The sequence below is a fragment of the Extensimonas vulgaris genome, from assembly GCF_003337425.1.
Lineage (GTDB): Bacteria > Pseudomonadota > Gammaproteobacteria > Burkholderiales > Burkholderiaceae_C > Extensimonas > Extensimonas vulgaris.
In genome coordinates this window covers 1-55,554 of sequence record NZ_QPJU01000008.1, presented here as the reverse complement: position 1 = coordinate 55,554, position 55,554 = coordinate 1, and the positions used below count along the sequence as shown (strand labels likewise).

The 55,554-nt window shown below is 65.9% G+C and carries 52 protein-coding genes, 2 tRNA genes and 1 pseudogene (1 of these 55 only partly in view); 31 read left to right on the top strand and 24 right to left on the bottom strand.

Annotated elements, in window-relative coordinates; all coding sequences use genetic code 11:
• The 3 genes from DFR45_RS11200 to DFR45_RS11190 all read right to left on the bottom strand — a co-directional run.
• A protein-coding gene (locus tag DFR45_RS11200) for an acyl-CoA dehydrogenase family protein (protein WP_114483834.1) crosses the window boundary here: on the bottom strand, positions 1–502 show its beginning. 521 nt of this gene lie to the left of the window's left edge; only the first 502 of its 1,023 coding nucleotides appear in the window; it begins with the start codon at positions 500–502; its stop codon lies off the left edge, out of view.
• Positions 503–682: 180 nt separating this feature from the next.
• Complete coding sequence (locus DFR45_RS11195; RefSeq protein ID WP_114483833.1) at positions 683–1,843, bottom strand: acyl-CoA dehydrogenase family protein; 1,161 nt, start codon at positions 1,841–1,843, stop codon at positions 683–685.
• 85 nt (positions 1,844–1,928) lie between these two features.
• On the bottom strand, positions 1,929–2,945 hold the full coding sequence (locus DFR45_RS11190) for a Bug family tripartite tricarboxylate transporter substrate binding protein (protein WP_114483832.1): 1,017 nt from the start codon (positions 2,943–2,945) through the stop codon (positions 1,929–1,931).
• 156 nt (positions 2,946–3,101) lie between these two features.
• Here DFR45_RS11190 and DFR45_RS14540 point away from each other — a divergent pair, with 156 nt between their 5' ends.
• From DFR45_RS14540 to DFR45_RS11170, 5 genes are all read left to right on the top strand, one after another.
• On the top strand, positions 3,102–3,251 hold the full coding sequence (locus tag DFR45_RS14540) for a hypothetical protein (RefSeq protein WP_170132853.1): 150 nt from the start codon (positions 3,102–3,104) through the stop codon (positions 3,249–3,251).
• Between the two features lie 283 nt (positions 3,252–3,534).
• Positions 3,535–4,239 (top strand): 7-cyano-7-deazaguanine synthase QueC, encoded by a 705-nt coding sequence (queC, locus tag DFR45_RS11185; RefSeq protein ID WP_114483831.1) that lies wholly within the window; start codon positions 3,535–3,537, stop codon positions 4,237–4,239.
• Between the two features lie 280 nt (positions 4,240–4,519).
• Positions 4,520–6,385, top strand: a complete 1,866-nt coding sequence (locus DFR45_RS11180) for a phosphoenolpyruvate carboxykinase (GTP) (RefSeq protein ID WP_114483830.1) — start codon at positions 4,520–4,522, stop codon at positions 6,383–6,385.
• A 280-nt stretch (positions 6,386–6,665) separates the two neighbouring features.
• Positions 6,666–7,505, top strand: a complete 840-nt coding sequence (locus DFR45_RS11175) for a metallophosphoesterase (protein WP_114483829.1) — start codon at positions 6,666–6,668, stop codon at positions 7,503–7,505.
• Positions 7,506–7,581: 76 nt separating this feature from the next.
• A complete protein-coding gene (locus DFR45_RS11170) occupies positions 7,582–8,004 on the top strand; it encodes a universal stress protein (RefSeq protein WP_114483828.1) in 423 nt (140 codons plus the stop codon).
• 31 nt (positions 8,005–8,035) lie between these two features.
• Here the strand turns inward: DFR45_RS11170 and DFR45_RS11165 are convergent, their stop codons facing one another.
• Positions 8,036–9,373, bottom strand: coding sequence for an erythromycin esterase family protein (locus tag DFR45_RS11165; protein ID WP_241659434.1), 1,338 nt, complete (start codon positions 9,371–9,373; stop codon positions 8,036–8,038).
• A gap of 363 nt (positions 9,374–9,736) precedes the next feature.
• Here DFR45_RS11165 and DFR45_RS11160 point away from each other — a divergent pair, with 363 nt between their 5' ends.
• Entirely contained in the window at positions 9,737–10,372 is a 636-nt protein-coding gene (locus DFR45_RS11160) for a phosphoribosyltransferase (protein ID WP_114483826.1), read from the top strand.
• A gap of 18 nt (positions 10,373–10,390) precedes the next feature.
• Here DFR45_RS11160 and DFR45_RS11155 read toward each other — a convergent pair whose 3' ends face one another.
• Positions 10,391–11,086, bottom strand: a complete 696-nt coding sequence (locus DFR45_RS11155; RefSeq protein ID WP_114483825.1) for a dienelactone hydrolase family protein — start codon at positions 11,084–11,086, stop codon at positions 10,391–10,393.
• 31 nt (positions 11,087–11,117) lie between these two features.
• Positions 11,118–12,101 carry a zinc-dependent alcohol dehydrogenase family protein gene (locus DFR45_RS11150; protein WP_114483824.1) on the bottom strand — a complete coding sequence of 328 codons (984 nt, stop codon included), beginning with the start codon at positions 12,099–12,101 and terminating at the stop codon, positions 11,118–11,120.
• Positions 12,102–12,629: 528 nt separating this feature from the next.
• Between DFR45_RS11150 and DFR45_RS11145 the strand changes: the two genes are divergently transcribed.
• The 4 genes from DFR45_RS11145 to ubiA all read left to right on the top strand — a co-directional run bounded on the left by DFR45_RS11145 (position 12,630) and on the right by ubiA (position 16,774).
• Positions 12,630–13,523 carry a PPK2 family polyphosphate kinase gene (locus tag DFR45_RS11145; RefSeq protein ID WP_114483823.1) on the top strand — a complete coding sequence of 298 codons (894 nt, stop codon included), beginning with the start codon at positions 12,630–12,632 and terminating at the stop codon, positions 13,521–13,523.
• Between the two features lie 124 nt (positions 13,524–13,647).
• Entirely contained in the window at positions 13,648–14,148 is a 501-nt protein-coding gene (locus DFR45_RS11140) for a Dps family protein (RefSeq protein ID WP_114483822.1), read from the top strand.
• A gap of 45 nt (positions 14,149–14,193) precedes the next feature.
• Positions 14,194–15,837 (top strand): CYTH and CHAD domain-containing protein, encoded by a 1,644-nt coding sequence (locus DFR45_RS11135; RefSeq protein WP_241659435.1) that lies wholly within the window; start codon positions 14,194–14,196, stop codon positions 15,835–15,837.
• A gap of 37 nt (positions 15,838–15,874) precedes the next feature.
• Complete coding sequence (ubiA, locus tag DFR45_RS11130; RefSeq protein ID WP_422386744.1) at positions 15,875–16,774, top strand: 4-hydroxybenzoate octaprenyltransferase; 900 nt, start codon at positions 15,875–15,877, stop codon at positions 16,772–16,774.
• 64 nt (positions 16,775–16,838) lie between these two features.
• Here the strand turns inward: ubiA and proC are convergent, their stop codons facing one another.
• The 4 genes from proC to crcB form a co-directional block, all read right to left on the bottom strand.
• Positions 16,839–17,690, bottom strand: a complete 852-nt coding sequence (gene proC / locus DFR45_RS11125; RefSeq protein WP_114483820.1) for a pyrroline-5-carboxylate reductase — start codon at positions 17,688–17,690, stop codon at positions 16,839–16,841.
• Positions 17,691–17,758: 68 nt separating this feature from the next.
• Complete coding sequence (locus tag DFR45_RS11120) at positions 17,759–18,643, bottom strand: HTD2 family dehydratase (RefSeq protein WP_114483819.1); 885 nt, start codon at positions 18,641–18,643, stop codon at positions 17,759–17,761.
• Positions 18,640–18,765 (bottom strand): hypothetical protein, encoded by a 126-nt coding sequence (locus DFR45_RS14760; RefSeq protein ID WP_277752687.1) that lies wholly within the window; start codon positions 18,763–18,765, stop codon positions 18,640–18,642. The genes DFR45_RS11120 and DFR45_RS14760 overlap by 4 nt, the downstream gene beginning before the upstream one ends.
• A gap of 191 nt (positions 18,766–18,956) precedes the next feature.
• On the bottom strand, positions 18,957–19,346 hold the full coding sequence (gene crcB, locus DFR45_RS11115; RefSeq protein WP_114483818.1) for a fluoride efflux transporter CrcB: 390 nt from the start codon (positions 19,344–19,346) through the stop codon (positions 18,957–18,959).
• Positions 19,347–19,469: 123 nt separating this feature from the next.
• On the opposite strand from crcB, the gene DFR45_RS11110 reads away from it, so the two are divergent.
• The 3 genes from DFR45_RS11110 to glgB all read left to right on the top strand — a co-directional run bounded on the left by DFR45_RS11110 (position 19,470) and on the right by glgB (position 22,564).
• Entirely contained in the window at positions 19,470–20,075 is a 606-nt protein-coding gene (locus DFR45_RS11110) for an acyloxyacyl hydrolase (RefSeq protein ID WP_114483817.1), read from the top strand.
• Between the two features lie 108 nt (positions 20,076–20,183).
• Positions 20,184–20,621, top strand: a complete 438-nt coding sequence (locus DFR45_RS11105; RefSeq protein ID WP_114483816.1) for a universal stress protein — start codon at positions 20,184–20,186, stop codon at positions 20,619–20,621.
• On the top strand, positions 20,621–22,564 hold the full coding sequence (gene glgB / locus DFR45_RS11100; protein WP_114483815.1) for a 1,4-alpha-glucan branching protein GlgB: 1,944 nt from the start codon (positions 20,621–20,623) through the stop codon (positions 22,562–22,564). The genes DFR45_RS11105 and glgB overlap by 1 nt, the downstream gene beginning before the upstream one ends.
• 79 nt (positions 22,565–22,643) lie before the next feature.
• Here glgB and bktB read toward each other — a convergent pair whose 3' ends face one another.
• From bktB to DFR45_RS11080, 4 genes are all read right to left on the bottom strand, one after another.
• Positions 22,644–23,828: a beta-ketothiolase BktB gene (gene bktB / locus DFR45_RS11095; protein WP_114483922.1), complete on the bottom strand. Its 1,185-nt coding sequence runs from the start codon at positions 23,826–23,828 to the stop codon at positions 22,644–22,646.
• Between the two features lie 158 nt (positions 23,829–23,986).
• Positions 23,987–25,708 carry a PhoH family protein gene (locus DFR45_RS11090; protein ID WP_114483814.1) on the bottom strand — a complete coding sequence of 574 codons (1,722 nt, stop codon included), beginning with the start codon at positions 25,706–25,708 and terminating at the stop codon, positions 23,987–23,989.
• Between the two features lie 151 nt (positions 25,709–25,859).
• Positions 25,860–26,348, bottom strand: a complete 489-nt coding sequence (locus tag DFR45_RS11085) for a peroxiredoxin (RefSeq protein ID WP_114483813.1) — start codon at positions 26,346–26,348, stop codon at positions 25,860–25,862.
• A gap of 198 nt (positions 26,349–26,546) precedes the next feature.
• Positions 26,547–26,963 (bottom strand): Mth938-like domain-containing protein, encoded by a 417-nt coding sequence (locus tag DFR45_RS11080; RefSeq protein WP_114483812.1) that lies wholly within the window; start codon positions 26,961–26,963, stop codon positions 26,547–26,549.
• A gap of 189 nt (positions 26,964–27,152) precedes the next feature.
• Between DFR45_RS11080 and DFR45_RS11075 the strand changes: the two genes are divergently transcribed.
• From DFR45_RS11075 to moaD, 6 genes are all read left to right on the top strand, one after another.
• On the top strand, positions 27,153–28,391 hold the full coding sequence (locus DFR45_RS11075; protein WP_114483811.1) for a pyridoxal phosphate-dependent aminotransferase: 1,239 nt from the start codon (positions 27,153–27,155) through the stop codon (positions 28,389–28,391).
• Positions 28,392–28,460: 69 nt separating this feature from the next.
• Complete coding sequence (locus tag DFR45_RS11070; RefSeq protein ID WP_114483810.1) at positions 28,461–29,819, top strand: homoserine dehydrogenase; 1,359 nt, start codon at positions 28,461–28,463, stop codon at positions 29,817–29,819.
• Entirely contained in the window at positions 29,819–31,414 is a 1,596-nt protein-coding gene (gene thrC, locus DFR45_RS11060; protein ID WP_241659436.1) for a threonine synthase, read from the top strand. Before DFR45_RS11070 ends, thrC begins: the two co-directional genes overlap by 1 nt.
• 73 nt (positions 31,415–31,487) lie before the next feature.
• Positions 31,488–32,051 (top strand): molybdopterin-guanine dinucleotide biosynthesis protein B, encoded by a 564-nt coding sequence (gene mobB, locus DFR45_RS11055; RefSeq protein WP_114483809.1) that lies wholly within the window; start codon positions 31,488–31,490, stop codon positions 32,049–32,051.
• On the top strand, positions 32,048–33,397 hold the full coding sequence (locus tag DFR45_RS11050; RefSeq protein WP_421782537.1) for a molybdopterin molybdotransferase MoeA: 1,350 nt from the start codon (positions 32,048–32,050) through the stop codon (positions 33,395–33,397). Before mobB ends, DFR45_RS11050 begins: the two co-directional genes overlap by 4 nt.
• Positions 33,394–33,678, top strand: coding sequence for a molybdopterin converting factor subunit 1 (gene moaD, locus DFR45_RS11045; RefSeq protein WP_114483807.1), 285 nt, complete (start codon positions 33,394–33,396; stop codon positions 33,676–33,678). The genes DFR45_RS11050 and moaD overlap by 4 nt, the downstream gene beginning before the upstream one ends.
• Before the next feature lie 75 nt (positions 33,679–33,753).
• Here the strand turns inward: moaD and DFR45_RS11040 are convergent, their stop codons facing one another.
• Positions 33,754–34,515, bottom strand: a complete 762-nt coding sequence (locus tag DFR45_RS11040; protein ID WP_114483806.1) for a 3-hydroxyacyl-CoA dehydrogenase — start codon at positions 34,513–34,515, stop codon at positions 33,754–33,756.
• A gap of 385 nt (positions 34,516–34,900) precedes the next feature.
• Between DFR45_RS11040 and DFR45_RS11035 the strand changes: the two genes are divergently transcribed.
• Positions 34,901–34,974 (top strand) — tRNA-Gly (locus DFR45_RS11035).
• A 41-nt stretch (positions 34,975–35,015) separates the two neighbouring features.
• Here DFR45_RS11035 and ppc read toward each other — a convergent pair.
• On the bottom strand, positions 35,016–37,808 hold the full coding sequence (gene ppc / locus DFR45_RS11030) for a phosphoenolpyruvate carboxylase (RefSeq protein WP_114483805.1): 2,793 nt from the start codon (positions 37,806–37,808) through the stop codon (positions 35,016–35,018).
• A gap of 296 nt (positions 37,809–38,104) precedes the next feature.
• On the opposite strand from ppc, the gene hemC reads away from it, so the two are divergent.
• From hemC to DFR45_RS11010, 4 genes are read left to right on the top strand one after another with little or no spacing between them, the layout of a single operon-like run.
• The gene (hemC, locus tag DFR45_RS11025) at positions 38,105–39,091 is read left to right on the top strand and encodes a hydroxymethylbilane synthase (RefSeq protein ID WP_114483804.1); all 987 of its coding nucleotides are present in this window, start codon (positions 38,105–38,107) and stop codon (positions 39,089–39,091) included.
• Positions 39,088–39,951, top strand: a complete 864-nt coding sequence (locus tag DFR45_RS11020) for a uroporphyrinogen-III synthase (RefSeq protein WP_241659437.1) — start codon at positions 39,088–39,090, stop codon at positions 39,949–39,951. Before hemC ends, DFR45_RS11020 begins: the two co-directional genes overlap by 4 nt.
• Positions 39,948–41,213 carry a uroporphyrinogen-III C-methyltransferase gene (locus tag DFR45_RS11015; RefSeq protein ID WP_114483803.1) on the top strand — a complete coding sequence of 422 codons (1,266 nt, stop codon included), beginning with the start codon at positions 39,948–39,950 and terminating at the stop codon, positions 41,211–41,213. The genes DFR45_RS11020 and DFR45_RS11015 overlap by 4 nt, the downstream gene beginning before the upstream one ends.
• 19 nt (positions 41,214–41,232) lie before the next feature.
• Positions 41,233–42,519 carry a heme biosynthesis protein HemY gene (locus DFR45_RS11010; protein WP_114483802.1) on the top strand — a complete coding sequence of 429 codons (1,287 nt, stop codon included), beginning with the start codon at positions 41,233–41,235 and terminating at the stop codon, positions 42,517–42,519.
• Positions 42,520–42,625: 106 nt separating this feature from the next.
• Here the strand turns inward: DFR45_RS11010 and DFR45_RS11005 are convergent, their stop codons facing one another.
• The 5 genes and pseudogenes from DFR45_RS11005 to DFR45_RS10985 all read right to left on the bottom strand — a co-directional run.
• Complete coding sequence (locus DFR45_RS11005) at positions 42,626–43,459, bottom strand: M90 family metallopeptidase (RefSeq protein ID WP_114483801.1); 834 nt, start codon at positions 43,457–43,459, stop codon at positions 42,626–42,628.
• A gap of 23 nt (positions 43,460–43,482) precedes the next feature.
• Positions 43,483–44,304 (bottom strand): UDP-2,3-diacylglucosamine diphosphatase, encoded by an 822-nt coding sequence (locus tag DFR45_RS11000; protein WP_114483800.1) that lies wholly within the window; start codon positions 44,302–44,304, stop codon positions 43,483–43,485.
• Positions 44,305–44,316: 12 nt separating this feature from the next.
• A complete protein-coding gene (locus DFR45_RS10995) occupies positions 44,317–44,823 on the bottom strand; it encodes a peptidylprolyl isomerase (RefSeq protein WP_114483799.1) in 507 nt (168 codons plus the stop codon).
• Positions 44,824–44,856: 33 nt separating this feature from the next.
• The gene (locus DFR45_RS10990; RefSeq protein ID WP_114483798.1) at positions 44,857–45,441 is read right to left on the bottom strand and encodes a peptidylprolyl isomerase; all 585 of its coding nucleotides are present in this window, start codon (positions 45,439–45,441) and stop codon (positions 44,857–44,859) included.
• A gap of 117 nt (positions 45,442–45,558) precedes the next feature.
• Positions 45,559–46,122 (bottom strand): annotated as a pseudogene (locus DFR45_RS10985) (tetratricopeptide repeat protein); the annotation flags it as partial.
• A 257-nt stretch (positions 46,123–46,379) separates the two neighbouring features.
• Here DFR45_RS10985 and cysS point away from each other — a divergent pair.
• From cysS to DFR45_RS10950, 7 genes are all read left to right on the top strand, one after another.
• A complete protein-coding gene (gene cysS, locus DFR45_RS10980; protein WP_114483796.1) occupies positions 46,380–47,777 on the top strand; it encodes a cysteine--tRNA ligase in 1,398 nt (465 codons plus the stop codon).
• A gap of 90 nt (positions 47,778–47,867) precedes the next feature.
• Entirely contained in the window at positions 47,868–48,545 is a 678-nt protein-coding gene (locus DFR45_RS10975) for a DNA-3-methyladenine glycosylase family protein (RefSeq protein WP_114483920.1), read from the top strand.
• A 79-nt stretch (positions 48,546–48,624) separates the two neighbouring features.
• Entirely contained in the window at positions 48,625–49,602 is a 978-nt protein-coding gene (locus tag DFR45_RS10970; protein ID WP_114483795.1) for an acetyl-CoA carboxylase carboxyltransferase subunit alpha, read from the top strand.
• Between the two features lie 280 nt (positions 49,603–49,882).
• On the top strand, positions 49,883–50,071 hold the full coding sequence (locus DFR45_RS10965; RefSeq protein WP_114483794.1) for a hypothetical protein: 189 nt from the start codon (positions 49,883–49,885) through the stop codon (positions 50,069–50,071).
• A 51-nt stretch (positions 50,072–50,122) separates the two neighbouring features.
• Positions 50,123–51,103 carry a tRNA lysidine(34) synthetase TilS gene (gene tilS / locus DFR45_RS10960; protein WP_114483793.1) on the top strand — a complete coding sequence of 327 codons (981 nt, stop codon included), beginning with the start codon at positions 50,123–50,125 and terminating at the stop codon, positions 51,101–51,103.
• Positions 51,104–51,148: 45 nt separating this feature from the next.
• A complete protein-coding gene (locus DFR45_RS10955; protein WP_114483792.1) occupies positions 51,149–52,423 on the top strand; it encodes an aspartate kinase in 1,275 nt (424 codons plus the stop codon).
• 67 nt (positions 52,424–52,490) lie between these two features.
• Positions 52,491–52,583 (top strand) — tRNA-Ser (locus DFR45_RS10950).
• Positions 52,584–52,922: 339 nt separating this feature from the next.
• Here the strand turns inward: DFR45_RS10950 and DFR45_RS10945 are convergent.
• From DFR45_RS10945 to DFR45_RS10935, 3 genes are all read right to left on the bottom strand, one after another.
• On the bottom strand, positions 52,923–53,201 hold the full coding sequence (locus tag DFR45_RS10945; RefSeq protein ID WP_338324294.1) for a hypothetical protein: 279 nt from the start codon (positions 53,199–53,201) through the stop codon (positions 52,923–52,925).
• A gap of 184 nt (positions 53,202–53,385) precedes the next feature.
• Positions 53,386–53,676, bottom strand: a complete 291-nt coding sequence (locus tag DFR45_RS10940) for a type II toxin-antitoxin system Phd/YefM family antitoxin (protein WP_114483791.1) — start codon at positions 53,674–53,676, stop codon at positions 53,386–53,388.
• A 364-nt stretch (positions 53,677–54,040) separates the two neighbouring features.
• Positions 54,041–55,303, bottom strand: a complete 1,263-nt coding sequence (locus tag DFR45_RS10935) for an IS256 family transposase (protein ID WP_114483790.1) — start codon at positions 55,301–55,303, stop codon at positions 54,041–54,043.
• Positions 55,304–55,554 lie beyond the last annotated feature (251 nt).

Here is a 55,554-nt window from a genome sequence, read left to right as displayed (position 1 = left end):
CCGGCCATTGCAAGGTGGCGTCCAGGCAAAAGCCCGCAGGCTGGCGTTCGGCGCTGACCGTGGGCAGCAGCCGGCACGCGCCCTGGCCAGACGGGTCCAGGCGCGCCACCAGCACCCAGTCGGCCACCGCACCCAGGTGCACGTTGGCACAGCGCAGCGCGCCGCCCCCAGCGCTGCTGGCGGCACTGGCTTCGGCGAGCGTGATCGCGCCCGCGGGCCGCGCCACGCCGGCAGCTGCGAGCAGGCCGCGCGCGAGCAGGGTTTCGCCGAGTGGCAGCGGCAGCGCGTGCGCGCCGCACTGCATGAGCACGCCTTGCACGTCGGCCAGGCCCAGGCCCGCGCCGCCTGCCGATTCGGGCACGAGCGCATCGGCAAAGCCGGCGTCTTCGAGCTGCTGCCACAGCGCCGCGTGTGCGCCCCCGGCTTCGATCGCACGCACCACCTGCGGCGTGCATTGCGCGCTCAGCAACTGCTGTACGGCGTCGGAAAAAAGGTCATCCATGGTCCCGCTCCTGTGGTGCATGCTGCTTCGCGCAAGGTGTCAAAAATGCTATTGAAAGCATTGCAAAATCCTTGATGCAAAATAGGCATATAGCGCTTATAGGTTCAGCGCAAGCAGCTATCGATTCGATATCAAAATTTGCAAAAAACTGCGGGCGGCAGGGGTGCGCGCCAGGGCGCTTCAGCGCAGCCCCAGGCCGCGCGCGATCATGCCGCGCAGGATGTCGCGCGTGCCGCCGCGCAGCGAGAAACTCGGCGCCATCAGCGTCACGTAGTTGAGCGTCTGCAGCAGCTCCAGCGGCACCGCGTCGCTGTCGCTGCGCGCGAACAGGTCGTCGGCGATCGCCGCAGGGATGAGCTGCTCCACGCCCGTGCCCAGGTCTTTGACCAGCGCGGCCTCGACGATGGGGCTCTCGCCGCGCGTGAGCTTTTCCGTCACGGCGATCGAGAGCGCGCGCAGCGGCGCGAGCTGGCCCATGATCTTGCCCGCCAGGCGCTGGGCCGCCGGCGTGTGGCCTGCGGGCGTGCGGATGTAGGCGAGCCAGGTGTCGAAGAGCACGATGCTCGAATACAGGCGCTCGGGCCCGCTGCGCTCGAACGCGAGCTCGGCCGTGACCTGTTCCCAGCCCTTGCCCTCCTCGCCCACGAGCGCGTCGGGTGCGAGCTGCACGTTGTCGAAAAACACCTCGCAAAAATGCTGGTCGCCGGTCAGGTCGGTGATCGGGCGCACCGTGACGCCGGGCAGCGACAGATCGACGATGAGCTGCGACAGCCCCTGGTGCCTATCCTGCGGTGTGCCGCTGGTGCGCACGAGCGCGATCATGTAGTGGCAGTTGTGCGCGTTGGAGGTCCAGATTTTTTGCCCGTTGAGCAGCCAGCCCTGCGCGTTGCGCTCGGCGCGCGTGCGCACGCTGGCCAGATCCGAGCCCGAGCCCGGCTCGCTCATGCCGATGCAAAAAAAGGCCTCGGCGCGGCAGATTTTGGGCAGGTAAAACTGCTTTTGCGCCTCACTGCCGTACTTGAGCAGCAGCGGCCCGCTTTGCCGGTCGGCGATCCAGTGCAAGCCCACGGGCGCGCCGAAGTTGAGGAATTCTTCCACCAGTACATAGCGCGCAAACGCGCTGCGCCCGGCGCCGCCGTAGGCGGGCGGAAACGTCACGCCCAGCCAGCCCTGGCGCGCGAGCGCGCGGCTGAACGCGGCGTCGCAGCCCATCCACGACTTGGCGCGGATGTGCGCGGGGACGTCCTTGAGCGCCTCGGCCACAAAAGCGCGCACCTGCGGCCGCAGCGCCTCGTCTTCAGCCGGGATGGCGGTGAGGTCCAAAGAAGAAAGCTGGTTCATGCCGAAACCTCGGGGTGGGAAAGGAAAGGGAGGTGAGGGATGGGTTTCATGGTGTTTGTGGAGCAACCTGGCAGAAAACCTCGTCTCAATCGAGCGTGACCCCCGTGGCCTTGACTACTTTGGTCCAGCGGGCCAGCTCTTTCTGGAGGTAAGCGGCGTATTCCTCGGGAGTGGAGCCCAGCGGCTCTGCACCCTGCTGGGCCAGTTTGTCGCGCACCTCGGCGCTTTGCAGCGCTTTGAGGGCTTCGGCGTTAAGGCGCTTGACGATCGCAGGCGGCGTGGCGGCGGGAACCATCATGCCTTGCCACGCGCCGGCTTCGAAGCCGGGCAGCACCGTCTCGGCGATCGTGGGCACCTGGGGAAACAAGGCCAGGCGTCTGGGCGAGGCCACGGCCAGCAGTTTCAGGCGCTTGTCTTTGATGAAGGGCAGCACCGAATTGATGGTGTCGGTCATGAACTGGACTTGTCCGGCCACCAAGTCCACGTCGGCAGGCGCGCTGCCGCGGTAGGGCACATGCGTTGCTTCCAGACCCAGTCCTTGCAGCAGCTGAAACGCCGCAAGGTGCGTCACGTTGCCATTGCCTGCCGAGGCATACGACAACTTGCCCGGGTGCGCCTTGACATAGGCGACGAACTCGCGCACGTCATTCACCGGCAGGCCCGGATGCACCACCAGGACGAGGGGCACCACGGCGGTGAGGACGACCGGGGCGAAGTCGCGCCGCACGTCGTAGCTCAGGCTCTTGTAGAGCGCCGGGCTCAGAGTGATCGACGAGGTGTTGTAGAGCACCGTGTAGCCATCGGCAGGCGCGCGGCTCACGGCTGTGGCGCCGATGTTGCCGTTGGCGCCGGGCTTGTTGTCGATCACGATCGACTGGCCCATCTGCTCGGACATCTTCTGCGCCAGCACGCGCGCCACCATGTCGGTCGGGCCGCCGGGCGGGAAGGGGACGACGAGGGTGATGGGTTTGGCAGGATAGGTTTGCGCCCGGGCGGTCGGCAAGAGCACCGCGCCGGCGCCCGCGATGGTGAGCTGCAGCAGCGAGCGCCGACGGAGAAAAGTCTGCGGTTCGCCAAGGGAGGGAGGGATTTGCGACGGCATGAGAGCGAAACTACCAAAGGTTCGTTAGGTTTGACATCCCCGATTGTGCACCGCAATCCCCGTGCGGGCCATGCGGCTGGATTGTGCGGCTGGATTGTGCGGCTCTGGGCTTCGTTAGAATCGACGCCAGTTTTTCGCCTTTTGGGAGACCCCGCCATGTCCAATGCTTCGCACGCAGCCCAGCCGACAGACCACGAATCCGCCGATCCCGCCGAGGAAGTCACCTCCGTGGTGCCCATCGTGCTGCCCATCGTGGGCGCGATCATGATGTTTTTGCTGGCTTTCATCGCCGTCAGCATGACCTGAGAGGGCGAGGTTTCGGCCGCGGCCGACAAACCCTCGGCCTCTGAGCACGTTTTCATTTCACGCACCCCGGGCCCCGCGCGGCGGGGCTTTTTTGCGTCTGCGAACCAAGGAGCCTGTCGGACTTTGGGCGTCGAGAGCGAGAATGCGCCCCAGCGAGGCCAGTTTTTGCCGGATTCGCCGCCCCATAGTGGTGCTATGGGACAAGAAGACGGTAAAAAATGGGCCGCTGTGGCGCATTCGCAGCCGACGATTCCAAAGTCCGACAGGCTCCCAGGAGGCTCGTATGCGGACAGGACATGCACTGGTGCTTTTTTCGGGTGGGCAGGATTCCACGACCTGCCTGGCCTGGGCGCTCGAGCGCTTTGCGTTGGTGGAAACCGTGGGCTTCAATTACGGCCAGCGCCACCATGTGGAGATGCACGCGCGCACGCAAGTGCTGGGCGCCCTGCGTGCGCAATTCCCTGTGTGGGGCGCGCGCCTGGGCCAGGATCATGTGATCGACCTGTCGGTGCTGGGGCGCATCAGCGATACGGCGCTCACGCGCGACGTGGCGATCCAGATGGATGCCGCGGGTTTGCCCAATACCTTCGTGCCGGGGCGCAATTTGCTGTTTTTTCAGCTCGCGGCGGCCTTGGGCTACCGGCGCGGGCTGCACACGCTCGTGGGCGGCATGTGCGAAACGGATTATTCGGGCTACCCCGATTGCCGCGACGACACCATCAAAGCGCTGCAGGTGGCCGTGTCGCTGGGCATGGGGCAGCACTTCACCTTCGATACGCCGCTGATGTGGCTTGACAAGGCGCAGACCTGGGAGCTCGCGCACGCTCTGGGCGGGCAGGCGCTGGTGGACATCGTGATCGAGCACACGCACACCTGCTACCTGGGCGAGCGGGGTGTTCGGCATGCCTGGGGCTACGGCTGCGGCCACTGCCCGGCCTGTGCGCTGCGACAAGCCGGATATGAACGCTGGCGCGAACAGGTTGCATGAAGTCATGCAAATTTTGCATGAAATGCTTGTTCCATTTTTGAAAAATCGCGGGCTTGCTTCATAAAATCGTCACCCCCAGCCGACCCGTGGAAAGTCCGGCCTCCTTGTCGCAGCGTCTCGACGCTGCCCAGGCTGCAGCCCGTCTCCGCCCGCCGACTGCCCGCAACGGACTCGAGCCGTTTTTCAAAGGCAGCGCCCCGCTTCGCCCGCGCGCCCCAGCGCAAGATGCCCTGATGGGCGCTTCCTTTGAAAACCGTTTCGAAGGAAGGAAGCTCCCCCCATGAATGCGCCTACCATGCAGGGCCTCGAGATCAACGCCCCGGATTACGTCAAGCACCCGCGCCTGCTCGCCTGGGTGGCCGATATGGCCGCCTTGTGCAAGCCCGACCGCGTCTATTGGTGCGACGGCTCGCAAGAAGAGTACGACCGCCTGTGCCAGCAGCTCGTCGATGCCGGCACCTTCAAAAAGCTCAATCCTGCCAAGCGCCCGCGCAGCTACCTCGCGTGGTCTGACCCATCGGACGTGGCGCGCGTCGAAGACCGCACCTTCATCTGCTCCGAAAAGAAGGAAGACGCGGGCCCGACCAACAACTGGATGGCCCCGGCCGAGATGCGCGCCACCCTGCAGCCGCTGTTCGACGGCTGCATGCGCGGGCGCACCATGTACGTGGTGCCGTTCAGCATGGGGCCGCTGGGCTCGCACATTGCGCACATCGGCGTCGAGCTGACCGACAGCGCCTACGTGGCCGTGAACCAGCGCCTCATGACGCGCATGGGCCGCGCCGTGTATGACGTGCTCGGCGTCGATGGCGACTTCGTGCCCTGCATGCACACCGTGGGCGCGCCGCTGCAGCCCGGTGAGCAAGACAAGCCCTGGCCTTGCAACCCCACGACCAAATACATCGTGCACTACCCCGAGACGCGCGAAATCTGGTCGTATGGCTCGGGCTACGGCGGCAACGCGCTGCTGGGCAAGAAATGCCTGGCGCTGCGCATCGCCTCGGTCATGGGGCGCGACCAGGGTTGGCTCGCCGAGCACATGCTGATCCTGGGCGTGACCAGCCCGGAGGGCAAGAAGTACCACGTCGCCGCGGCCTTCCCGAGCGCCTGCGGCAAGACCAATTTTTCGATGCTCGTGCCGCCGCCGGCCTTCCAAGGCTGGAAGGTCACCACCATCGGTGACGACATCGCCTGGATCAAGCCGCACGCCGACGGCAAGATGTACGCCATCAACCCCGAGGCCGGTTACTTCGGCGTCGCGCCGGGCACCAACCACCTCACCAACCCCAACTGCCTGGCCAGCCTGCACCAGGACGTGATCTTCACCAACGTGGCCTTGACCGACGACGGCGACGTGTGGTGGGAGGGGCTCGAAAAAGACACGGGTGCATTGCCTGCGCACCTGCTCGACTGGCAGGGCAAGGACTGGACGCCCGAGGACGGCAAGGCCGGCCGCAAGGCTGCGCACCCGAACTCGCGCTTCACCGTGGCTGCGACCAACAACCCCGCGCTCGACCCGCAGTGGGACGACCCGAACGGCGTGCCGATCGACGCTTTCATCTTCGGCGGGCGCCGCTCGACCACGGTGCCGCTCGTGACCGAGGCGCGCAACTGGATGGAGGGCGTCTACATGGCTGCGACCATGGGCTCGGAGACCACCGCGGCCGCCTTCGGCGCGCAAGGCGTGGTGCGCCGCGACCCATTCGCGATGCTGCCGTTTTGCGGCTACAACATGAGCGACTACTTCCAGCACTGGCTGGACATGGAGCACAAGCTCGAGCGCCTGGGGCACACGCTGCCCAACATCTTTTGCGTCAACTGGTTCCGCAAAAATGCCGAAGGCCAGTTCGTCTGGCCCGGCTACGGCGAGAACATGCGCGTGCTCAAGTGGATGATCGACCGCATCGAAGGCCGCGCGCAGGGGCATGAGACCATGTTCGGCATCGCGCCGCAGTACGCCGAGATCAACTGGCAGGGCCTGGACTTCACGCCCGCGCAGTTCGAGGCCGTCACGCACATCGACAAGGCTGCCTGGGCCGAGGAGTTCAAACTGCACGCCGAATTGTTCGACATGCTGGCCTACCATCTGCCCAAGGAGCTGCTCGCCACCAAAGCGGCGATGGAGCAGCACTTGGCCGCGGCTTGAGACGCGCGTTGCCAGCGTCGCGATGCTTCTATAAAAGTAGCAGCTAGCGCACGCCGGCATTGCCGGGAGAGGCATTTTTAACCCAGATTGTTCATTAGGACGCGGGATGGTGGCGAGGCGGCTGGCGTGGCAGTTTGGTTGCGGGTGAGAAGTCCATGGCCAGTGCCATGGACGCCGAAGCCGCGGCCAAAATGACCGGCAGACGTCCGCCAACGCCCGCGTAGGTGCGAAGCACCGCCTAATGGACAATCTGGGTTTAATCAAAAGAGGGCGCGCGCCGATGCGCATCCAGCTGCTCTCAGACCTGCATTTCGAGGCGCACCCGCAGTTCATCCCTGAGCCCGCGCCGCACGCCGATGTGCTCGTGCTCGCGGGCGATATCGGCTCGTACCAAAGCGGCTCGGCTGTGCAAGGCGAACACTTCGGGCTCGAACGCTTTGCCAACTGGCCCGTGCCTGTGCTGTTCGTGCCGGGCAACCACGAATACGACGCGCAGGACTTCGACGCCGCGCACGAGCGCCTGCGCCGCAGCTGCGCGCAGTTGGGGCTCGTCTGGCTCGAACGCGAGACCGTGGTGTTGGGCGACGTGCGCTTCATAGGCACCACGCTGTGGAGCGATTTCGATGCGCTCACCACGCTGCCCGCCGGCAAAGCCGCGGGCCATGCGCTCGCGCACTTGCTCAAACAGCGCGAAAAAGCCTTTCGTGCGGCCGATTTTTATTTGCGCAAAACCGGCACGACGCGCGCGGGCCGCCCTTTTCTCGCCGAGGCCGTGCGCGCGCAGGCGCTCGAATGCCAGGCCTGGCTGCGCAACGCACTTGCGCAGCCTTTTGCCGGGCCCACGGTCGTGGTCACGCACTTCGCGCCCAGTCTGCGCAGCGCCGATCCGCGCTACGGCCTCACGCCGGGCACGGCGGGCTTTTGCAATGCGCTCGACGCCTTGCTGCCGCAGGCGCAGCTGTGGCTGCACGGCCATTTGCATGCGCCCAGCGACTACGTCGCGAGCGGCCACACCGACACGGGCGCGGCCTGGCGTTGCCGTGTCGTCGCCAACCCACTCGGTTACGCGCAAAAAGGCGAGCAGGCGCAGTTCCAGCCACAGTGCGTGCTCACTTTATGATGGGCAGGCGCGTAGAAAAAAACGACCAACATGCCGGCGCGCTTCTTTTCTTTTTTCCGCTGATGGAGTACGCCCCATGAAAATCCTGCTTGCCGTCGATGGCAGTGTCTACACCAAAAAAATGCTCGCCTACCTGGTCACGCACGAGCATTGGTTGTCCAGCGCGAACGAATACACCGTGCTCACGGTGCAGCCGCCGCTGCCGCCGCGTGCGCGTGCCGCGCTGGGCAAGGCGGTGGTCGATCAGTACTACGCCGAGGAGGCCGAGAAAATCCTCGCGCCCGTGTGCACCTTTCTCGAACGCCACGGCGTGCAGGCCGAGCGCCGCGTCAAGGTCGGCCCGATCGGTGAAACCATCGCCCAAGAGGCCGAGGAGGGCAAGTTCGACCTGATCGTGATGGGCTCGCACGGCCACGGTGCGCTCGCCACCTTGGTCATGGGCTCGGTCGCGACCTCGGTGCTCGCGCACTGCAAAGTGCCGGTGCTGCTCGTGCGCTGAGCGTTGCACGCTGTTGCACTGCAAGTGCGCTTCACAAACCGAACGGATAGGTCTCGGGCACGCCTTCGAGCTCCTCGGTGGCCAGCGGCGTGATCGCCCGGGTCTGCTCGAACCAGACGTATTCATCGAACTGTTCGGGCAGGTTGGCATGAAAGTAGTGCGAGGCGAGTTCGGTCTGCGGCCGATAGAGCACGCCGATCGCGCGCTCCAGGCGCGGCGGGGTCAGCGCTTCGCGCAGTGCATCGCCGAGCGGACGGCGCAGCGGCAAGAGGAACGCCGGCACACCGCTGGCGCGGCACAACGCCTCATAGCTATCGGCATGCGCGGGGCGCACGCGCATGACTTCCATCGGGCCGTCCCACTCGGAGGCGGCGGCGACGGTGCCGCGGTCCGTGCCGAAGCCGATCAGGTAGGCGCCATGGCCGTAATGCTCGCGGCACAGTTGGCCGATGTTGTGTTCGCCGCGCGCCGTCATTTCCGTCGCGGCGGCGTTGCCCACGTGCGAGTTGTGCGCCCAGACCACGGCTTTGGACGCAGCCCCGCGGAATGTGAGGATGGCTTGCAGCGTCTCGAACATGTGGCTGTCGCGCAGATTCCACGATTCGTGCGCGCCGTAATACATCACGCGGTAGTAACGCTCGGCATCGGCGACGAGCCGGGCGTTTTGCACCGCGTCGAAAAAGCGCTCGGGGTCGCGTGCGAGGTAGCGCATGCGCCGATCGAGCAGCTCGGTCAGCATCGCCACGGCCTGGTCGGCGCAATAGTGATAGCGCCCGGTCAGCACCGCACGGCCGTACACGGCAGGGTCAGACTGCCAGGGCGTCAGGCAGCCGTAGCGCAGGCGCGCGATCTGCGCCGTTTCTGGGTCTTCGGCATCGAGGAACGCAAGCACCGCCTCGATCGAGGTGAACATGCTGTAGAGGTCCAGCCCATAGACCGCGGTCTTGACGGCGGGCTTGGGCGCAGTGCTTTCCAGGCTGGCGTTGCGCGCGTGCAACCAATTGATGAAATCGGCGGTTTCGCGGTTGCGCCACATCCAAGTCGGAAAGCGCGCAAAAGCCGTCCACTCGGCGGGCGGCAAGTCCCGCTGACGCACGTAATGGTCTATGCGTGCGGCATCGGGCCAGTCCGCTTCGAGCGCGACCGCGTCGAAGCCTTTGTGCTCGATCAGCGCCTGCGTGATGCGCGCGCGCATGCGATAAAACTCCGAGCTGCCGTGCGTGGCCTCGCCGATCAGCACCACGCGCGCGTCGCCTATGCGTTCGAGCAGCGCGCCGAGGTCGGCGTTTTCAGGGGTATCGAGGGGCACGGCGGCCGCGCGAATCTGCGCGGCGCACGCGTCCATTGCGGTGTTTGCGGGTTCGGCCATCGGCAGTGCTCCTTGCTGGGGTGAAATTCGGGCCTGAGATTCGAGCTGAGAATCGAGCCTGAGGGACACTACACTACCACTCGTCCATACGCCCATGCCGTCGATCAAAGCCATCGACTGGCGCCTGTCAAGCACAGGCTAGTGTAGTGTTTGATGCTTGATGCGACTAATAAAACCGATGGATTTTTGGTCTAGGCAAGGCGCAAACCGCAGCGATACCGGGTGGTATCGCGAGGATTTGCAACGCGGCCCAGGCCGAAAAGACGCGGTTTTATGTCGCAGATAGCGTCGAACACTGCACTAGGAGTCTGTGCGCCGCTTGTCGGGCCCAGCCGCACCGCAACCCGCAAACGAGGACCTGCGATGATTTTCAAAGACCGCAACGATGCTGCCCTGCAGCTCGCCGCCCGCCTCGCGCACTACCGCGGCAAACATCCTTTGGTTCTTGCGATCCCGCGCGGCGCCGTGCCTATGGGCAAGACACTTGCGCAAGCGCTGGGCGGCGACCTTGACGTGGTGCTGGTGCGCAAACTGCGTGCGCCCTACCAGCCGGAGCTCGCGATCGGCTCCATCGATGAAAGCGGCTGGACCTACCTCGCGCCCTACGCCGCAGAAGTCGGTGCCGACAAGGATTACATCGCCGCGGAAAAGCAGCGCCAGCTCGAAACGATACGTGCGCGCCGCGCGCAGTACACGCCGATCCACCCGCCCATAGACCCGGCAGGGCGCATCGTCATCGTGGTCGACGACGGCCTGGCCACGGGGGCGACCATGGTGTCGGCCTTGCATGGCCTGCGCGCGCGCAAGCCGCAGCGCCTGGTCTGCGCCGTCCCGGTGGCGTCGCCCGAGGCGCTTGAAAAGGTGCGCACGCTCGCCGACGAAGTGGTCTGCCTGCAGGCGCCACCACACCTTCAGGCCGTGGGGCAGTTTTACGAGCAGTTCCCGCAGGTCGAGGACGATGAAGTGGTCGCGCTGCTGCGCGAGAGCCGCACGCGCTGATCCAGCCACTGGAAAAGCTCAGCGCGCAGAGCGCGTGAGATAGCGCACGAACCAGTCGGCCGCGCATTGCGCGACGGCTTCGAGCGTGCCCGGTTCCTCGAACAAATGGGTGGCCCCGGGAATGACGACGATCTCGTGTGGGCAACGCATCTGCGCCGCGGCCAGGCGGTTCAGCGCGAGCACCTCTTCGTCGCGTCCGCCCACCAACAGCAGTACGGGGCACTGCAGCCGTGCGAGCTGCGCATGTCCGGCGAGGTCGGGGCGGCCGCCGCGCGAGACCACGGCCTGCACCTGCGGGCCCAGCGCTGCCGCCGCCATCAAGGCCGCGGCCGCGCCCGTGCTCGCGCCAAAGTAGCCCAAGGGCAGGGCTTGCGTGGCGGGTTGCGCGCGCACCCAGCGCGTGGCTGCGCGAAGGCGTTCGGTGAGCAGCGGGATGTCGAAGCGGGTGCGCACGTCCTGGTCTTCCTCGGGCGTGAGCAGGTCGAGCAGCAGCGTTCCCAGGCCCCGCTCCCGCAGCACCCGGGCCACGTAGTTGTTGCGCGGACTGTGCCGGCTGCTGCCGCTGCCGTGCGCAAACAGCACGAGGCCGGCCGCTGCGGCAGGCAGCGCCAGCGCACCTTCGATGGCAGCGGCGCCTGCGGGAATATGCACCAGTTGCTCGAGCGAGCCTGCGGCGTGGCTGCCGCCGGGTGCATTTGGCGAGGGTTTCGTCATGGCAATCCCCTTGTCGCGTCCTCGGCTTGGATCAGATGCGCAACACCGCCGCGCCCTGGAAGGCGCCGCGGCGCAGCTGCTCGAGCGCCTCGTTGGCCTGCTCCAGCGCGAAGCAGTGCACCTCGGTGTGCAGCGGCGTGCGTGCGGCAAGCTCGAAAAACTCCGCCCCGTCGCGGCGCGTGAGGTTGGCCACCGAGCGCAGTTGGCGCTCACCCCAGAGCCAGGCATAGGGAAAGCTCGGGATGTCGCTCATGTGGATGCCTGCGCAGACCACACAGCAGCCCTTGTCCACATGCTGCAGCGCCGTGGGCACGAGCGACCCCGCGGGGGCGAAGATCAGCGCGGCGTCGAGCAGCTCGGGCGGCGTTTCGTCCGAGCCGCCGGCCCACACCGCGCCCAGGCTGCGCGCGAATTCCTGGCTCGCGGTGTCGCCGGGGCGTGTGAGCGCAAACACCTCGCGTCCTTGCGCGCGGGCCACCTGCGCAATGATGTGCGCCGCCGCGCCAAAGCCGTACAGCCCCAGGCGCTGCGCGTCGCCCGCCAGGCGCAGCGCACGGTAGCCGATCAGGCCCGCGCACAGCAGCGGCGCGAGGTGCTCGGGTGCGGGCTCCTCGGGCAGCGCGAAGCAGTAGCGCGCGTCGGCCAGCGTGTATTCGGCGTAGCCGCCGGGCAACTGGTAGCCGGTGAAGCGCGCCCGCTCGCACAGGTTCTCCTGCCCGCGCCGGCAGTAGCGGCAGTGGCCGCAGGTCCAGCCGAGCCAGGGCACGCCCACGCGCTGGCCTATATGCAAGCCTTGCACGCCCGGGCCCAGCGCGGCCACCGTGCCGACGATCTCGTGGCCGGGCACCATGGGCAGCACGGGGTCGGGCAGTTCGCCATCGACCAGGTGCAAGTCGGTGCGGCACACGCCGCAAGCCTGCACGGCGAGCAGGATCTGGCCCTCGGCCGGGCTGGGTACGGGCAGCTGCGCGAGGCGCAGTGGCGTGCCCGGGCGATCGAGCAGCATGGCACGCATGGTTGTCGGTAGTGTCATCGGCCCATCCTCCAAAAAACGAAGGCACAAACAAACCTGCCCATTCTGGCACGCCACCTTGCAAGGCCCGCAGCCGCCGGCTTCGGCATGACGGTCACATTTGCGTCAAAATGGCTTTTAGGAGCCTGTCGGTCTTTGGAATCGTCGGCTGCGAATGCGCCGTAGCGGTCCATTTTTTACCGGCTTCTTGCCCCATAGTCCCGCTATGGGGCGGCGAATCCGGCAAAAACTGGCCTCGCTGGGGCGCATTCTCGCTTTCGACGCCCAAAGTCCGACAGGCTCCTAGTGCAGTGTTCGACGCTATCTGCGACATAAAACCGCGTCTTTTCGGCCTGGGGCCGCGTTGCAAATCCTCGCGATACCACCCGGTATCGCTGCGGTTTGCGCCTTGCCCAGACCAAAAATCCATCGGTTTTATTGGTCGCATCAAGCATCAAACACTGCACTAGCGCAGACACATCAAGCGCTAACAGCTATCCTAAAAGTAGTATCACTTCGCAAAAGCACCGCATGGCCAACCCTTTCGAGAGCAGCAACAAAGAACTCGCGCGGCGCTGGGTCAAGTGGCAGCCACCGCAGTGGTCGCCCTTGCTCGAGGGCAAGAATGGCAAAACCGGCAAAGCCATTCCGCAGATCGATCTGGCCGCATTCGACCCGGCGGCCGAGCCGTTTTCGTTCGGCGACAAAGTGCGCGACAAGGCTGAAGTCGAAGCCCTGGCCGTCGAGCTCGACGCGCTGCAGGACTTGTTTTACGCCGACCGCCGATTCAAGCTGCTCGTGGTGCTGCAGGGCACCGACGCCTCGGGCAAAGACGGCACCATACGCACCGTGTTCGGCCGCATGAGCGCGCTGGGCGTGCACGCCGTGGGTTGGCAGGCGCCCGTGGGTGTCGAATGCACGCACGACTACCTCTGGCGCATCCACCAGCGCGTGCCAGGGGCGGGCGAATTCACGGTGTTCAACCGCAGCCACTACGAAGACGTGCTCGTGCCCGTGGTCAGCGGCGCCATCGACGCCGCGCAGCATCGCCAGCGGCTCCTGCACATCAACGACTTCGAGCGCCTGCTGAGCGAAACCGGCACCGTGGTGCTCAAATTCATGCTGCACATCAGCGCCGAGGAGCAGCGCCGCCGTCTGCAGGAGCGCATCGACGATCCGACCAAGCGCTGGAAGTTCAAGATGGACGACGTGAACGCGCGCAAGCACTGGGCCGAATACCAGCAAGCCTACGCGCAATTGCTCGCCGCCACACACACGCCCTGGGCGCCCTGGACCATCGTGCCGGCCGACTCGAAAACACACCGCAACCTCATGGTTGCCCTCGTGCTGCGCGAGGTGCTGCGCAATCTCGACCTGCACTACCCGCCCGACGATCCGGCGCTCGCGCACTTCAAAGTCAAATGAGCGCCCTTTATGTCCATCCGGATGCCCCCAAATACACGAGCCGGTAAGCAACTTGCGCTAAGCTTTTGCAAGCGCAAAAACCAGTGCCCGTTCTTCGGATAGTTTCAACCTCAAGGAGAAAACCATGGCCAAAGCCAGCAAAAACCAGGCACCGTCTATCCAAATCGGCATCAGCGACAAAGACCGCGCCGCCATTGCAGAAGGGCTGTCGCGCCTGCTCGCCGACACCTACACCTTGTACCTGACGACGCACAACTTCCACTGGAACGTCACGGGCCCCATGTTCAACACGCTGCACACCATGTTCATGGAGCAATACACCGAGCTGTGGAACGCCGTCGATCCGATCGCCGAGCGCATCCGCTCGCTGGGTCACGTGGCGCCGGGCTCTTACGCCGACTTCGGCCGCCTCGCGAGCGTGCCCGACGCGCCGAGCACGCCGCCCAAGGCGCTCGAGATGGTGCGCATCCTCGTCGAAGGCCATGAGGCCGTGGCCCGTACTGCACGCAACATCTTTCCGATCGCGGAAAAAGCCGGTGACCAACCCACGGCCGACCTGCTCACGCAGCGCCTCATGGTGCACGAAAAAACCGCCTGGATGCTGCGCGCGCTGCTCGAAGAGTGAGAGCCGTCTCGAAGCGCGATACGGTAGCGGTAACGGCAGCCTCGCATGGCCATGGAAGCCCACGCGGCGGCAGGGCAGGAGATCGAGCTCAAGCTCGCGTTGCCTGGCGGTGATGCTGTGACGTGGGCGCGTGCCCTTGCGCGCGTGCCAGCGTTGGCACGGCACAAAGCGCAGCGGCGCCAGCTGCACAGCGTTTATTTCGATACCCCTGCGCAATACTTGCGCAGCCAGCGCGCTGCATTGCGCCTGCGCAGGGTCGAGGCCCATGGCGCGGGTGAGGGTGCGGGCGAAGCCGACGCAGTTGCCGCGCAGCGCTGGCTGCAAGCGCTCAAGACCGAGGATCACAGCGACTCGGCGCTGAGCTGGCGCGGCGAGTGGGAAAGCCCGGTGGCCGGCCCCGGGCTCGACCTCGCGGCGCTGCGTGCTTTGCCCGTATGGCAGCGGCTGGATGCGGACGGCGGTGTCGCCGCAGCGTTGCAGCCGTGTTTTGTCACCCGCTTCGAGCGCACCACCTGGACGCTGCGCCGGCGTGGCGGCGCTATCATTGAGGTAGCGCTTGACATAGGGCAGATCGAGGCGGGTGAGCGCACCGCGCCGATCGCCGAAGTCGAGCTCGAACTGCGGGCCGGCGCCCCTGCCGACCTGTTCGATCTGGCGCACCAGATCGCGGCGCACGTGGCCGTGCTGCCGCTTGCGGCGAGCAAAGCCGAACGTGGGTTTGCGCTGGCGCAAGGCAAGCTGTATGCGCCGCGGCGCGCGCACCCACCCGACCTGGCGCCGGGGCAGCCATTGCCCGCGCTCGCATTCGCCATGCTGTCGGAAATGTGGGGCCAGTTCAGCGCGAATTTGCACGCGCTGTGCCACGCCGACGACCCGGAACTCGTGCACCAGGCGCGCGTGGGCTGGCGGCGCCTACGTAGCGCCCAGCGCCTGTTTCGGCCCGCACTCGCGCAGGCCGATCCGCCCGAACGCGCGCAACTTGCTCCGCTGCTCGAACACCTGGGCGCGCTGCGCGACCTCGACGTGGCCGTCACGCAGGTGCTGCCGGCGTTGCGTACGGCGTATCTGATACGCGACGCGCAGGGCGCAGCAGTTGCGCTCGAGCCTGGTGGCGCGCCCGGTGTGTCTGCACCCGAGACGCAACGTGCCCAGCATTGGTTGGTGGCCGAGCAAGCCTTTGCCCAGGCGGCGACGCAGGCACGCGCGGCTTTGCGCGCCGTGTTGCAGCAGCCTGCCACGGGTTTGGCGCTGCTCGGGCTGTTGCAATGGCTGCACACCCTGCCCGAGCCCGCGGCCTGGACGCTGCCGCAAAACGCCGCTGCCGCGCTCAAGGGCCATGCCGATGCGCTGCGCCGCTGGCTGCGCCGCCGCGTCGAAAAGCTCTACGCCCAATGGCAGCACGCCTGTGACCGGGCCGAACACAGCGGCCACGTCGCCGACCAGCACCGCGCACGCATCCTCGCCAAGCGCCTGCGCTACAACATCGAAGCGCTGCGCGCCCTGCTGCCGCCGCGCATGCAGCGCTGGCTGCAAGAGGCCACGCGCCTGCAACAAGGCGTGGGTGCGCGGCGCGATTTCGTGCAGGCCGCTTTGCGCGCACAAAATCTGGCCCGGCAAGGCGAAATCGCTGCCGAGCTTGCCGAATTCCTGCACGGCGTGGCCGTAGGGTGCTCTTTACGGCTCGAATGACCTTGCCCGCGCCCGCAGATGCGCCAAAATCGGGCCCATGTCCACGACTTCGATGCAACCTTCTCCCCCGGTGGTGCCGCGCAGCCGCTTTGCGCTGTACCTCGACCTGATCCGCTGGGATCGGCCCGCCGGCTGGCTCGTGCTGCTGTGGCCCACGCTCAGCGGCCTGTGGGTGGCAGCGGGCGGCTTTCCGGGCTGGCACCTGCTGGCCGTGTTCGTGCTCGGCACGGTGCTCATGCGCAGCGCCGGCTGTTGCGTGAACGACGTGGCCGACCGCGCCTTCGACCGCCACGTCAAGCGCACGGCGCAACGGCCCGTCACCACCGGGGCGGTGTCGGTGCGCGAGGCGCTGCTCGTCGCCGCCGTGCTGGCGCTGCTGGCCTTTGCGCTCGTGCTCACCACCAGCACCGCCGCCGTGCTGTGCTCGGTACCGGCGCTGCTCGTGACGATTTTTTACCCCTACACCAAGCGCTTTTTTGCGATGCCGCAGGCCGTGCTGGGCGTGGCTTTCAGCTTCGGCATCGTGATGGCCTTTGCCGCCGTGCAAGGGCAAGTGCCGGCTGCTGCCTGGCTGCTGTGGTTCGGCAACCTGTTCTGGGTCTTGGCCTACGACACCGAGTACGCCATGGTCGATCGCGACGACGACCTGCGCATAGGCATCCAAACCTCGGCCATTACGCTCGGGCGCTTCGACGTGGCGGCGATCACGGCGTTTTACCTGATTTTTCTGGCCATTTGGGCCTGGGTGCTTGCGCCGTATGCGCTAGGCACTCCGTTTTACGTAGCGCTCGGGCTTGCACTCGCGCAGGTCGTGTGGCACTGGAGCCTGATCCGCACGCGCAGCCGTGAAGGCTGCTTCAAGGCCTTCCGCGAAAACCACTGGCTGGGCTGCACGCTGTTTGCAGGCATCGTGCTTGGCTACGCCCTCAAGAGCTAATGTTTTGATAGCTGCCAGCGCACGAAATACCTGGGCTTAGCGGCGATTTTGCCTATAAAACAACTCAGGCGCCGAACTCATCCCCGAGCTCGCGCGCGCGCTCGCGTGCGGCTTCCATCGCCTCGATGAAGTGCTCGGCCACGCGGTGGTGCTCCAGGCACTGCAGTGCCGCGTAGGTCGTGCCGCCCTTGGAAGTGACGCGCTCGCGCAGCACGGCGGGCGGCTCATCCGAGCGCTGCGCGAGCTGCGCCGCGCCGGCAAAGGTGCCCACGGCGAGCTGGTGCGCCTGCGCGGGCGAGAGCCCCATCGCCGTGCCGGCGCGCACCATGGCTTCGAGGAAATAAAACACATACGCCGGCCCCGAACCCGAGAGCGCGGTCACGGCGTCGAGCTGCGCTTCGTCCTCGACCCACAGGAATTCGCCCGTCGGCGCCATGATGGCCTCCACGCGCGCGCGTTCGGCTGCGCCCACGGCGGGGCGGGCATAGAGCGCGCTCATGCCCAGGCCGATCAGCGCCGGCGTGTTGGGCATGCAGCGCACGATGCGCTCGCTGCCCAGCCAGCGCGCGATGCTGTCCGAACGTATGCCCGCCGCCACGCTCAGGTGCAGCGCCTTGGCGGTATGCGGGCCGGCTTGCGCAGCGGCGTCGCGGAAGGTCTGCGGTTTCACGGCCCAGACCACGGTGCCTGCCTGCGCGAGCGCCGGGCCGGCTTCGGCCAGCGCCGCAATCCCGTGCACGCGCAGCAAGGCGGCGCGCGCCTCGGCCCAGGGTTCGACGACCAGGATGCGCTCGCGTGCATGCCCCTGGCGCAGCAGGCCGCCGATCAGGGCGCTGGCCATGTTGCCGCCGCCGATGAAGGCGATGAGCGAGGCATCGTGGGGGGCATCGTGTGTGTCGGGGTGGCTGGAGTGCATAGTGTTCGCTTCAAGAAAAACGAGGGGAATTTTGGGGGTAGACGCCTTGGCTGAGTCCGGTCTGCATTTCAGAACAATTGCGCCGCCGCCTGCATCGTGAGCCAGCCTTCGTGGTCGCTGCTCCACAGGCGCGCGCTGCGACCGCCTTCGGCCGGCGCGCCGTGCACGCGAAACGGGTGCAGGTCGAAGGTGGGGCGCAGCGCCTTGAACTCGAAGCGCTGCACACGCGCGGCCGGCAGGTGGCGGCGCAGCAAGTCGAGCAGCAGCGTCGCGAGCAGCGGCCCGTGCACGACCAGGCCGGGGTAGCACTCGACCTCGGTCGCGTACTGGCGGTCGTAGTGGATGCGGTGGCCATTGAAGGTCAGCGCCGAGTAGCGAAACAGCAGCACCGGGTCGGGCACCAGCGCGCGCTGCCAGGGTGCGTCCTGCGCTGCCTGCGTGGGCGCAGGCGCCGGGTCGCCGGGCTGCGCGGCGGGGCGATAGACGAGGTCTTGCTCCTCGGTCAGCGCCAGGCCGCGCGCGTTGAAAATTTCATGCCGCACGAGCACGAAAAGCAGGTCGCCGCTGCGCCCCGCTTTGTGCGTCACCGACTCGATGCGCGAGATGCGCCGCACCGTGTCGCCCAGCGCCAGCGGGTTGTCGGCCTCCCATTGCAGGCGCCCGCCGGCCCACATGCGCCGCGGCAGCGGCACGGGCGGCAGAAAACCGCCGCGGCGCGGATGACCGTCGGGGCCGATGCCGCTTTGGCGCACCTGCGGCAAGAAGTAAAGCCAATGCCACAGCGGCGGCAGCGGAGTGCCCGGCAGCGGGGCCTCGTCGTCGCGGTCCAGCGTCGCCGCAAGCCCGCGCATGGGCGCGGCGGTGATGTCATCGTGCAAGGTCTCGGTTTTGCCTTGCCAAGTTTGCAAGTGTGCGAGCACGCGCGCGTCAATGCCTTGTGCGTCTGTGCTCATGGCTGCGCCTCCAGGCTGCGGGCAGCCCGATAAGTAAGACGCTGATGGCGCGCCGCATTGCAGCGCAGATGCGGGGGTGTGCCGGCGTTGCGGGCAATGCACGAAAACAGGAGGGATGACATGGATACTCCGAAAAAAATGCCGGGCGCTAGCAGCCTGTCGGACTTTGGGCGTCGATAGCGAGAAGGCGCCCCGGCGAGGCCAGTTTTTGCCGGATTCGCCGCCCCATAGCGGGACTATGGGGCAAGAAGACGGTAAAAAATGGGCCGCTGCGGCGCATTCGCAGCCGACGATTCCAAAGTCCGACAGGCTGCTATGGTAGCCGCAGGAATCGCAGCAAGATATCGACGGTTTGCAAGCCCAGTACCGTCAGCAGCAAAGAGCCGCCAAGGTGTAGCGCCACGGTGCCCAGCGCCAGGGCATGGCGCTGCTGTAAAAGCAGCGCCACGACTTCGGCCGAAAAGCTCGAAAAAGTCGTGAGGGCGCCCAAAAAACCCGTGACCAGCGCGAGGCGCCAGACCGGGTCGAGCTGTGGCAGCGCCTGGAATACGCCTACGCACAGCCCCACGAGGTAAGCGCCGAGCAGGTTTGCGGCCAGCGTGCCCCAGGGGATCACTCCGCCCGGGCTGAGCCATAAACCCAACCCCCAGCGCAGCAGCGCACCCGCGCAGGCACCGAGGCAGATCGCAAGAATGTGTGGCATGGCCTTGGCTTCAGAATTCGAAAACGAAGTGCGCTTTCGCAGGTAAGGTATTCGGCGATTGTCCGGCGCAACGCAGTGCGGGCCTGGAAAATGCCAAAATTCTAAAAAATAAGGAGTGTAAAAATGTCTTCCATCGCCTTTTCCCCCCGTTTTTTACTGCCAGCGCACGCGCTGGGCGTGGTTTCTTGCCTTCTGACGGCGCTCGTGGCCGCCGCAGCGCCGGGCGCAAATGCTTGGGCACAGCAGTTCGAGCAACGCCGGTCCATTTATCTGGAGGCTGGACACAGTCTGGACAACAACGGCAAGGCCAGCACGGCCGCGCTGGGGCTGAGTTTGCCCATGCAGCAAAAGCTCTGGGACGGACGTATCAGCATGGCCTGGAATTTTTACCTCAGCGGCTGGGACGGTGACGCCCGCGAAGGGCAGCGCAAATACTATGCCCAGATAGGCGTGGTGCCCATGTTCCGCTATCACTTCGATGAAGGTGCGTCACCCTGGTTCGTGGACGCGGGGATTGGCGCCTCGTACCTGCACAAGACCTACGAGGTGGGCGACAAGCGATTTGGGTCGCGCTGGAATTTCAGCGACCACCTGGGCGTTGGAAGGGTTTTTGGGGCGCAGCAGGAGCAGGAACTCGGGCTTTACGTCAAGCATGTTTCGAACGCGGGGTTCAAAGAGCCCAATCCCGGCGAGACATTTTTGGAGCTGCGGTACGCGCACACGTTTTGATAGCATCGCATAGACCGGCGTTGATGCGCATCAAGTCGTGCGGCGCGCGCGATGTCACACTAAGCCCATTCCAACTGGCCCGGCCAGGCATTTTTTAGGAGAAATCGCATGTTCAAGCACATTTTGGTTCCCATCGACGGCTCCAAGACTTCCATGCTCGCGGTGTCCAAGGCCGCGGGCTTGGCCAAGACCTTTGGCAGCAAGGTTACTTTGCTGTATGTGATCGATCCTTATCCGTTCACGGGCGTAGGGGCGGACTTCGGCTATGGGCAGGAGCAATACCTGACTGCGGCAACGGCAGAGGCCAACAGCGCCATCGATGCGGCCAAAAAAGCCATGGCCGAGGCGGGGGTGCAGGCCGAAGGGGTCATTGCCGAAGGGCATGTGGTGCACGACGCCATCGTCGATGCGGTCAAGAACGTGGGTGCCGACCTCATCGTCATGGGCTCGCATGGCCGTCGCGGCCTCGAAAAGCTCATGCTTGGCAGCGTGACGCAGCGCATCCTGAGCCTGGTGCACATCCCTGTGCTCGTGGTGCGTGATTGATGCCATCGGTGCAAGCGCAAACCACGCAAGTGCCAAGCTTGCTGGCCGAGCACGACGTTTACCTGTTTCGCGAGGGCACGCACTGCCGTCTGTACGAAAAGCTCGGCGCGCATTTTGCTACGGTGGACGGCGTGGCGGGCGTGCAGTTCGCAGTGTGGGCGCCCAATGCGGCGCGTGTGAGTGTGATCGGCGACTTCAACGGCTGGGCCAAGGATGCGCATCCTTGCGTGCCGCGCACCGATCATTCGGGCATCTGGGAGTGCTTCATCCCCGGCGTGCAGCAAGGCGACGTTTACAAGTTCCACATCCAGTCGCGCCACCAGGGTTATGCCGTGGACAAGGCCGACCCGTTCGCCATCTACGCCGAGTTGCCCCCGCGCACGGGCTCGCGCGTCTGGGCGCTCGACTACGCCTGGGGCGACCAGGACTGGATGGCGCGCAGGCGCAGCGCCAACGCGCTCGACGCGCCCATCAGCGTTTACGAGGTGCACCTGGGCTCGTGGCGGCGCGTGCCCGAAGAGGGCCAGCGCTTTCTGAGCTACCGCGAAATCGCGCCGCTGCTGGCCGAGCACGTGCAGGCGCTGGGCTTCACGCACGTGGAGCTGCTGCCCATCATGGAGCACCCGTTTTACGGTTCGTGGGGCTACCAGACCACGGGGTACTTCGCGCCCACGTCACGCTACGGCACGCCGCAGGACTTCATGTATTTGGTCGATTACCTGCACCAGGCGGGCATAGGCGTGATCCTCGACTGGGTGCCCTCGCACTTCCCGACGGATGCGCACGGCCTGGCGTTTTTCGACGGCACGCATTTGTTCGAGCACGCCGACCCGCGCCAGGGTTTTCACCCCGAATGGAACAGCGCGATCTTCAACTACGGCCGCAACGAAGTGCGCGCGTTCCTGCTGTCGAGCGCGCTGTTCTGGCTCGAGCACTATCACATCGACGGCCTGCGCGTCGATGCCGTGGCTTCGATGCTCTACCTCGACTACGCCCGCCCCGAGGGGGGTTGGATTCCGAACCATTACGGCGGGCGCGAAAACCTGGACGCCATCGAATTTTTGCGCCAGCTCAACACGGCGGCCTACCGCGACCACCCCGACATCCAGACCTACGCCGAGGAATCGACGGCTTGGCCCATGGTGTCGCGGCCCGTGAGCATGGGCGGGCTGGGTTTCGGCCTCAAGTGGAACATGGGCTGGATGCACGACACGCTGCGCTATTTGCAGCATGATCCGCTGTACAGGCGCCATCACCATGGGCAAATCTCTTTCAGCATTTGGTATGCCTTCAGCGAGAACTTCATCCTGCCGCTGTCGCACGACGAGGTGGTGCACGGCAAGGGCGCGCTGATCGGTAAGATGCCCGGCGACGAGTGGCAGCAATTTGCGAACCTGCGGGTGCTTTATGGCTTCATGTGGGCGCACCCGGGCAAAAAGCTGCTGTTCATGGGCGGTGAATTCGGCCAGCGGCGCGAATGGCAGCACGAGGAAAGCCTCGAGTGGCACGTGCTGCAGTATCCGCTGCACGCCTGCGTGCAGCGCTGGGTCAGCGACCTGAACCGTTGCCAGCGCGCGCAGCCGGCTTTGCACGCGCAAGACTTCGTGCCCGAGGGCTTTGCCTGGGTCGATTTTCACGACTGGGAAGCCTCGGTGCTGAGCTTTCTGCGCCGCGGCCCCGAGGGACAGGATGCCGAGCAGGATGTGGTGCTGATCGTGTGCAACTTCACGCCCGTGCCACGCGCGCACTACCGCATCGGCGTGCCGCAGGCGGGGTACTGGCAGGAACTGCTCAACAGCGACGCAACGGCGTACGGCGGCAGTGGCATGGGCAATGGCGGTGGCGCGCACACCGAGGCCGTGCCTGCGCACGGCTATGCGCAATCGCTATCGCTGCTGTTGCCGCCGCTGAGCGTGCTGTATTTGAAACCCGCTTCGGGGTGAGACGGCAAAGCAAAAGGGCGCCGGCAGGTAGTTGCTGGCGCCCTTTGGAGGTGTGGCGTGTGCCCGCCGATGGCCTGCGTTACATGCGTTCAAAAATGGCCGCGATGCCCTGGCCGCCGCCGATGCACATGGTCACGAGCGCGTAGCGGCCCTGGATGCGCTGCAGCTCGTACAAAGCCTTCACGGTGATCAAGGCGCCCGTCGCGCCGATCGGGTGGCCCAGCGAAATGCCCGAACCGTTGGGGTTGACCTTGGCCGGGTCGGCGCCCAGGCCCTTGGTGACGGCGCAGGCCTGCGCGGCAAAGGCTTCGTTGGCTTCGATGACGTCGATCTGGTCGAGCGTGAGGCCGGTCTTTTTCAGCAGCATCTGCGTCGCGGGCACCGGGCCTATGCCCATGAGCTTGGGCTCCACGCCGGCGTGCGCGTAGCCCACGAGGCGCGCGAGCGGCTTGGCGCCGCGCGCCTTGGCGGCAGCAGCTTCCATCAGCACCACGGCGGCGGCGGCGTCATTGATGCCGCTGGCGTTGGCGGCCGTGACGGTGCCGTTTTCCTTCACGAACACGGGCTTCATCTTCTGGAAGTCCTCGAGCTTGGCGCCGGGGCGGAAGTGCTCGTCCTTCTCGAACGCGACCTCGCCTTTCTTGGTTTTCACCATCACGGGCACGATCTGGCCCGCGAAGCGGTTTTCGGCCCAGGCGCGCTCGGCGCGGCGGTGGCTCTCGAGCGCCAGGGCGTCCTGGTCTTCGCGCGTGATGCCGAATTCCTTGGCCACGTTCTCGGCCGTCACGCCCATGTGGATGTTGTGGAACGGGTCATGCAGCGCGCCGACCATCATGTCCACCATTTTGGTGTCACCCATGCGCGCGCCCCAGCGCGTGGCGAGCGAGGCGTAGGGCGCGCGGCTCATGTTCTCGGCGCCGCCGCCCACGGCCACGTCGTAATCGCCGAGCAGAATGCCCTGGCTCGCGCTCACGATGGCCTGCAGGCCCGAGCCGCACAGGCGGTTGACGTTCATCGCGGGCGTCTCCTTGGGGCAACCGGCGTTGATCGCAGCCACGCGCGAGAGGTACATGTCGCGCGGCTCGGTGTTGACCACGTGGCCGAACACCACGTGGCCCACGTCCTTGCCCTCGACCTGGGCGCGCGCGAGCGCCTCTTTGAGCGCGGTGGCGGCGAGATCGACGGTCGGGATGTCCTTCAGGCTGCCGCCAAAGGTGCCAATGGCGGTACGTACGGCGCTGACGACGACGACTTCACGGGTCATGTTCACTTCCTTCAATGGTGAAAATATAAGCAAAAAAGGTACTTTGCGCAGTATCTACGGGCGCTAGCAGCTATCGAAAAAGGAGTCTCGAAAGCTGCCGGCGCACCCCGCCTGTTGCGGCGCGGGGCCCTGAGCATACTCTGTACAGCCAGCGAGGATCACAGCACCTCGCTCGCAAAATCGGCCAGGCGCGAGCGCTCGCCGCGCGCGAGCGTGACGTGGCCACTGTGCGGCCAGCCCTTGAAGCGATCGACGGCGTAAGTCAGGCCCGAAGAGCCCTCGGTGAGGTAGGGCGTGTCGATCTGCGCCAGGTTGCCCATGCAGATGATCTTGGTGCCGGGGCCGGCGCGCGTGACCAGGGTCTTCATCTGCTTGGGCGTGAGGTTTTGTGCCTCGTCGATGATCACGTATTTGTTCAGGAAGGTGCGCCCGCGCATGAAGTTCATGCTCTTGATCTTGATGCGGCTGCGGATCAGCTCGTTGGTTGCGGCGCGCCCCCATTCGCCGGCGTTGCCGCCGTCGCCCTTGGCGAGAAATTCGAGGTTGTCGTCGAGCGCGCCCATCCACGGCCCCATTTTTTCCTCTTCGGTGCCGGGCAGAAAGCCGATGTCCTCGCCCACGCTCACGGTGGCGCGGGTCATGATGATCTCGGTATAGCGGCGCTCGTCGAGCACCTGCGTGAGGCCCGCGGCCAGCGCCATGAGCGTCTTGCCCGTGCCTGCCGTGCCCGCGAGCGTGACGAAGTCGATGCTCGGGTCCATGAGCAGATTCATCGCGAAGTTTTGCTCGCGGTTGCGCGTGGTCACGCCCCAGACGGCGTTTTTGGGCGAGCCGTAGTCGGTGAGCGTTTGCAGCACGGCGCTTTTGTCGCGGATCTCGACCACGCGCGCGAACAGGCTGGGCTCGCCCGGGGCCTCGAAATAGACGAACTGGTTGATCAACAGCTGCGCCACCAGCGGCCCGCCGATGCGGTAGTAGGTGTGCGCGCCGTTTTGCCAGCTCTCGATGTGCTTGCCCGCGCGGCTCCAGAAGTCGGGTGGCAGCGCGAGCACGCCGGCGTAAAGCAGGTCGCCGTCCTCGAGCACCTTGTCGTTCTGGTAGTCCTCGGCGGTCAGGCCCAGCGCACGCGCCTTGACGCGCATGTTGATGTCTTTGGAAACCAGCACCACCTCGCGCGGCGCGTGCAGCTTGCGCAGCGCCTCGACCACGCCGAGGATCTGGTTGTCGGCCTTGCCCGGCGGCAGGCTGGTGGGCAGCGGATAGTCGAGCGGCGCGGTCTGGAAGAACAGATGCCCCTTGGCCGTGCGCTGGCCCGTGGCGTCGAGGCGCAGGCCCAGCGCCATGTCGCCCGCGTGCAGGGCGGCCAGCGCGTCCAGCGTGCGGCTGGCCTGGCGGCCGTTGCGCGCGACCTCGGTCGTGCCCTTTTTGTGCGCGTCGAGCTCCTCGAGCACGATCATGGGCAGGAAGATGTCGTGTTCCTCGAAGCGGAACAGGCTGCTCGGGTCGTGCAGCAGCACGTTGGTGTCGAGCACGAAGAGCTTGGCCGGGCCTGTGGCGCGGCGCTTTTTCGGGCTCGGTGCGCTTGCGGCCGCCGGCGCCTTGGTGGCGGCGGGGGCCTGTGGCATTGGTTCCTTGCGGCTGCCCGGGCGCACAGCGCGCGCGCGCGGGGCAGGGGGCATTGGCGCAGCTTCGGGGGCGCGGGATGAAAGGGGTGCGACGGGTGCAGCGGATTGCTCTGCGGGTGCGGTGTTTGGCGCGAGCTGCAGGGCGGGGATTTTTTCGGGGCGTGCAATGGTGCGCGCAGCCGCAGGGGCTTGGGGGAGCAGGGTTTCGGGGTTCAAACGGTCGGCGCGGCGGCGCGGGGCAGGGGGCAGGGGCATGGTGGGATGAGAAGAGAGATGGCGCAAAAAACAAAAAGCCGCCAGGAAACCCCGGCGGCTGGAAGGAGGAGTGGGCGCAGTGCAATGCTCAAGGGCATCAGACCATTATGCCTACGCTTCGTGAACTGGCTCTGAACTGACGTGGAAAGACTCAGGCGGCTTTCTTGTTGAGTGCCTTGACAGCCTTGACGGCCTTGAGCACTTCATCGACATGGCCGGGCACCTTGATGCCGCGCCACTCTTGCAGCAGCACGCCGTCGGGGCCGACGAGGAAGGTGCTGCGCTCTATGCCTTTGACCTTTTTGCCGTACATGATCTTGTTTTTGACCACGCCGAACATGTGGCACATTTTTTCTTCGGTGTCGGCGATGAGCTCGAACGGCAGTTCGAGCTTGGCCTTGAAGTCTTCGTGCGATTTCATGTTGTCGCGCGACACGCCAAAGAGTGCCGCGCCGGCCTTGACGAAGTCTTTGTATTTGTCACGGAACTGCATGGCCTCGGTGGTGCAGCCCGGCGTGTTGTCCTTGGGGTAAAAATAAAGCACCAGGATCTGGCCCAGGTGCGAAGTGTTGGATACCTTGATTCCGCCGGTGGCGTTGGCTTCGAATTCAGGCAGGGGTTTGTTGACAACGATCGCCATGGCTTTCAGTCTCTCTGGAGGTAGTCGTTGGAAAGCCGGGAGCACATCAAAAGGCTGGAATTCGAGGCAGGAACCCAAAAAGCACCATCCCCCGGCCGCAACCTGCGATTTTACTGCGTAATGCTTTACAAACAAAGCGTTACGTCGAATCCCAAACCCGCAGGTGCACGGCGCGGTGCCGAGTCCTGGGGTTTTGCGTCAGGACGGCGGCGTTTCGAGCACCAGCGCCGCGACCACCTTGCGCCCTTCATGCGCGAGCACGTTGAAGGTGCGGCACGCGGCGGCCGTATCCATGGTTTCCAGCGCCAGGCCCATGGCCACGAGCGGTTGCAGCCAGGCCGCGGGGACGAAGCGGTGGCGGCTGCCGCTGCCCAGCAGCAGCACTTCGACGGGGCGCTCGTTGGCCTGCGCTGCAGACGCTGCCGCGAGCTGCGCCACAAGGGTGGCAAAGTGGCCCGGGCCGAGGTCTTCAAAGCGTGCGCAGTCCCAGTCCAGGCGCAGCCCGTCCGAGGCGAGGATGACGCTGTGGGTGATTTTTTCGCTCTCGACGGCGATCCAGCCGGGGCCGTAGCCGCGGATGGTCTGTGCTTCGGAGCGTTCGGGCGCGAATTTCATGGGCAGTTCAAAAAAGTGCGCGAGGCGGCGGTGCCAAGGCGTGCGCGGCAGTGAAGCGCCGCAGGCGGATTCCCGTCGTGCGCCAGCGGCAAAATCCGCCGATCCGGCCACCGATCTATGGTCAAATTATAGGTTTTCGGCGCTTTTGCCATCACTCTGGGGCTGCCGCCCCTGGATTGCCGTCCGCTTATGAAAATCATCCAAAAATCCGCCAAGCTTGCCAATGTGTGCTACGACATCCGCGGGCCCATCATGGACGCGGCGCGGCAGATGGAAGAAGAGGGGCACAAGATCATCAAGCTCAACATCGGCAACCTGGCGGTGTTCGGCTTCGATGCGCCCGAAGAGATCCAGCAGGACATGATCCGCAACCTGCCGAACTCGGCGGGCTATTCCGACAGCAAAGGCATTTTCGCGGCGCGCAAGGCCGTGATGCACGAGACGCAAAAGCTCGGCATCGCGGGCGTCACGCTCGACGACATTTACCTGGGCAATGGCGCGAGCGAGCTCATCGTGATGGCGACCAATGCGCTGCTCGACAACGGCGACGAGCTGCTCGTGCCCTCGCCCGACTACCCGCTGTGGACGGCGGCCGTGAGCCTCTCGGGCGGCACGCCCGTGCACTACCTGTGCGACGAGAGCAACGGCTGGATGCCCGACCTCGACGACATCCGGCGCAAGATCACGCCCGCCACGCGCGGCATCGTGGTCATCAACCCCAACAACCCCACGGGCGCGCTGTATTCGCCCGAGTTGCTGCAGGGCATCGTGGCGCTCGCGCGGCAACATGGCCTCGTGATCTTTGCCGACGAGGTCTATGACAAAGTGCTCTACGACGGTGTGCAGCACACGCCGCTGGCCTCGCTGAGCCAGGACGTGCTTACGCTGACCTTCAATTCGCTCTCCAAAGCCTACCGCTCGTGCGGCTACCGCGCGGGCTGGCTCGTGGTGTCGGGCGACAAAAAGCCCGCGCGCGACTACATCGAGGGGCTCAACATGCTCTCGAACATGCGCCTGTGCTCCAACGTGCCAGGGCAGTGGGCGATCCAGACGGCGCTGGGCGGCTACCAGAGCATCAACGACCTGGTCAAGGAAGGCGGGCGCCTGCGCAAGCAGCGCGACCTGGCCTACGAGCTCATCACCGCCATCCCCGGCGTGAGCTGCGTCAAGCCGCAGGCGGCGCTGTACATGTTTCCGCGCCTCGATCCGCTCATCTACCCGATCGACGACGACCAGCAGTTCTTCCTTGAGCTGCTGCAGGAAACGCGCGTGATGCTGGTGCAGGGCACGGGCTTCAACTGGCACGCGCCCGATCACTTTCGCATCGTGTTCCTGCCGCACGAGGACGACCTGCGCGAGGCCATAGGGCGCGTGGCGCGTTTTCTGGCGCAGTACCGCAAGCGCTGCGGCACCGACAAGATGCTCTGAATAGTTTTGTTTTGATAGCTGCTCGCGCTTGTCCATCAAGCGCTAGAGGCATTTTTTATGGATAAATTCATGAAACCCATTCAAGTAGGTCTGCTGGGCATAGGCACTGTGGGCAGCGGCGTGTTCAAGGTGTTGCGCCGCAACCAGGAAGAAATCCGCCGCCGCGCCGGGCGCGGCATAGAGATCACCATGGTGGCGGATCTCGACGTCGCACGCGCCGTCGAGATCGTGGGCGAGGGCGTGGCCGTGGTCAGCGACGCGCGTCAGGTGATCGCGAACCCCGCGATCGACATCGTGGTCGAGCTCATCGGCGGCTACGGCATCGCCAAGACGCTGGTGCTCGAAGCCATCGCCGCGGGCAAGCACGTGGTCACGGCCAACAAGGCGCTGCTGGCCGTGCACGGCAGCGAGATTTTCGCGGCCGCGCAGCGCCAGGGCGTGATGGTGGCCTTCGAGGCCGCGGTCGCGGGCGGCATTCCCATCATCAAGGCGCTGCGCGAAGGGCTCACGGCCAACCGCATCGAGTGGATCGCCGGCATCATCAACGGCACCACCAACTTCATCCTGAGCGAAATGCGCGACAAGGGACTGGACTTTGCCGCAGTGCTCAAAGAGGCGCAGCGCCTGGGCTACGCCGAGGCCGACCCGACCTTCGACATCGAGGGTGTGGACGCCGCGCACAAGGTCACCCTGATGAGCGCGATCGCGTTCGGCATCCCGGTGCAGTTCGACAAGGCCTACATCGAAGGCATCACGCGCCTCGCGGCCACCGACATCCAGTACGCCGAGCAGCTCGGCTACCGCATCAAGCTGCTGGGCATCACCAAGCGCGCGGACAAGGGCATAGAGCTGCGCGTGCACCCCAGCCTGGTGCCCGCCGCGCGCCTGATTGCGAACGTCGAAGGCGCGATGAACGCCGTCATGGTGCAGGGCGACGCCGTGGGCACCACGCTTTACTACGGCAAGGGCGCGGGCAGCGAGCCCACGGCCAGCGCCGTGATCGCCGATCTGGTCGATATTGCACGCCTGCACACCGCCGACCCCGAGCACCGCGTGCCGCACCTGGCCTTCCAGCCGCACACGCTGGACGCCGCCATGGACAGCCTGCCCGTGCTGCCCATGCGCGAGGTGGTCACGGCCTACTACCTGCGCCTGCGCGTGGCCGACCAGGTGGGCGTGCTCGCCAAGGTCACGGGCCTGCTGGCCGAGGCCGGTATCAGCATAGACGCCGTGCTGCAGCGCGAGGCGGATCAGGTGAGCGGCCAGGAGCCGACTTCCGCCGAAAGCCCGGCCGTGCCGCAAACCGACCTCATCATCCTCACCCACGAAACCCGCGAAGGTCTGATGGACGCCGCGCTCGCGCAGATGCAGCAGTTGCCCACCGTGCTCGCACCCATCGTGCGCATTCGCAAGGAGGAGCTGGCCTGATGCACTACCTCTCCACCCGCGGCGACCGCACACCGCGCAAGTTTTGCGACATCCTGCTCGAGGGGCTGGCACCCGACGGCGGGCTCTACATGCCAGCGCACTACCCGCAGATCGACGCCGCACGGCTGCGGGCACTGCGCGCGGTGTATCGTGAGCAGGGCTACGCGGCGCTCGCGTTCGAGCTGCTGTCGCTCTACATCGACGACATTCCCGCGCCCGATCTGCGCCGCCTGTGCGAAAAAACCTACACGCCAGAGGTGTTCGGTACGCGCGCGATCACGCCTTTGAAAAAGCTAGGAGCCCGTCGGGCTTTGGGCGTCGAAAGCGAGAATGCGCCCCAGCGAGGCCAGTTTTTGCCGGATTCGCCGCCCCATAGTGGTGCTATGGGGCAAGAAGCCGGTAAAAAATGGGCCGCTGCGGCGCATTCGCAGCCGACGATTCCAAAGTCCGACAGGCTCCTAGAAGACGGCTTTTACCTTGAAGAACTCTCGAACGGCCCCACGCTCGCCTTCAAAGACATGGCCATGCAGCTGCTGGGCAACCTGTTCGAATACGAGCTCGCGCGCCGTGGCGAGGCGCTCAACATTCTGGGCGCGACCAGCGGCGACACCGGCAGCGCGGCTGAATACGCGATGCGCGGCAAGCGTGGTATCCGCGTGTTCATGCTCAGCCCGCACGGGCGCATGAGCCCGTTTCAGCAGGCGCAGATGTTCAGCCTGCAGGACGCGAACATCCACAACCTGGCGATCGAAGGCGTGTTCGACGACTGCCAGGACATCGTCAAGGCCGTGAGCAACGACCTGGACTTCAAGCGCCGCTACCGCATAGGCACCGTCAACTCGATCAACTGGGCGCGGCTGCTCGCGCAGGTGGTGTATTACTTTGCGGGCTATTTTCAGGCCACGGCATCGGAGAGCGAAAAAGTCAGCTTCAGCGTGCCCAGCGGCAACTTTGGCAACGTCTGCGCGGGCCACGTGGCGCGCATGATGGGCCTGCCCATAGACCGGCTCGTGGTGGCGACGAACGAGAACGACGTGCTCGACGAGTTCTTCCGCACGGGGGTCTATCGCGTGCGCGCGAGCCGCGACACGCACGAAACCAGCAGCCCGAGCATGGACATCAGCAAGGCGAGCAACTTCGAGCGCTTCATCTTCGACCTGCTGGGGCGCGACGGCGCGCGCGTCAAGGCACTGTTCCAGGACGCGCTCGCGCAGCACGGGCAGTTCGACCTGAGCGCCGATCCGGCCTTTGCCGAAGTGCGCGCGCGCTACGGTTTCGTGAGCGGCAAGAGCACGCACGCAGACCGCTTGGCGACGATTCGCGATGTGTATGCGCGGTTTGGCGTGACGATCGATCCGCACACCGCCGACGGCGTCAAGGTGGCGCGCGAATACGTGCAGCCGGGCGTGCCCATGATCGTGCTCGAAACCGCGTTGCCGATCAAATTCGCCGCCACGATCCGCGAGGCGCTGGGGCACGAGCCCGAGCGCCCAGCGCGCTTTGCAGGCATCGAAAACCTGCCGCGCCGCGTGCAGGTGCTGCCGGCCGAGGTGCAGCGCGTCAAGGACTACATCGCGCAGCATTGCGATTCATGATGAAAAACGGCTTTTGTGCAGATATATCAAGCGCAAGTAGCTATTAAAAATATAGTTTCCAGGGGCGCATGACATGAAAGTCGTCGGCTTTGCCGGGTTTTCCGGCGCGGGCAAGACCACGCTGATCGAACAGATCATCCCCGCGCTGCGTGAGCAGGGCCAGCGCGTGTCGGTGGTCAAGCACGCGCACCACAGGTTCGACATCGACCATCCGGGCAAAGACAGCTTCCGGCACCGCGTCGCGGGCGCTTTCGAGGTGCTGGTGGCGTCCGATCGGCGTCTGGCGCTGCAGCGCGAGTTCGAGCAGCCCGTGCAGCTCAGCGTGCACCAGCTGATCGCCGAGCTCTACGACGGCGTGGACTGGGTGCTGGTCGAAGGCTACAAGTGGAGCGATCTGCCGAAGATCGAGGTCTGGCGTCCTGCGCAGCCTGGCGAAGCCGAGCGCGCCGTGCTCTATCCGCACGACATGTTCGTCGTCGCCATCGCAACCGACGCGCCCGAGCGCCTGCCCGAGCCCACGCAGCGGCCCGTGCTGCCGCTCGACGCGCCGCAACAAGTCGCGCAATGGCTGCGCACGCAGGCCGAGCGTTTTGATTACGATCCAGCCCGTCACCTCTCTGGCAAGTTCCCCGCATGACGATGAAACATCCGCCCTTGAAGCCCTTCGACGAAGCCCTGGCCGAGCTGCTCGCGCGCGCCACGCCCCTGCCGGGCCGCGACACGGTCGCCACCTGGGATGCCGACGGCCGCGTGCTGGCGGCGGACGCCGTCTCGCCGCTGCACGTGCCGCCGCAGGACAACAGCGCCATGGACGGCTACGCGCTGCGCTGCGCCGACGTGCCCGCTGCCGGCACCGTGCTGCGCGTGGCCCAGCGCATCGCCGCGGGCAGCAGCGGCCAGCCCCTGCAGCCGGGCACCGCGGCGCGCATCTTCACGGGCGCGCCCGTGCCGCCCGGCGCCGACGCCGTGGTGATGCAGGAAAACTGCGAGGCCCTTTCGGGTGCGGACGCGGGCGCCTCTGCCTCCGTGGGCGCATCCGACACACCCGATGCGCCCGCTTTGGGCCGCGTGCGCATCCACACCGTGCCCCAACCGGGCCAGGCCATACGCCGTGCGGGCGAGGACATCACGCGCGGCGCCGTGGTACTGCGCGCCGGCACGCGCCTCACGCCTGCGGCGCTGGGCCTCGCGGCCAGCATCGGCATGGACAAGCTGCAGGTGGTGCAGCGCCCGCGCGTGGCTTTGTTCTCCACGGGCGACGAGCTCGTCATGCCGGGCGAGCTGCCGCCCGAGCGCATGCCGCCCGGCGCCATCTACAACAGCAACCGCTTCTTTCTGCGCGCGCTGCTGCAGCGCCTGGGCTGCCACGTCACCGACCTGGGCATCGTTCCCGACCAGCGCGAGGCCACCGTGGCGGCGCTGCGCACGGCGAGCGCGCAGCATGATTTGATTTTGACCAGCGGCGGTGTCTCGGTGGGCGAAGAAGACCACGTCAAGCCCGCAGTGCAGGCGCTCGGGCGGCTCGATTTGTGGCAGATCGCGATCAAGCCGGGCAAGCCGTTCGCCTATGGGCACATCGACGCGGCCACACAAGGCGGAACTGCGGGCGGCACTGCGGGCGGCGTAGCGGGCAAAAGCGGCCCCACGCATTTCATCGGCCTGCCGGGCAACCCGGTGTCCAGCCTCATCACCTTCATGCTGCTCGTGCGGCCGTTTGTGCTGCGCCTGCAAGGCGTGGCCGACGTGTTGCCGCGCTTCATTGGTGCGGCGGCGCATTTCGACTGGCGCAAAGCGGACCAAAGGCGCGAATTTTTGCGCGTGCGGCGCAACGCGCAGGGCGGTTTGGAGTTGTTTGCCAACCAGGGCTCGGGCGTGCTGACCTCGACCGTGTGGGCCGACGGCATCGTCGATGTGCCGCCGGGCCAGCCCATCGCGCGCGGCGACACGGTGCGCTACCTGCCGTTTGCGGAGCTGATGGCATGACCGCGCCAGCACCGCTTCAACCCGCGGCAAAGCGCATCACCGTGCGCTACTTCGCCGCGATCCGCGAGGCGCTGGGGCAGGGCAGCGAAAGCGTGCACACCGACGCTGCCACGCTGGGCGTGCTGCGCGATGCGCTGATCGCGCGCGGTGGCGCCTACGCCGAGGCCCTCACGCGCAGCCGCGCCGTGCGCATGGCGCTCGACCAGACGCTCGCGAGCGAGGACGCTGCGCTGCACGACGGCGCCGAGGTGGCTTTCTTCCCGCCCGTCACGGGCGGATGATTGCATGTAAAAATAGCCTCCAGCGCCCGTGTATCAAGCGCTGGAAGCTATCGAAAGATTGGCAACGCAGAATTTTTAGCGCGGTGCCATGCGGATCGCGCCGTCGATGCGGATCACTTCGCCGTTGAGCATGTCGTTTTCGAAGATGTGCTGTACGAGCTTGGCGTAATCGTCAGGCCGGCCCAGGCGACTCGGGAAGGGCACGCTCGCAGCGAGCGAGTCGCGCACGTTTTGCGGCAGGCTCATGAGCAGGGGTGTGCCGAAAATGCCGGGCGCGATGGTCATGTTGCGGATGCCGTCGCGCGCCAGGTCGCGGGCGATCGGCAAGGTCATGCCGACCACACCGCCCTTGGACGCCGAATACGCGGCCTGGCCGATCTGGCCTTCGAACGCCGCCACGCTCGCGGTCGAGATCATCACACCGCGCTCGCCGGTGTCGGCCTCGGGTTCGTTTTTGCACATCGCAGCGGCCGCGAGGCGGATCATGTTGAAGCTGCCGATCAGGTTCACCGTGATGGTCTTGGTGAACAGCGCGAGCGGGTGCGGGCCGTTCTTGCCCACAGTTTTTTCCGCCGGCCCAATGCCCGCGCAGTTCACCAGGCCCATGAGCTTGCCCATGGAAACCGCCTTGGCGACCACGGCCTGACCATCGGCCTCGCTGCTCACGTCGCACTTCACGAAAGCGCCGCCGATCTCCTTGGCCACGGCCTCGCCTTTTTCCACCTGCACGTCGGCGATGACCACCTTGCCACCCTGCGCCGCGAGCCGCCGTGCCGAGCCTTCGCCGAGCCCCGATGCGCCGCCCGTGACGATGAATACCTTGCCTTTGATTTCCATGGTGAAAAGTCCCCGTTGAGTGAGTAAAAAACACCGCAGCACTGCGGTGGCGACAGATTATCGGCCATGCCTGCCGGCAGCCGCAGGTGGGCGCTGGCGCAGCGACGCGGTTGCTGCGCCTGCATGCTCGCAGCCTGTCGGACTTTGGAATCGTCGGCTGCGAATGCGCCGCAGCGGCCCATTTTTTACCGTCTTCTTGCCCCATAGTCCCGCTATGGGGCGGCGAATCCGGCAAAAACTGGCCTCGCTGGGGCACATTCTCGCTTTCGACGCCCAAAGTCCGACAGGCTGCTCGCTACGGAAAATAGGCTCTTATAATCGGCACCCTCTCGGATGCAGGGTGTGACAGCTTTGGCTCGGCTCCCGAACATCCGACGTGTCTTGCGCGGGCGTCGTTCAATGGCAGGACCTGAGCTTCCCAAGCTCAAGACGTGGGTTCGATTCCCATCGCCCGCTCCAGTGTGCTGTGGCACGCCATAGCGTCATCTTCGTGTCTCGCCTCATCCGGTATTGCGCAAGCCTGCAGCGATGCCGTTGATCGTGAGATGAATGCCCGTATGCACGCGCTCGTCGCCCGGCCCGGCGCGCCAGCGGCGCAGCAGCTCGACCTGCAGGTGGTTCAGCGGGTCGATGTAGGGGAAGCGATAGCGAATCGAACGCGCGAGCGCAGGGTTGTGCGCCAGGCGCTGTTTGTCGCCCGTGATGCGGTACAGCGCGTCGGTGGTGCGCTGCCATTCGGCCTCGATGGCGCTGAATACGCGCGCGCGCAGCTGCAAGTCGGCGACGAGCTCGCTGTAGAGCGCGCCCAGCGCGAGGTCGCTCTTGGCCAGCACCATGTCCATGTTGGACAGCAGGGTGCGGAAAAACGGCCAGTGGCGGAACATTTTGCGCAGCAGCGCAAGCTGCGCTTTCGGGTCTTTGCCTTCTTGCTCGATGAAGGACTGCACGCCCGAGCCAAAGCCGTACCAGCCCGGCAGCGAGATGCGGCACTGGCCCCAGCTGAAAGTCCAGGGAATCGCGCGCAGGTCTTCGATGCGCTGCGAGGGCTTGCGCGAGGCCGGGCGCGAGCCGATGTTGAGCTCGGCAATCTCGCGGATCGGCGTGGCGTGGAAAAAATACTCGGCAAAGCCCGGCGTCTCATAGACCAGCGCGCGGTAGGCGGCAAAGCTCGCGGCCGAGAGCTGCTCTGCGGCAGCGTGGAAGGCGGCCGTCGCGGGCTTGGTCGGCTGCAGCAGCGTGGCTTCGAGCGTGGCTGCGACCAGGGTTTCGAGGTTGCGGCGGCCGATTTCGGGGTTGGAATATTTGGACGCGATCACCTCGCCCTGCTCGGTCAGGCGGATCTGCCCGCGCACCGTGCCCGGCGGCTGCGCGAGGATGGCCTCGTAGCTCGGCCCGCCGCCGCGCCCCACGGTGCCGCCGCGTCCGTGGAACATGCGCAAGCGGATGCGGTGCTGCTGCGCGATGCGGTCGAACAGCTCCACGAGCGCGGTTTCGGCGCGGTACAGCTCCCAGTTGCTCGTGAAGATGCCGCCATCTTTGTTGCTGTCGGAGTAGCCGAGCATGATTTCCTGTTCGCCCGCGCCGCTGCGCTGCACCATGGTGGCGATGCCGGGCAGGGCGTAAAACGCACGCATGATGGGCACGGCGTTGCGCAGGTCGGCAATGGTTTCGAACAAGGGCACGACGATGAGCTCGTTGTGCGCCGCCTCGTCGAGCGTGCCATGCAGCAGCCCCACTTCTTTTTCGAGCAGCAGCACCTCGAGCAGGTCGCTCACCGACTCGGTGTGGCTGATGATGTAGTGGCGTATGGCCTCGGGGCCGTGGCGTGCGCGCAGCTGCCGCGCGGTCTCGAAGATCGCGAGTTCGCTGCGCGTGGTGGCTGAATACGGTGCATCGAGCACGCGCAGAGGGCGTGCGTCGTTCAGCAGCCGCATGAGCAGCGTGCATTTGGCGTCCTCGGGCAGCGCTGCGTAGTTGGGCTCCAGGCGTGCCACGGCGAGCAGTTCGGCCACCACGGCCTCGTGCTGGTCGGAGCTTTGGCGCAAGTCCACCGTGGCAAGGTGAAAGCCAAACACCTGCACAGCGCGCATCAAGGGGTGCAGACGTTCGCGCGCGAGGTCGGTGCCGTGGTGCGCGCGCAGCGAGGCTTCCATTACGCGCAGGTCGGCAAGAAATTCCTCGGCGCTGGCATAAGGGTTTTGCGGCGCGACGGCGTGGCGCGCGGCCTCGCCGCCGGTGAGCTCCTTGAGCGTGGCGGCAAGGCGCGCATAAATGCCGGTGAGCGCGCGGCGGTAGGGCTCGTCCTGGCGGTGCACGCTGGTGTCGGGCGAGCGCTCGGCCAGCGCGGCCATTTCGGGTGTGATGGGCACCAGGCGTGCCGACATGGACAGCTCGGCGCCCAGAAAGTGCACTTCGCGCAGGTAGTGGCGCAGCGCCGTGTCGGCCTGGCGGCGCAGCGCGTGCTGCAAGGTGTCGGCGTTGACGTTGGGGTTGCCGTCGCGGTCGCCGCCAATCCAGTGCCCCATGCGCAAAAAGCTCGGCACGGGCAGATCGCCGAGCGCAGTTTCCAGCATCGCGTAGATCTTGGGGATTTCGCGCAAAAAGGTCGATTCGTAGTACGAGAGCGCGTTTTCGATCTCGTCGGCCACGGTGAGGCGGCTGAAGCGCAGCAGGCGCGTTTGCCACAGCTGCACCACCCGTGCGCGCAGCTGGACTTCGTTGGTCGCGAGCTCGCGCGGGGTGAGCGCGTCCTTGGCGCTGTGGTAGAGCTGCGCGCGCACGAGGATGTCGTCGCGCTGGTTCAGCAACTGGGCGATGGCGCGCTCGGCGTCGAGGATGCTTTTGCGCTGCACCTCGGTCGGGTGCGCCGTGAGCACGGGCGAGACGACGCCGTGCGCCAGCGTTTCGGCAATGGTCTGCGGCGCGATGCCGGCCCAGCGCAGGCGCGCGAGCGCCACTTCGACGCTGCCCTCCTGCGTCTCGCCCGCGCGCTCGTGCACGGCGCGGCGGCGGATATGGTGGCGGTCTTCGGCGAGATTCGCCAAATGGCTGAAGTAGGTGAAGGCGCGGATCACGCTCACGGTTTGGTCGCCCGTGAGCGACTTGAGCAGGGTCTTGAGCGCCTGGTCGGCCGCCTGGTCGGCGTCGCGCCGGAAGGCCACGGAGAGCTTGCGCACCTGCTCGACGAGCTCGAACGCGGCCACGCCTTCCTGCTCGCGGATCACGTCGCCCAAAATGCGCCCGAGCAGGCGGATGTCCTGGATCAGGGGAAAGTCTTTGTCGGTTTTTTTCACAGGAAATGCCCTTTGCCGCGGCGGTAACCATGGCGCCTAGGAGCCTGTCGGACTTTGGACGTCGAGAGCGAGAATGCGCCCCAGCGAGGACAGTTTTTACCGGATTCGCAGCCCCATAGTGGTGCTATGGGGCAAGAAGACGGTAAAAAATGGGCCGTTGCGGCGCATTCGCAGCCGACGATTCCAAAGTCCGACAGGCTCCTGGCACGCCAGAGGACCGCGGTGGCCCATGCTAGCATCCACCGCTTCTTTTTTGCCTGCGGCAGACCGTCTTCACTTTTGCCTTCGCGCGCACGATGACCCCGACCGAATCCTCCTCCTCTCTTGTGATCGCCACGCGCGAAAGCCGCCTCGCGCTGTGGCAGGCCGAGCACGTGCAGGCGCTGTTGCAGGCGCGCGGGCACCGCGTGCAGCTGCTGGGCATGACCACGCAGGGCGACCAGATCCTCGACCGCAGCCTGAGCAAGGTCGGCGGCAAGGGGCTGTTCGTCAAAGAGCTCGAGGTGGCGCTCGAGCAGGGCCGGGCGCAGATCGCCGTGCATTCGCTCAAGGACGTGCCCATGGACTTGCCCGAGGGCTTTGCGCTGGCCTGCGTGCTCGAGCGCGAAGACCCGCGCGACGCCTTCGTCGCGCCGCGCTACGCGAGCCTGGACGAGCTGCCCGCAGGCGCGGTGCTCGGCACCTCAAGCCTGCGCCGCCAGGTGCTGCTGCAGGCGCTGCGGCCTGACCTGCGCATCACGCCGCTGCGCGGCAACCTCGACACGCGGCTGCGCAAGCTCGACGAAGGGCAGTACGACGCGATCGTGCTCGCGGCCGCGGGCCTCAAGCGCCTGGGCCTGGGCGCGCGCATCCGCAGCATCTTCACGCCCGAGGCGATGCTGCCCGCCGCGGGCCAGGGTGCGCTGGGCATCGAAGTGCGCAGCGATCGCGCCGACCTGATCGCCGCGCTCGCGCCGCTCGCGCACACGCCCACCTGGCTCGCCGTGAGCGCTGAGCGCGCCGTGAGCCGTGCGCTCGGCGGCAGCTGCTCCATGCCGCTGGCCGCGCACGCGCGCTGGGTGCAAAGCCAGCTGCAGCTCGACGCCGCCTGGGGCGACCCCGAAGGCCGCGTGCCGCTGGTGCGCGCAAGCGCTGCCGCCGCGGTGCAAAGCCATGCCGAAGCCGAGGCGCTGGGCATGCAGGTCGCCGCGAGCCTGCGCGCGCGTGGGGCGATGGAGACCACGATGGCCATGACGGCCATGACGGAGCCCGCTGCCACCGGCGTGCCCAGCAGCGCGGCATGACGGCGCAGGCGCAGGGCATGGACGAAGGCAGGGGCGTGCAAGTCCTCGTCACCCGCCCTGCGATCGAGGCCGCGCGCTGGATCGCGCAGCTGCAGGCGCAGGGCATCCGCGCCGCCGCCTTGCCCTTGATCGACATCGCTGCGTGCCAGGATGCTGCGAGCCAGGCCGCACTGCGACAGGCACACGCACGGCTCGCGCACTACCAGGCCGTGATGTTCGTGAGCGTGCCCGCGGTGCGCCATTTTTTGATGCCAAATCTGGCTTTAGCGCCCGAAATACCTGCGCTTGCAGCTATGTCTACGAGAGCATGGGCGCCCGGCCCCGGCACGGCGCGCGCGCTGCTGCAGGCCGGCTGGCCTGCGGCGCGGCTGGACGCCCCGCCCGCCGAGGCCGCGCAGTTCGACTCGGAGGCGCTATGGCAGCGCGTGGCGCCCCAGGTGCAGCCGGGCGCGCGCGTGCTCGTGGTGCGCGGACGCGAGGCCGGCAGCGCCAACGCAGCCGCGGGGCGCAAAGGCCAGGGGCGCGACTGGCTCGCGCAGCAGATCGAGGCTGCGGGTGGCGTCGTCGAAACCGTGGTCGCCTACGAGCGCGCCGCGCCCCATTGGAGCCCCGAGCAAGTGCGCCGCGCGCATGCGGCCGTGGCGGCGCGCAGCTGGTGGCTGCTCAGCAGCTCCTTGGCCGTGCACCATCTGCGCCAGACCCTGCCCGATCTGCCGCTCGCGCAGGCGCGTGCGCTCGCCACGCACCCGCGCATCGCCGCCGCCGCGCGCGCCGCAGGTTTCGGGCAGGTGCGCGAGTGCCGCCCCACGGTGCAAGACGTGGTGGCCGCGCTGGGCGCCTCGATAGAATCGGCTCCATGAGCTCCGTGCCCCCTTCTGGCCATTCCAGCGGCAACCCTGCCGCAGCGGCCGCTCCTGCCAGCCCTGGCGCTGCCACGCCGCCTGCTGCTGCCCCTGTCGCAGCAGCGTCTGCGCAGCACCCCTTGCCGCCCCCTTCTTCTTCTCCCCTTCCACCACCCGCACCACCTGTGCCGCCTTCCCCTGCGCCCGCACCGCAGTCTTCGTGGACGGCCCAGCCCGCCCATGCACCGGCCCCGGCGGCGTCCCGCACCGGGTTGCAGGCCTATGTGCTGGTCGCGGCAGCGGCCCTCGCCGTCGCTGCCCTGGTCAGCAGTGTGCTGCTGTGGCAAAAGCTCGGCGGCATGCAGGAGCAGTTGGCACGCCAGTCGGCCGAATCCAGTGCCCAGGCGGTCGAAGCCCGCACGCTGGCGCGCCAGGCCCAGGAGCAGGCGCGCGACGCGGTAGCGCGCCTGAGCGTGCTCGAGGCGCGCATGAGCGAGGTCGCGCTGCAGCGTACCCAGCTCGAAGAGTTGATCCAAAGCCTGTCGCGCTCGCGGGACGAAAACCTGGTGGTGGACATCGACGCAGCGCTGCGCCTCGCGCAGCAGCAAGCGCAGCTCACAGGCAGTCTGGAGCCGCTCGTGGCCGCGCTCAAGAGCGCCCAGCAACGCATAGAGCGCGCCGCCCAGCCGCGCTTGGCGCCCGTGCAACGCGCCATTGCACGCGACCTCGACCGGCTCGCGCGTGCCAATGTCACCGATACGGCCGGTTTGCTTGCGCGGCTCGACGAACTCGTGCGCTTGGTCGATGACTTGCCCGTCCAAAACGACGTCGCCCTGGCGGGCAGCGCCCATCGCCTGGCGCGCGCTGGCCAGCAAACCTCCAGCGCGGACGGGGGCGGGGCTTTGCCCTGGTGGCGTGCCGCCCTGCAAAACGTCTGGCAAAGGATGCAAGACGAAGCGCGTCAGCTCGTGCGTGTGCGCCGCATTGACCAGCCCGAAGCCATGCTGCTCGCTCCGGAGCAAGCCTTTTTCCTGCGTGAAAACCTCAAACTCAAGCTGCTCAACGCGCGCCTGGCGTTGCTCGCACACCAGTACGACGCAGCGCGTGCCGACCTTGCGGCAGCGAGCGCAGCCTTGAACAAATACTTCGATCCCACGTCGCGGCGCACGCAAAACGTCGCCACGCTCTTGCAGCAGGCGCAGGCGAGCATCAAGGCCGCCGAACTGCCACGCGTGGACGACACGCTGGCCGCGCTCGCCACGGCCGCAGCCGGGCGTTGAAACGCTGGAGACCTGACCCATGCGCGCCGCACTGTGGTTTTTGATCCTTTTCGGCGTGGCCGCGGCCGCGGCCCTTTTTGCGGGCACCAACCAGGGCAGCGTCACGCTGTTCTGGCCGCCGTACCGCATCGACCTGTCGCTGAACCTCGTGCTGTTGCTGCTCGTGCTCGGCTTCGTCACCTTGTACGCAGCCCTGCGCGCGCTCGCGGCCCTGCTCGAGCTGCCGCGCGAGGCGCGCCGCTGGCGCTTGCGCCAAAAAGAGCGCGCCATGCACGGCGCCTTGCTCGATGGCTTGGCGCACCTGCTCGCCGGGCGCTTCGTGCGCGCACGCCGCGCCGCCGACGCTGCGCTGCAGCAGGAACAGGCGCTGCAAGCTGGCGGTGAAAGCGTGGCCCATGCCGTCGCGCTGCGCACGCTCGCGCACGTGGTCGCTGCCGAAGGTTCGCACGCCCTGCAGGATCGCACCACGCGCGAAGCCCACCTGCGCGAGGCCCTCGAAAACCTGCCGGCGCAAGGCCCGGTGCGCGTGCAGGAGCTGCGCGAAGGCGTGCAACTGCGCGCCGCACGCTGGACGCTCGACGACCGCGACCCCGCCGCTGCGCTGGAGCAACTGGCCGCACTGCCGCACGGCGCGGCGCGGCGCACGCTGGCGCTGCGCATCAAGCTCAAGGCGGCGCGCCTTGCGGGCCATACGGCCGAAGCGCTCGAGACCGCGCGCCTGCTCGCCAAACACCGCGCGTTCTCGGCCACCGCGGCGCAAGGCATTTTGCGCAGTCTGGCCACCAATCTGCTCGATGGCGCGCACGACGCCGCCCAGCTGCAGCAGCTCTGGGCTTCGCTCGAGCCCGCCGAGCGCAACATGCCCGAGCTCGCCATCCACGCCGCGCAGCGCCTGGCGGCTTTGGGCGGAGATCCAGCGCAAGTGCGCGCCTGGCTGCTACCGGCATGGGAGCGCCTGGTGGAGTTGCCGCACGCCTTGCCGGACGCGCAGGCTCTCAAACTCGTGCGCACGCTCGAAGCCAGCCTGGACAGCCTGGACGCCGCCTGGCTCGCGCGCATCGAAGCCGCGCAGCAGGCCAACCCGCGCGACAGCCGCCTGCAGTACCTCGCCGGCGTGGCTTGCCTGCGCCGCGATCTCTGGGGCAAGGCCCAGCAACTGCTCACCCAGGCCGTGGCGCAGCTGCACGACGCGAGCTTGCGCGCCAGTGCCTGGCGTCACCTGGCCACGCTCGCCGAGCAGCGCGGCGACGCCGAGGCCGCTGCGCAGGCCTGGAAGAACGCGGCCTTGCAGGTGGTTGCGCCATAGCGGCGCGACTGACGCCAATCGGGGTTGGGCAAGGCGTTCGTTCCATGGCAGCACACCTCGCTGCATTCTCGTTTGCCCATGTCCAGAGAGCTGGAGCTCGCGGGGCTCAGGTGCGCTCAGGCTCGAAAAATGCCTCCAGCAAAGGCACGAGCGCCACAAACTCCTGCGCGAAGCGGGTGCGGTTCACGAAATACGCCTCGCAGGCCACGGCAAAAAACTCCGCGGGGCCCGTGGCTGCGTAGGCGTCCAGCCAGGGCCAGTCGGCGCCGAAGCGTTCGGCCAGGATCACGCGCTCACGAAATGCCTCGTAGGCTGGCGCCCAGGTCGCGTGCCAGCGGGCGCGCGCGGCCTTCGCGCTGGGTGCGCCCATGAAGCCCTTGGGCAGCGGCGGGCAGCCGTCGGCTGCGCCGTCGCGCATGTCGAGTTTGTGTGCGAATTCGTGGATCACCACGTTCGTGCCCTGCGCGGCAGTGTGCGCACCCGCGGCCACGTCGGGCCAGCTGAGCATCACGGGGCCCTGCTGCATGGCTTCGCCGGTGAGCACTTCGCGGTAGCGGTGCACCACGCCCGCCTCATCCATCAACTCGCGTCGCGCCACGGCCGGGCCGGGGTGCAGCACGATGCCCACGAAGTCATCGTACCAACGCAGCGCCCGCTCGGGCGGCCCCCAGTGCAGCAACGGCACACAGGCTTGCGCGGCCACCTGCAGCGCCATGGCGTCGCTCACCTGCAAGCCGTGCGCGCCATGGAACTCTTTTTGCTGCAAAAACAGCGAGCTCAGGGTGCGCAGCTTGTCCTGATCCCCGGGCGCCAGGGCAGAAAGAAAGGGATAGGTGCGCAGCGTCTGCTGCCACAGCGCCGGATCGATTTCCGGCACGCCACGCCAGCGTGCAAGCAGCGCCTGCGCGCTGCGCCGCCAAGCCTGCCAGAACGTCGCCATGGTTACGGATCGGAGCTTTTTGTTCAGCCTTGCGACGATGCTTCGCGCGTCAGATCGTGGCGCACGAAGCCTTGGGCGTCGAGGCGCAGCACCTCGGCGCGCGGCGGCGATGCGGCCATGTCCCAGTCGCTGAGCACCACGCGCCGACCCTTTGGCGCGAGCGCGTGTTCGCCCGGGCGGTGCGTGTGGCCGTGCAGCAGCCACTGCGCCTGCGCGGCGTGCAGCCAGGCGCGCGCGGCGGCGTCATCGACGTCGGCATACCAGGCGCCTGATTGTTTGCGCGCGCTGCTTTGTGCGCGCATGCCGCGCGCCTGGGCCCGGCGCGCAAGCAAAGGCTGGGCCAGAAAGCGCTGCTGCCACTCGGGCGTGCGCGCCAGGGTGCGAAAGCGCTGGTAGTCCACGTCGTCCACGCAGAGCTGGTCGCCGTGGCTCAGCAAGATGCGCTGCCCGGCAAACACCAGCACCGTGGGGTCGGCCAGCAGCGTGAGGCCGCAGGCGCGCGCAAAGCCGGTGCCGGCCAGAAAGTCGCGGTTGCCTACCATGAAATACACAGGCAGGCGCTGCGCCGTGGCGCGCAAGATGGCGCAGCACTCGGCCTCGAAACTGCGGGCGTCGGGCGTCTGGGCCTGATCTGCAACATCTTCGATCGCATCGTCGCCAACCCAGACTTCGAACAGGTCACCGAGGATGAACAGCGCGCTCGCCTGCGCGCGTTGCATGTAGTCGCGCCAGACGGCAAACGTGGCACGATCCTGCACCTGCAGGTGCAGGTCGGAGATGAAGTCGAGCGTGCGCCAGCCCGCAGGAGCGACGAGTTCCTCGAAGCGCGGCAGGGCAGGCTGCATGGCAGCAAAGAATCAGAGCACGACCGCCTTTTCGATCACCACGTCGGTCTTGGGCACGTCGTCGTGAAAGCCCTTGCGGCCCGTGGGCATGGCCTTGATCTTGTCCACCACCTCGGTGCCGCCGACCACCTTGCCAAACACGGCATAGCCCCAGCCCTGAGCGGTCGGCGCGGTGAAGTTCAGGAAACCGTTGTCGGCCACGTTGATGAAAAACTGCGCCGTGGCCGAGTGCGGATCGCTGGTGCGTGCCATGGCGATGGTGTAGGTGTCGTTTTTCAGGCCGTTGTTGGCTTCATTCTCGATCGGCGCATCGGTGGCCTTTTGTTGCATGCCGGGCTCGAAGCCGCCGCCCTGGATCATGAAGCCGGGGATCACGCGGTGGAAGATGGTGTTGTCATAGTGGCCTTTTTGCACGTAGGACAAAAAGTTGGCCACGGTCTTGGGCGCCTTGTCGGCGTCGAGTTCGAGCGTGATGGTGCCGTAGCCGGCGATGTGCAGTTCGACGCGAGGATTGCTCATGGGGTTGCTTTCTCTGAAAAAACAGGAGGGGGGTTACTTGACTTCGGTGGCGGAAAGAATGGTCACGGGCGTGAGCGGCACGTTCTGGTGCATGCCGCGGTTGCCCGTGGGCACGGCCTTGATTTTGTCCACCACGTCCATGCCGCGCACCACCTTGCCGAACACGGCGTAGCCGTAACCGTCGGGTTGCGGGGCGTCGAGCATGGGGTTGTTCTTGACGTTGATAAAGAACTGCGAGGTCGCCGAATGAGGATCACTGGTGCGCGCCATGGCCACGGTGTAAGCCTCATTTTTCAGGCCGTTGCGGGCCTCCAGCACGATGGGCGCGCGCGTGGGTTTTTGCTGCATGTCGGGCGTAAAGCCGCCACCCTGGATCATGAAGCCGTCGATCACGCGGTGGAAGATCGTGCCGTCGTAGTGCCGCTCACGCACGTATTGCAAAAAATTCTCCACGGTGCGCGGCGCTTTGGCGGGGTTCAATTCGAGCACGATCTCGCCCATGCTGGTGGTGAGCTGGACGCGCGGCGCGGTTTGCGCGAGCGCCGCAGGAACTCCTGAAACAAGAGCTGCCAGCGCAATGCCAGCAACGGTAAAAAGGGTTTTTCGTTTGGAAAACATGGAAAACTCGTAAAGGAGATGTCGCAGTTTGCCAGCTTGCCAGCGCACAGACGCCTCAGTGGAGGCTGCGTTGGGTATCGCACACCGATGCGACCTGCGCAAAAAGGCTTACTTGCGCGGTGCCGAGGCTGGGGTGCGGGTGCTGGCTGCCGGCCGCTGAAACAGCTCGCGCAGCAAGGCCAGCTTGGGCTTGACCGTGGCGTTGTTCGGGTCGAGCTGCAAAGCCTTGGCGTAGGACTGCTGGGCCAGGCGCGCATAGATGTCGCCGAGGTTCTCGTGCGCCGTGGCGTAGGAGGGGTTGTTGCGCACCGCCATCTCGAGCGCGACGCGCGCCTTGTCGAACTGGTTTTGCTGCGCATAGAGCACGGCCAGGTTGTTGTAGGGCTCGGGCAGCTCGGGGTAGTCCTGCGTGAGCTGGGTGAAGGTGGCGATCGCCTCTTCGGTTTTGCCCGCATCCGACTGCGCCACGCCGCGCAAAAAGCGCAGCTGCGGATCGCGCGGGTTGGCGGCCAGGCGTTGCTCGATCTGCGTGAGCGCCTCGGCGGGTTTGCCTGCCTTGAGCAATTGGGTGATGGCGGCGTAGTCCCCGACGGTCTGCGCCTGCGCCATTCCACCAGCCAGCAATGCCGCCAGGGCCAGCAGGCGCAACAGCCATGAGAAAGTGAGATGGGCAGGCTTCATGAGCGAAGAAGATAGGGTAAACAAGGACGAATCGGGGCGCGCGCCAGGGGCTTTGGGGGTCAGGGGCGGGCCTTATACTGCCGCGGATTGTAGCGAAGGGGTTGTCATGGCCATGCTGCGCTATCGTCGTGCCGGGCGGCTCTTGGGGCCTGGCAGCGGCCTGCGTCACGGTGGTTTTTTGCCCGCAGCGAAGCGCAGTGGCCGAGCGCCCGACGGCCATCCCTCATAGCCCCCGTGCGGTTTTTTTCTGAATTTTCATGACCTTGCGTATCTACAACACGCTTTCGCGTGCCTTGGAGGAGTTTTCTCCGCTCGAAGCCGGCCATGTGCGCATGTACGTGTGCGGCATGACGATTTACGACCTGTGCCACATCGGCCATGCGCGCATGATGATGGCCTTCGACGTGGTGCAGCGCTGGCTCAAGGCGAGCGGCTGGCGCGTGACCTACGTGCGCAACATCACCGACATCGACGACAAAATCATCCGCCGCGCGCTCGAGCGCGGCATCACGATCCGCGCGCTGACCGACGAAATGACCGTCGCCATGCACGCCGACACGGCCGCGCTGGGCATAGAGCCGCCCACCCTGGAGCCGCGCGCCACCGACTACATCCCGCAGATGCTTTCCATGATAGGCACGCTCGAGCGCAAAGGGCTGGCCTACCGCGCGCGCAGCGGCGACGTGAACTACGCCGTGCGCAAATTCCCCGGCTACGGCAAGCTCTCGGGCAAGTCGCTCGACGAGTTGCGCGCGGGCGAGCGCGTGGCCGTGAGCGACGACAAGCAAGACCCGCTGGACTTCGTGCTCTGGAAGTCCGCCAAGCCCGAGGAGCCGCCCGAGGCCCAATGGGACAGCCCCTACGGCCCGGGCCGCCCGGGCTGGCACATCGAGTGCTCGGCCATGAGCTGCGCGACGCTGGGCGAGACCTTCGACATCCACGGTGGTGGCGCAGACCTGCAGTTTCCGCACCACGAAAACGAAATCGCCCAGAGCGAAGGCGCCACGGGCAAGCCGCCCGCGCGCTTTTGGGTGCACAACGGTTTCGTGCGCGTGGACAACGAAAAAATGAGCAAGTCGCTCGGCAACTTCTTCACCATCCGCGAGGTGCTGCAGCGCTACGACGCCGAAACCGTGCGTTTTTTCCTCGTGCGCACGCACTACCGCAGCGCGCTCAACTACAGCGACGCGCACCTAGCCGACGCGCGCCAGGCGCTCAAGCGGCTCTACACGGCGCTGAGTTTGGTGGCGCCCAACGCGCTCGCCCAGCCCACCGCGCCCGCGCAGATCGACTGGTCCAATCCCTGGGCGGCGCGCTTCAAGGCCGCGATGGACGAGGACTTCGGCACGCCCGAGGCCGTGGCTGTGCTGTTCGAGCTCGCGAGCGAGGTGAACCGGACGCGCTCGGCCGCGCTCGCGGGGCTGCTGCGGGCGCTGGGCGGCTGCCTGGGGCTGCTTCAGGGCGACCCCGAGGCCTTCTTGCGCGCTGGCGCGGGCCTCGACGAGGCCGCCATCGCGGCGCAGATCGCCGCGCGCGCCGCCGCGAAAAAAGCCAAAAACTTCGCCGAAGCCGACCGCATCCGCGCCGAGCTACTGGCCCAGGGCATCGCGCTCAAGGATTCGCCCACGGGCACGACCTGGGAGGCCGTGCGCTGAGGCTGAAAACATTTCCGCCGCGGCCGAATAACTTTCAGCCTCTGACGCCTTTTTATATGAAATATGCCTTCAGCGCCCGTGGAATGTGCCATGACAGCTTCTGAAAACGTAGCGCAAGCGTCACCCGCCACGCCTTTTACGCCAGCCCCCACCACGCCGCATTACTGGGCGGATGCGTGCAAGCACCTCATGCGCAAAGACCGGGTCATGAAGCGCCTGATCCCGCAATTTGGCGACGCGCGGCTCGCCTCGCGCGGCGACGCCTTTTCCACGCTCGCGCGCAGCATCGTCGGCCAGCAGATCTCGGTCAAGGCTGCGCAGTCGGTGTGGGAGCGCTTTGCCGCGCTGCCCGAGCGCATGACGCCGGCGCACGTGCTCCGCCTCAAGGTGGACGACATGCGCGCGGCGGGCCTGTCGGCGCGCAAGGTCGATTACCTGGTCGATCTGGCGCTGCACTTCGAGCAAGGGCAGCTGCATGTCAAGGATTGGTCGGGCATGGAGGACGATGCCATCATCGCCGAACTCGTGGCGATCCGCGGCATAGGCCGCTGGACGGCCGAAATGTTCCTGATCTTTCACCTCATGCGCCCCAACGTGCTGCCGCTTGACGACGTGGGCCTGCTCAAAGGCATCAGCCGTAACTACTTTTCCGGCGAGCCCGTGAGCCGCAGCGATGCGCGCGAGGTAGCCGAGGCCTGGAAGCCCTGGTGCAGCGTGGCGACTTGGTATATTTGGCGCTCGCTCGACCCGCTGCCCGTGGTGTATTGACCTGCCCATCCCCGCTTGCAGCCTGGCAGCGCGGGACATTCGCATGCCTTGATGGCACGCGCCCCCTAGGAGAACGACGTTGGCCAAAAAAACCTTTCTCGACTTCGAGCAACCCATTGCCGAACTCGAAACCAAAATCGAAGAGCTGCGCTACGTGCAAAACGAGAGCGCCGTCGATATCTCGGAAGAAATCGAACAGCTCAGCAAAAAAAGCCAGCAGCTCACCAAAGACATCTACAGCCACCTCACGCCCTGGCAGATCACCAAGATCGCGCGCCACCCCGAGCGCCCCTATACGCTCGACTACGTGCGCGACATCTTCACCGACTTCGTCGAACTGCACGGCGATCGCCACTACGCTGACGACCTCTCCATCGTCGGCGGCCTGGCGCGCTTCAACGGCCATGCCTGCGTGGTGCTGGGTCACCAGAAAGGGCGCGACACCAAGGAGCGCACGCTGCGCAACTTCGGCATGAGCAAGCCCGAGGGCTACCGCAAGGCGCTGCGCCTCATGAAAACGGCGGAAAAATTCCACCTGCCCGTGTTCACCTTCGTGGACACTCCCGGCGCCTACCCCGGCATAGACGCCGAAGAGCGCGGCCAGTCCGAAGCCATAGGGCGCAACATCTTCGAGATGACGCAACTCGAAGTGCCCATCATCAGCACCATCATCGGTGAAGGCGGCTCGGGCGGCGCGCTCGCGATCGGCGTGGGCGACCAGGTGCTGATGCTGCAATACGCGATCTACTCGGTCATCAGCCCCGAGGGCTGCGCCTCCATCCTCTGGAAAACCAACGAAAAAGCCCAGGACGCCGCCGAAGCCCTGGGCATCACGGCGCACCGCCTCAAGGCGCTCGGGCTCATCGACAAGATCGTCAGCGAACCCGTGGGCGGCGCGCACCGCGACCCCAAGCAAATGTCGGCCTTTCTCAAGCGCGCGCTCGGCGACGCCTACCGCCAATTGGCCGATCTCAAGCCCAAAGAACTGGTCGAGCGCCGCTACGAGCGCCTCAAGAGCTGCGGCCGCTTCAACGACACCAAGGCCGAAAGCGCATGACCCACACGGGCGTTGCGCCGTGCAATGCCTAGTGCAGTGTTTGACGCTTGATGCGACAAATAAAACCGATGGATTTTTGGTCTGAGCAAGGCGCAAACCGCAGCGATACCGGGTGGTATCGCGAGGATTTGCAACGCGGCCCGGGCCGAAAAGACGCGGTTTTATGTCGCAGATAGCGTCGAACACTGCACTAGGAGCCTGTCGGACTTTGGACGTCGAAAGCGAGAAGGTGCCCCAGCGAGTCCAGTTTTTGCCGGATTCGCCGCCCCATAGCGGGACTATGGGGCAAGAAGACGGTAAAAAATGGGCCGCTGCGGCGCATTCGCAGCCGACGATTCCAAAGTCCGACAGGCTCCTAGCAGCCTGTCGGACTTTGGGCGCACAGCACGCGCAGGCCGCCGGGCGCTGCACGGACCAGCAGCAGCGGCCCCCCTTTTTCTCGTTCGCTGATGCCTCTGCCACGCTGTAACTTTGCGCGTGCTGCGGGTTTCGCGCCCTGCATCGCGCCCTGCCTCTTGCCATGACGCAATCCTTCGACGCCGCCATGCGGGCTTTCGCCCCGCAGCTGCCGCTGGCCGTGGGCCTGAGCGGCGGTGCCGATTCGAGCGCGCTGCTGCTGGCCTGCGTGCGCCGCTGGCCGGGGCAGGTGCAGGCGATCCACGTGCACCACGGCCTGCAGGCGGCAGCGGACGACTTCGAACGCCACTGCATCGCGCTGTGCGCGCGCCTCGGCGTGCCGCTGCACCTGCAGCGCATCGACGCGCGGCCCGCGCGCGGCGCCAGCCCCGAGGACGCCGCCCGCCGCGCCAGATACCAGGCTTTTGAGGCTGTAGCCAAGGATAGCCGTGCGCATGTAGCTATTCAATCAATAGCATTGGCGCAGCACGCCGACGACCAGGTCGAAACCCTGCTGCTCGCGCTCTCGCGCGGCGCGGGCGTGGCGGGCCTTGCGTCCATGCCCGCGCACTGGCAGCGCGGCGGCCTGCACTGGTGGCGCCCCTTGCTGCGCGTGGCCGGCGCCGACGTGCGCGCCTGGCTGCGCGCGCAGGGCGAGGGCTGGATCGAAGACCCGAGCAACGCCGACGAGCGCTACACGCGCAACCGCATTCGCGCGCGCGTGCTGCCCGCGCTCGAGGCGGCCTTCCCGGCGTTTCGCGACACCTTCGCGCGTTCGGCCGCGCACGCCGCGCAGGCCAGCGCCCTGCTGCATGAGCTGGCCCGGGAAGACCTGGCGCTCGTGGGCACGCCGCCGCAAATCGCCGCACTGCAAACGCTGGGGCCCGAGCGCCAGGCCAACGTGCTGCGCCACTGGCTGCGCAGCGCTCACCACACCACGCCCAGCGCCGCCCAGCTGCAAGAGCTGCAGCGCCAGATCGCCGCGTGCCAAACGCGCGGCCAGCGCATCCACATCAAGGTTGGACGCGGCTTCGTGGTGCGCGTGGATGAGCGTCTCGATTGGTACAATCCTGCGCTTTTTCCGCCCCCCGCCGGCGCAAGCTGAGCCTCATGCGGTAGTAGTTTTTGCGGCGGTTTTTCAGGCTTTTTTATGGCATTGATCGTTCACAAATACGGCGGCACCTCGATGGGCTCGACCGAGCGCATCCGCAACGTCGCCAAGCGCGTGGCCAAATGGGCGCGCGCGGGCTACCAGATGGTGGTCGTCCCGAGCGCCATGAGCGGCGAAACCAACCGCCTGCTCGGCCTGGCCAAAGAACTCGCGCCGGCGCGCGTCATGCCGGCTTACCAGCGCGAGCTCGACATGCTCGCCGCCACCGGTGAACAGGCCTCGTCCGCACTGCTCGCGATCGCGCTGCAGGCCGAAGGCGTGGACGCCGTCAGCTACGCGGGTTGGCAGGTGCCCATCCGCACCGACAGCGCCTTCACCAAGGCACGTATCGAATCGATCGACGACCAGCGCGTGCGCGCCGACCTGGCCGCGGGCAAGGTGGTCATCATCACGGGCTTTCAGGGCATCGACAGCGAGGGCAACGTCACCACGCTGGGCCGCGGCGGCTCCGACACCTCGGCCGTGGCCGTGGCCGCAGCGCTCAAAGCCGACGAATGCCTGATCTACACCGACGTCGATGGCGTTTACACCACCGACCCGCGCGTGGTGCCCGAGGCGCGGCGCCTGCGCAGCATCAGCTTCGAGGAAATGCTCGAAATGGCGAGCCTGGGCTCCAAGGTGCTGCAGATCCGCTCGGTCGAGTTCGCGGGCAAATACAAGGTGCCCATCCGCGTGCTCTCGAGCTTCACGCCCTGGGACATCCCCATCGAAGAAGAGGCCCGCTCGGGCACGCTGATCACTTTTGAGGAAGACGAAAACATGGAACAAGCCCTGGTATCCGGCATCGCTTTCAACCGCGACGAGGCCAAGATCTCCGTGCTCGGCGTGCCCGACAAGCCCGGCATCGCCTACCAGATCCTCGGCGCCGTGGCGGACGCGAACATCGAGGTGGACATGATCATCCAGAACGTGAGCAAGGACGGCAAAACCGACTTCAGCTTCACCGTGCACCGCAACGACTATGCGCGCACCGTCGATCTGCTCAAGGAAAAGGTGCTACCCAAGCTGGGCGCAGAGGCCGTCATAGGCGACACCAAAATCTGCAAGGTGAGCATCGTCGGCATAGGCATGCGCAGCCACGTGGGCGTGGCGAGCAAGATGTTCCGCACACTGAGCGAAGAAGGCATCAACATCCAGATGATCTCCACCTCCGAGATCAAAACCTCGGTCGTGATCGACGAGAAATACATGGAACTCGCCGTGCGCGCGCTGCACCGCGCCTTCGACCTCGACCAGGAACCGGCCGCGGCATGAAACTGCTGAAAATCACCGAAAATATGCCGCCGCGGCGCCTGATCTAAGGCATAATCACCGACTCATTGGAAACGTGACCGAGAGGCCGAAGGTGCTCCCCTGCTAAGGGAGTATGCGGTGTAGAGCCGCATCGAGGGTTCGAATCCCTCCGTTTCCGCCAGAACAAGACCTCCCAACTCGCCCGGCCGGGTTGTGAGGCACTCAAAGCCCCGCACGATGCGGGGCTTTTTGCTGCGGGCTCCTGACTGACCCCATGGCCACTCACCCCCGTAACCTGCCTCAGACCCCGTTTCGTCTCACGACCTCCTGACTTTTTGACGCCTGGCTGCTGCGGGAGCCATGCTTGCGTCTTGGCATTGTTGCAGCACACCAGATTCACGCGCTTCCTCCCCAATGCCCCTCGAAGTCGAATGACAGTTGTTTGTGGTGTTTGATCGACAGCAGGAACAGGGCGTCGTCAACTTGCACGTACAGCACCAGATAGTGGGTCATCACGTATTCACGCAATCTGGCAACGGAATTGCCCACACCAGCAGCCAGCTTGGCCCTCAACGCGGCGATGACGTTGGTGGCCTCCGCTGAACCCACAGCACGATTGAAAAAAGGTCTGCCTAAATTTGTTTGGAAACTGCTCCAAGTTGGGCAACACCGTGCCGAGCAACTCGTCGATCAACACATCGAATGCCTGGGGAGCTTCTGCTTCGATCAAGAACTGTTCGATGTCAGCCAAGTTCCGCTCGAAGTTGGCGGTGATCTTGATGGTGACGCGGTTGGTCATGTGATTCAACCCAGATAGTCCATTAGGCGGTGCTGCGCACCTACGCGGGCGTTGGCGGACGTCTGCCGGTCATTTCGGCCGCGGCTTCGGCGTCCATGGCACTGGCCATGGACTTCTCACCCGCGACCAAACTGCCACGCCAGCCGCCTCGCCACCATCCCGCGTCCTAATGAACAATCTGGGTTCAAGCGGCTCGACGTTTTTTGATGGCGGTCAGTGCTGCACGGGCATCCTGCGTGCGTCCTGCTGCCATGTCCTCCAAGCCCTTGGATGCTTCGTCAATAAGCAGCAGGTGGATGCGCTCGCGCTCTAATTGGTGGTAATAGTCGAGGCGTTTCGCATTGATGATGGCAATAAACGCTTCGCCGTTTTTGGTGATGATCTTCTCAGCACCCGCTCGAACGTCCTCTGCCAATTCTGAAAAATTGGCACGCGCGTGAGACAGGGGAATTACGTCGCTGGCTGAGATTGCCATGGGGGGCCTCCGGGTGACGAAGATAGTGCAGAACTTTGTACATCTTACACGCACGGCTCCGAGCAGAAATCACCTGCCGGATAGCGTGTGCGGCTGCTCGTACTCCTCGACCAGAACCGCAGAACGGCTCGGGGCATGAGCAACAAGCGGAGCGGATGGATTCTCTGCAACCCTCAGGGATGCGGCACTCGAACGTGGGCCCTACGGCATGGGGAGTGTCCGAATTTCTGTGTGTGAGGCGGTTTGGAAATTTTCTATCAAGGCCCCTGCCAGGCCGCCGGAGGCCCCGCCGGTTGCGCCATGTACTCATGCGCAACCCCCCTTGGGGCGGCTGCTCGCTCGGTGGTGCTGGACGCGGTCATTATCAAGCCCTCCTGCTCGTAAATCGCTCCTCGTAAAGAATCGCAAACTGATTCATGGCGGCCTTCCAATGGTTGGCCGCACGGCCCCAGTCTGCGGTGATGTTGCGCAGCGCCAGCCAGATCAGCTTGGTGGCGGCCTCATCGCTGGGGAAATGTCCTCTGGTCTTGATGATCTTGCGCAGCTGGGCATTCACGCTCTCAATGGCGTTGGTCGTGTAGATCACCCGGCGCACCTCGGGCGGGAAGGCAAAGAAGGGAGTGACCCTGTCCCATGCCCTTCGCCAGGCCGCTGCCACCGTAGGAAACCTGGCGCCCCAGGGGCCTTGGGCAAACGCATCCAATTCGGCCTGTGCCGCCTCTGCGGTGGCTGCCGTGTAGATGGGCTTGAGGGCCGCGGCAAGGCCTTTGCGCTCCTTCCAGCTGGCATAGTCCAGGCTGTTTCTGATCAGGTGCACGATGCAGGTCTGCAGGGTGGTGTCAGGGTACACCGCCGCCAGTGCTTCGGACATGCCCTTCAGTCCGTCGGTGACCGCAATGAGGATGTCGTTGCAGCCCCGGGTCTTTAGCTCGTTGAACACCTTCATCCAGAACTTGGCGCCTTCCGTGTTCTCTATCCACAGGCCCAGGATGTCTTTGCTGCCATCGGGCAAGATGCCCAGAGCCAGGAACACTGCCTTGGAGCGCACCACGGCATCGTCTTTGATTTTCACGCGCAAGGCGTCGAAGAACACCACCGGGTACATGGACTCCAGCGCGCGTGTCTGCCAGGTCGTCACTTCGCTCATCACGGCGTCGCTCACGCGACTGATGAGGTCGGCAGAAACATCCATTGCGTACATTTCTGCGAGGTAGCCTTGGATTTCGCGTACCGTCATGCCACGGGCGTACATGGCGATGATTTTGTCGTCAAAGCCTGTGAAGCGCCGCTCGTGCTTGCCGATGAGCTGGGGCTCGAACGTCCCCATGCGGTCTCTGGGGACTTCGATGGCCAGCGGGCCACTGTCCGTCAATACCGTCTTGGCGCTCTTGCCATTGCGGTGGTTGCTTGCGTCTGCGGGCTTGGCTTGGCCCGTCGCGTAGCCAAGGTGCTGGCTCAGCTCGGCCCCAAGAGCGCGTTCGATGAAGGCTTTCTTGAACCGCTGGAAAACGTCTTCGAGCTGCGCCGGGGTCACTGGCCCGGGAATCAACTCTTCCAGTAGTTCCGCCGGGATGGCCGGATGGGTCACTTTGTCCGCTGTCGCGGCTGTCTTTGTCTTGCTTGGCATACATACTCCTTGTGGCTATGGTATGCCTCACACACAAAATTTCTGACAGGCTCACGGCATGTTGCGCAATGCTCTTGGTAAACTCATGCAGCAAGATGGCGTTTCCTGGAAGCCCATCCCGGTTTTTCGTACGCATCGTCCAATCACGACGCTCCCACCCCATGACCCTCCTCGTCACCGGCGGCGCCGGCTTCATCGGCAGCAATTTCGTGCTCGACTGGCTTGCGCACAGCGACGAGCCCATCGTCAAC

Coding starts and splice junctions, on each gene's coding strand:
- DFR45_RS11165 (WP_241659434.1), bottom strand. CDS start 9,373: ATGGCCGAACCCGCAAACACCGCAATGGACGCGTGCGCCGCGCAGATT.
- DFR45_RS11120 (WP_114483819.1), bottom strand. CDS start 18,643: ATGAGCACAGACGCACAAGGCATTGACGCGCGCGTGCTCGCACACTTG.
- DFR45_RS11180 (WP_114483830.1), top strand. CDS start 4,520: ATGAATGCGCCTACCATGCAGGGCCTCGAGATCAACGCCCCGGATTAC.
- DFR45_RS10965 (WP_114483794.1), top strand. CDS start 49,883: ATGGGGCAAGAAGACGGTAAAAAATGGGCCGCTGCGGCGCATTCGCAG.
- hemC (WP_114483804.1), top strand. CDS start 38,105: ATGACCCCGACCGAATCCTCCTCCTCTCTTGTGATCGCCACGCGCGAA.
- DFR45_RS10945 (WP_338324294.1), bottom strand. CDS start 53,201: ATGACCAACCGCGTCACCATCAAGATCACCGCCAACTTCGAGCGGAAC.
- DFR45_RS10995 (WP_114483799.1), bottom strand. CDS start 44,823: ATGAGCAATCCTCGCGTCGAACTGCACATCGCCGGCTACGGCACCATC.
- DFR45_RS11155 (WP_114483825.1), bottom strand. CDS start 11,086: ATGACGAAACCCTCGCCAAATGCACCCGGCGGCAGCCACGCCGCAGGC.
- DFR45_RS11110 (WP_114483817.1), top strand. CDS start 19,470: ATGTCTTCCATCGCCTTTTCCCCCCGTTTTTTACTGCCAGCGCACGCG.
- cysS (WP_114483796.1), top strand. CDS start 46,380: ATGACCTTGCGTATCTACAACACGCTTTCGCGTGCCTTGGAGGAGTTT.
- DFR45_RS11050 (WP_421782537.1), top strand. CDS start 32,048: ATGACGATGAAACATCCGCCCTTGAAGCCCTTCGACGAAGCCCTGGCC.
- DFR45_RS11005 (WP_114483801.1), bottom strand. CDS start 43,459: ATGGCGACGTTCTGGCAGGCTTGGCGGCGCAGCGCGCAGGCGCTGCTT.
- DFR45_RS11070 (WP_114483810.1), top strand. CDS start 28,461: ATGAAACCCATTCAAGTAGGTCTGCTGGGCATAGGCACTGTGGGCAGC.
- DFR45_RS11000 (WP_114483800.1), bottom strand. CDS start 44,304: ATGCAGCCTGCCCTGCCGCGCTTCGAGGAACTCGTCGCTCCTGCGGGC.
- DFR45_RS11010 (WP_114483802.1), top strand. CDS start 41,233: ATGCGCGCCGCACTGTGGTTTTTGATCCTTTTCGGCGTGGCCGCGGCC.
- thrC (WP_241659436.1), top strand. CDS start 29,819: ATGCACTACCTCTCCACCCGCGGCGACCGCACACCGCGCAAGTTTTGC.
- DFR45_RS11075 (WP_114483811.1), top strand. CDS start 27,153: ATGAAAATCATCCAAAAATCCGCCAAGCTTGCCAATGTGTGCTACGAC.
- DFR45_RS11135 (WP_241659435.1), top strand. CDS start 14,194: ATGGCCATGGAAGCCCACGCGGCGGCAGGGCAGGAGATCGAGCTCAAG.
- tilS (WP_114483793.1), top strand. CDS start 50,123: ATGACGCAATCCTTCGACGCCGCCATGCGGGCTTTCGCCCCGCAGCTG.
- DFR45_RS11145 (WP_114483823.1), top strand. CDS start 12,630: ATGGCCAACCCTTTCGAGAGCAGCAACAAAGAACTCGCGCGGCGCTGG.
- DFR45_RS14760 (WP_277752687.1), bottom strand. CDS start 18,765: ATGTCATCCCTCCTGTTTTCGTGCATTGCCCGCAACGCCGGCACACCC.
- bktB (WP_114483922.1), bottom strand. CDS start 23,828: ATGACCCGTGAAGTCGTCGTCGTCAGCGCCGTACGTACCGCCATTGGC.
- DFR45_RS10940 (WP_114483791.1), bottom strand. CDS start 53,676: ATGGCAATCTCAGCCAGCGACGTAATTCCCCTGTCTCACGCGCGTGCC.
- DFR45_RS11195 (WP_114483833.1), bottom strand. CDS start 1,843: ATGAACCAGCTTTCTTCTTTGGACCTCACCGCCATCCCGGCTGAAGAC.
- DFR45_RS11085 (WP_114483813.1), bottom strand. CDS start 26,348: ATGGCGATCGTTGTCAACAAACCCCTGCCTGAATTCGAAGCCAACGCC.
- DFR45_RS10990 (WP_114483798.1), bottom strand. CDS start 45,441: ATGTTTTCCAAACGAAAAACCCTTTTTACCGTTGCTGGCATTGCGCTG.
- DFR45_RS11175 (WP_114483829.1), top strand. CDS start 6,666: ATGCGCATCCAGCTGCTCTCAGACCTGCATTTCGAGGCGCACCCGCAG.
- DFR45_RS11105 (WP_114483816.1), top strand. CDS start 20,184: ATGTTCAAGCACATTTTGGTTCCCATCGACGGCTCCAAGACTTCCATG.
- DFR45_RS11190 (WP_114483832.1), bottom strand. CDS start 2,945: ATGCCGTCGCAAATCCCTCCCTCCCTTGGCGAACCGCAGACTTTTCTC.
- DFR45_RS11160 (WP_114483826.1), top strand. CDS start 9,737: ATGATTTTCAAAGACCGCAACGATGCTGCCCTGCAGCTCGCCGCCCGC.
- DFR45_RS11170 (WP_114483828.1), top strand. CDS start 7,582: ATGAAAATCCTGCTTGCCGTCGATGGCAGTGTCTACACCAAAAAAATG.
- mobB (WP_114483809.1), top strand. CDS start 31,488: ATGAAAGTCGTCGGCTTTGCCGGGTTTTCCGGCGCGGGCAAGACCACG.
- DFR45_RS10955 (WP_114483792.1), top strand. CDS start 51,149: ATGGCATTGATCGTTCACAAATACGGCGGCACCTCGATGGGCTCGACC.
- DFR45_RS11140 (WP_114483822.1), top strand. CDS start 13,648: ATGGCCAAAGCCAGCAAAAACCAGGCACCGTCTATCCAAATCGGCATC.
- moaD (WP_114483807.1), top strand. CDS start 33,394: ATGACCGCGCCAGCACCGCTTCAACCCGCGGCAAAGCGCATCACCGTG.
- DFR45_RS10975 (WP_114483920.1), top strand. CDS start 47,868: ATGACAGCTTCTGAAAACGTAGCGCAAGCGTCACCCGCCACGCCTTTT.
- DFR45_RS10935 (WP_114483790.1), bottom strand. CDS start 55,303: ATGCCAAGCAAGACAAAGACAGCCGCGACAGCGGACAAAGTGACCCAT.
- DFR45_RS11040 (WP_114483806.1), bottom strand. CDS start 34,515: ATGGAAATCAAAGGCAAGGTATTCATCGTCACGGGCGGCGCATCGGGG.
- ubiA (WP_422386744.1), top strand. CDS start 15,875: ATGTCCACGACTTCGATGCAACCTTCTCCCCCGGTGGTGCCGCGCAGC.
- DFR45_RS11090 (WP_114483814.1), bottom strand. CDS start 25,708: ATGCCCCTGCCCCCTGCCCCGCGCCGCCGCGCCGACCGTTTGAACCCC.
- DFR45_RS11020 (WP_241659437.1), top strand. CDS start 39,088: ATGACGGCGCAGGCGCAGGGCATGGACGAAGGCAGGGGCGTGCAAGTC.
- crcB (WP_114483818.1), bottom strand. CDS start 19,346: ATGCCACACATTCTTGCGATCTGCCTCGGTGCCTGCGCGGGTGCGCTG.
- DFR45_RS11150 (WP_114483824.1), bottom strand. CDS start 12,101: ATGCGTGCCATGCTGCTCGATCGCCCGGGCACGCCACTGCGCCTCGCG.
- DFR45_RS11080 (WP_114483812.1), bottom strand. CDS start 26,963: ATGAAATTCGCGCCCGAACGCTCCGAAGCACAGACCATCCGCGGCTAC.
- DFR45_RS14540 (WP_170132853.1), top strand. CDS start 3,102: ATGTCCAATGCTTCGCACGCAGCCCAGCCGACAGACCACGAATCCGCC.
- glgB (WP_114483815.1), top strand. CDS start 20,621: ATGCCATCGGTGCAAGCGCAAACCACGCAAGTGCCAAGCTTGCTGGCC.
- queC (WP_114483831.1), top strand. CDS start 3,535: ATGCGGACAGGACATGCACTGGTGCTTTTTTCGGGTGGGCAGGATTCC.
- DFR45_RS11015 (WP_114483803.1), top strand. CDS start 39,948: ATGAGCTCCGTGCCCCCTTCTGGCCATTCCAGCGGCAACCCTGCCGCA.
- proC (WP_114483820.1), bottom strand. CDS start 17,690: ATGCACTCCAGCCACCCCGACACACACGATGCCCCCCACGATGCCTCG.